The sequence below is a fragment of the Paraburkholderia atlantica genome (assembly GCF_000092885.1).
In the GTDB taxonomy this organism is placed as follows: Bacteria; Pseudomonadota; Gammaproteobacteria; order Burkholderiales; family Burkholderiaceae; genus Paraburkholderia; species Paraburkholderia atlantica.
Genome location: NC_014118.1, coordinates 967,818 through 1,025,488 on the forward strand (window position 1 = coordinate 967,818; position 57,671 = coordinate 1,025,488).

Consider the following 57,671-nt stretch of genomic DNA (forward strand, 5'->3'; position numbering starts at 1 on the left):
GGCCCCGCGACGCGGTATTGCGGCAGGATGCGCATCAGGCCGCGGCTCGCCGGCGCGTATTCGATGTACGCCGGCAGCAGCCCGACACCAAGGCCTTGAGCCACCGATTCCGTGAGAAACGGGTAGTCGGATGATTGCAGCGCGGGCTGGATCGTAATGTCGTGCCAATCGGCTTCGTTATGCCGGTGCGTAAGCGTCATCGTCACGCGCCGGTCCGGATGCGGCGACGCGACGAACGTCTGCCGTTGAAGATCAGCGGGAGATTCGATCGGACCATGCGCCTGCATGTACTCCGCCGAAGCGTACAGATGCCAGTCGATCGGGCAGATATTGCGCGCCACGCAATCGAGCGGTGGCGTGCGTGTGATTCTCAACGCGACATCGACTTCGGCGGCGATCAGGTCTTCGACACGATTGTTGAACGTGACATCGAGTTTGATGCTCTCATGCGCGCGCGCAAACTCCAGCAGCTTCGAGCCGATGAACATGCGGCCAAAGCCCGTCGGCACGCTGATGCGCACACGGCCGCTCAAGGTTTGACCGAGGCTGTCGATCGACGCGCGCGCCGCATGCAGGTCTTCCAGCATGCGCTTGCCGCTGTCGTACAGCATGTGCCCGGCTTGCGTGAGCTCGAAGCTGCGCGTCGAGCGGCGCAGCAATTGCGCGCCCGTTTCGCGTTCCAGCAGCTTGAGCCGCTGGCTGATGTTCGCGCGCGTCATCCCGAGCTTGCGCGCGGCGCCGCTCAAACTGCGAGATTCGACGATCTCGACGAACAGGCCGATGAGGTTCAGGTCCATGGTGCGTGAGCCCGTGGGTTGTGTTTTGATGCGGGAATCGATTCATCATGCAACGCGGCGTCTGTGCGCTAGCGATCGGTCAACTGGGCGATTAGCGCCCTGGTGGCCGCCGTCAATGTTTCGCCGCGCTTCGTGCCGACACAGATCTGCCGATCGGCCCAGGGCTCGTCGAGCGGTACCGTGGCCACTTTATCGAAATCCTCCCTGGACAACATGCTTTCCGGCTGAATGGTCACGCCGAGTTCCGCCTTGACCAGGGCACGCGCGGCTTCCATCGTGTTGACACAATATTTCATGCGCAACTCGCGGCCGAGCGCCGTCGCCGCATTTCGCAACTGTTTCATCATCGACGTGGCTGGGGATATGCCAACCAGGTCTTCATCGAGCGGATCGCGCGTCGTCACGCTCGCTCTCTCGCCAAGCGGGTGTCCGCGCGGCACGACGGCAACCAGACGGTCGCTTCGATACGCGACGATGTCGAGCTTCGCACTGTCGATATCGTCGGTGGCATAGAAAACCGCCAGGTCGGCGTTGCCCGATACGACGGCGTTCACCACGTTGACGTTCGCATCCTCGTGAAACTCGATGTCGACGAGCGGGAAATCCCGCATGAATCGGGCGATTTCCCGTGCGAGAAAATGGACGATGATCGTGCTGGTGGAACTCACGCCGATCTCCCGCAATGCAGCGCGACGGATCTGCTGCTCCTCCACCACGGTCAGAAACAACCTCAACGTGAACGGGTCGATCCGCCTCGTCAGAGAATGGATATTTAATCCGCTCATTGCGCCTCCTCCTACCGTCTTTTCGATCGCATTGATCCGCCGATGCGCGCGGCGCATGGCTTCGGAAAATCGCAATCGCCATTTTGAAAGCGGCTTCCTACTATAGCCAATCATCACGCCCGGCCGCATCGCTATGGAAAATTCGTCATCACGCTTCAGTTCTGTCGGGCCGCTGCCTTATGTCGTGGCCGCGACCTTCTTCATGCAGGGTAACGGGGCGCGCTGAAGGTGCCGGTCGAACGCCTCGTCGTCGTACGCATGACCGACAAGCCGCGACTGATGCGAGCCATCAACACGATCACGTGGCCGGGCGTCGTCGCGCCTCTGGTCGGCCCTCCATTGGGCGGACTCGTTACGACTTACGCGTTCTGGCGCGGGATCTTTCTGCTCAACCTCCCCGTTTGCATCGCGGCCCTGGCCGCCGTGCCGAAGTGGGTGCCGAACCTGCGCGGCACCGAACGCCGTCCGTTCGATACGATCGGCCTCATGCTCAGCGGTCGGCGGTGACGGCAATCGTGTATGGCGCCGATAAGGCAAGCCAGCCCGACGCGAATCCGCTCGTGAGAATGGGCATCGTCGTGGCGGGGTTCGCCATCGGCGGCGTCGCGTTTTATCAGGCGCGTCGCGAGCGGCATCCGCTGATCGATGTCAGCACGCTCGAGATTCCGACGTTCTCGGTCACGGTCGTCACGGGATCATTGACGCGTATCGGGATCGGCGCCGTGCCGTATCTGCTGCCGCTGATGTTTCAGATCGGCTTCGGACTGTCGCCATTCGAATCGGGGCTGCTGCTCATTGCGAGCGCCGTCGGCAATCTCGGCATGAAAGCGTTGACGACGCCGAGTTTGCGGCGCTACGGTTTTAGCCGAGTCGCGATCGCGGGATGCACGAGGTCAGTGGCGCATCGATCAGGAAGCCGTGATCGTCACGGTCACGTTCGAGCGCAACGGGTCGGTGCTGATCGGTCGTTCGAGCGGGGTTGGCGTGGCAAATCTCACGCTTGGCGCTGCCGGTCAGCGGCATCGGGCAGAAAAGGCGCGATGTTCGTCATCGCGCGCTCGACGTAGACGTCCTTCTCACCCACGGGCGCCACATAGTGAATCGCATTGCGAGCAGCCCCGACGCTCACGAGGCGGGCGATCACCCATGCCGCCAGATATTGCGACGACAGGCATCCTCCCGCGGTGGCGACGTTCCGGTTCGCCACGAACGGGCGATCGAGCACCGCGACACCGGCCTCCTCGACCCACGGTTTCGTGGTCGAGTCCGTGCATGCGGGAACGCCGTCGAGCAGCCCGAGCTTCGCGAGTATCAGCGTGCCCGAGCATTGCGCGCCCAACAGTTGGCGTCCCGGGTCCAACTCGAGCCGTGACATCAGCGCCGCATCCGCCACCACGTCGCGCGTTCGGACGCCGCTGCCCACCAGCACCGCCTGTGCGTCTTTGGCCTCTTCCAGCGACGCCTGCGCCTGAAGAGCGACACCGTTCATCGATCGCACATGCGATGTGGGGCTCGCTATCGAGACACGCCAGCCGGGCGTCTTGACCCGGTTCAAAATATTCAGCGCAATCAGCGAGTCGAGCTCGTTGAAGCCGTCGAAGGTCAGGATGGCGATATGCATGGCTTGCTCGCTGAGTAGGGACGTATTTCCATCGTAGGACCGGAGAGCAATACAATCAAATTATTGTCATGGATACATTGCCATGCCCGAGCTGCGCTACAAACAGCTGGTCGACCGTTTCGCCGACGACATCCGCGCGGGCCGTTTGCGGCCCGGAACGCGCTTGCCGACGCACCGCGAACTCGCCGTCCGCGAAGGCCTCGCGCTGGTGACGGCCACGCGCGTCTACGCCGAGCTTCAGTCAATGGGCCTCGTGAGCGGCGAAACGGGGCGCGGTACGTTCGTGAAGGAGCCTCTGCCGCGCGGCGAGGGTGTCGACTTGCATGCGTGGGACGCCGACACCGTCGATCTGAGCTTCAACTACCCGTCGAGTGCCGATCAGGTCGCTTCGTTCAGGGCGGCGCTGCGCGAGCTTGCGGGCGCTGGCGATCTGGCGGCCCTGCTGCGTTACCAGCCCCACGGCGGCCGCGAGCACGAACGCGCGAGCGTCGCGCGCCATCTGGCCAAGGCGGGTCTGAGCGCAGCGCCCGATACCGTCCTGCTCGTGAGCGGCGCGCAGCACGGGCTGACGACGACCGCGTTGGCGTTGCTCGAACCCGGCGACGTGGTGGCCGTGGACGCGCTGACCTACCCGGGATTCAAGCTTGCCGCCGAGATCAACCGGCTGGAGCTCGTCGCGATCCCGGCCGCGGGAAACGGTCCGGACCTCGACGCCTTGGCGGCACTTAGCAAGCGGCGGCGGGTACGGGCCGTCTACACGATGCCGACGCTGCACAACCCGCTCGGCTGGGTGATGAGCGCGACGCGCCGTCGTGAACTGATCGCGATTGCGCGGCGGCATGGACTGCTGGTCATCGAGGATGCCGCGTACGCATTCCTCGTCGAAAACGCGCCACCGCCGCTGGCATCACTCGCGCCGGAGTTGACCGTCTACGTCTCCAGCCTGTCCAAGAGCGTCGCGACCGGGCTTCGCGTCGGCTTCATGCATGCGCCGGCAAGCGCGATACCGAAGCTCGAACGAATCATCCGGGCAACCACGTGGAACACGCCGGCGACCCTGACGGCCATCGCATGCGGCTGGATCGAAGATGGCACGGTCGACATGCTCGCGGCCGACAAACGCCGCGACGCCGCGATGCGCCAGGCGATCGCGGCGCGTTTGCTGGCCGGCGTGAAACGGATCGGGCATCCGGTGTCGTACTTTCTGTGGCTTCCGCTTGCCCAGGAAGTGCGCGCGGACGCGATCGCCATGGCCTTGAGGCGCGTGAAGATCGCCGTTTCGACAGCGCACCCGTTCGCCGCGTCGCCGCATGTGCCGCACGCGATCCGGCTCGCGCTCGGCTCGGTCGGCCTAACGACACTCGAGCAGTCGCTGCAGACGGTGGCGCGTGTCATTGCCGAACAGACCTACTGATCGTAGACGGTGCGACGCCGTCCGCCTCACCCCAGCGCGGCCGAGCGCGCATTGCGACGTATCGCCTGCGGCGGTTGCCCGAACGCCCGAGCGAACGCGTCGCGCATGCGGCGCGGGTCGGCGAACCCGGTCTGTTGCGCGATCTGTTCGACCGTATGGCGGCTCCGCTCCAGCATGAGGCGCGCCGCTTCGAGACGCAGTCTCTCGACGGCCTTGGCGGGCGATTGCCCCGTCTCCGCCCGGAACGCGCGGCTGAACTGACGCGGGCTGAGCCGCGCGACTTCAGCCAGTTGCTCCACCAGCAGCGGTTGCGCGAGATTCTTCCTCGCGTAGGTCAGCGCGGACTGAATGCGATCGGACTTCGCATCGAGCTCCAGCAACGCCGAATGCTGGGACTGACCACCGGCGCGCCGATGAGAGACGACGAGCGTTTGCGCGACCGATCTCGCAACGTCCACGCCCAGGTCGGCCTCAACTAACGCCAGCCCGAGATCGATACCCGCTGTCATGCCCGCCGACGTCCAGACCGAACCGTCGACCGCGTAAATCCGGTCTTCCTCCACGCGAATGCGCGGAAAACGGGTGCGCAGCGCGGACGCATAGACCCAGTGCGTGGTGGCGCGCTTGCCGTCGAGCAGACCCGCTTCCGCCAGCACGAATGCGCCCGTGCAAATCGCGGCGACACGCCGGGCCGTCAGCGCGCTGTGGCGTGCGTAGGCGAGCAGCCCCGGGGACGGCCGCGCCGCACCGGGATCGCCGCCCGTGAACAGGACCGTGTCGAACGTTCGCTCTCCAAATGGTTCGGTCATCACCGTGGGGCCACCGATCGGTCTGACTGGTTCGCCACGCTCAGACAGCGTGACGATTTCGTAGAACGATTCACCGAATTTCTGATTGGCAAACGAAAACACCGGCTGCGCGGCGAGCGACATGGCGTGAAACCCATCGAACACGACGAACGCGACTGACGGCACGGCGATTCCTTCGAATGGTGTCCTGAAACTGTAGTTTCTACGTCCTTTGCGATATCGGCGGCCGCTCATATAAATGCGCTATGGATGCGCGGGTTCGATTGAACGCAAATAAGCAGCACTCAACGATCCTTTCGCACCAGCGGTCGACCGACTCTTTCAGTTCCCATTCTAGTCACCGTTTCCTTTTCGCAGGTCAGGAGAACTCCTCATGAAAGGCCTCAAATCCCTACTTGTCACCGCGCTGATCGCGGCGCCGGCCATCGCCAACACGCCGGCAACCGCGCTTGCGGCGCAGGCGCCCACGACGTCCGCTGCGCCGGCGGATGACACGGCCATCCACCCGTTCACGGCGCACTTTTCCGACGCGCAACTAGCCGACCTGAAGAAACGCATCGCGCAGACGCGCTGGCCGCAACCGGAGACGGTGACGGACCGGTCGCAGGGCGCGCAGCTCGCGAAGCTGCAGGCGCTCGTGCAGTATTGGGGCACCGGCTACGACTGGCGCAACGCCGAAGCAAAGCTGAACGCGCTACCGCAGTTCGTCACGACGATCGATGGCGTCGATATTCACTTCATCTGGGTGCGCTCGAAAAATCCCGGTGCGCTACCGCTGATCATGACGCATGGCTGGCCCGGTTCGGTGTTCGAGGAGCTGAAGGTGATCGGACCGTTGACTGACCCCGTAGCGTACGGAGGACGTGCGGAGGATTCGTTCGATCTGGTTCTGCCGTCGATGCCCGGATACGGATTTTCGGGTAAGCCATCGACGGCCGACTGGACGCCAGATCACATCGCGCGAGCATGGGAAGAACTGATGCGGCGCCTCGGCTATCAGCAATACGTCGCACAGGGCGGAGACTGGGGCTCGGTGATCGCCGACAAGATGGCCGCGCAACAGCCGCCGGGCCTGCTCGCCATTCACGTCAATATGCCGGCGACCGTGCCGCCCGAAATCGCAAAGCGGTTGAAGGCGGGCGATCCGCCGCCGCGCGGACTCTCCGGCAAGGAGAAAGCCGCCTATCAGTCGCTGAACAATCTATACACGCGCGGCGGCGGCTATGCGGCGATGATGGTCACACGTCCACAGACGATCGGTTATGCGCTCGCGGATTCCCCGGTCGGACAGGCCGCATGGATGTACGACAAATTCGCGGACTGGACCTACAGCGGCGGCGATCCGGAACGGTCGTTGAGCAAAGACGAGATGCTCGACGACATCACGCTGTACTGGCTGACCAATACCTCCACCTCGGCGGCGCAGCTTTACTGGACCAACAACGCGAACAACTTCAATAGCGTGAACATCTCGATCCCAGCCGCCGTGACCGTGTTTCCCGGCGAGATTTATCAGGCGCCCCGCAGTTGGACCGAGCGCAGCTATCACAACCTCATCTACTTCAACGAAGTGAACAAGGGCGGCCATTTCGCGGCATGGGAACAGCCGCAGCTCTTCTCCGAGGAAATCCGCGCTGCCTTCAGGTCGCTGCGCTGATCGGTGTCTTGCACGGCGCAACGTTCGAAGGAGCTTCGTAATGTCGGATGAAATCAACAGGCGTCGTCGACGCCTTCTCGGGAGCGCCGCCATCGGCGTCGGCGCGCTCAACCTCGGATTGAACGGCTGGGCAAATGCCCAGTCGCTTGCAGGAGATCAAAACAGTGGCGGTGCGCCGCAACCCACATCGTTCGCGACGATCAAGCAGATCGACGCCGGCGTGCTGAACATTGGCTACGCCGAAGTGGGACCCGCCGATGGTCCCGTGGTGATCCTGCTTCATGGCTGGCCATATGACATCCACAGCTTTGCCGACGCTTCGCTGCGCATCGCATCGGCGGGCTATCGGGTGATCGTTCCACATTTGCGCGGTTACGGCACGACGCGCTTTCTTTCACCCGCGACGATTCGCAATGGTCAGCAATCGGTACTCGCCGTCGACGTCATAGCGTTGATGGATGCGCTAAAGATCCAGCGGGCGATCATTGGCGGATTCGATTGGGGCGCGCGCACGGCAAATATCGTCGCCGCACTGTGGCCGCAACGGTGCCAGGCGTTGGTGTCGGTGAGCGGGTATCTGATCGGCAGCCAGAGGGTCGGGAGCAAGCCATTGCCGCCGAAGGCGGAGCTTTCGTGGTGGTATCAGTTCTACTTCGCCACCGAGCGCGGCAGGCAGGGCTATGAAGCGAACCGCAATGACTTTGCGAAGCTGATCTGGCAACTCGCGTCGCCGAAATGGTCCTTCGACGATGCGACGTTCGCGCGCTCGGCGGCCGCGTTCGAGAATCCCGACCACGTTGCCGTCGTGATCGACAATTACCGTTGGCGTTTGGGTTTGTCGAGAGGCGAGCCTCAATACGACGCGCTGGAGAAGCGCCTCGCAGCAGCACCTGTCATTAGCGTGCCGACGATCGCGCTGGAAGGCGATGCGAACGGCGCCCCGCATCCGGAGCCCGCGTCGTATGCGGGGAAATTCGTCGGCAGATACGCGCAACGTACTATCGGGGGCGGTATTGGTCACAACTTGCCCCAGGAGGCACCGCAGGCGTTTGCGGACGCGATAGTCGAAGTGGCTCGCTACTAGCTTCGAAACGTGCATGTTCTCGCACCTCGGTATGCGGCGCGCGAACATGCACTCGAGCGGCTAACCTCGCGGCAATCCGGCCCGCCCGCAGCCCGTTCGATTATTGATCCGCCTGAAATAATCCATTCAGCGGCACCCTCTTACTCGTCGCCGAGCCCTTCCCTACAGTAGCTGCACGACACACGGGATACCAACGCTACGAGGCGGTCTCCCGCATCCCTGGCTCAAGAGGAGACGCTCATGAATCGGCAGGCGCTCTATTTCGACGACCTCAAGGTCGGCGACACCTCCATTACCGGCACGTACGAAGTCAGCGCGGCCGCGATCAAGCGGTTCGCCGCGGAGTTCGATCCGCAGCCATTCCATCTCGACGAGGAAGCCGCCCGCGGCACCATGTTCGGCGGACTCGCAGCGAGTGGCTGGCATACCGCGGCGATCACGATGCGCCTGCTCGTCAGCGAGGGCCCGAAGCTGATCAACGGCGTACTCGGAGCCGGCTGCGAAATCGAATGGCAGACGCCGACGCGCCCTGGCGACATCCTGCACGTGGAAAGCGAAGTGGTGGAACTGATCCCTTCGCGCTCACGCGCCGATCGGGGAACCGTCGCGCTGCGATCGAAAACGATCAATCAGCACGGCCAGATCGTGCAGGACATGACCGCAAAACTGATCGTCGCACGCCGGCCCGCGTAACGCCGATTGCCGGTCACTTCGCAAGGACCTCCATCATGATCGTCGATCGCTCCGCCCAGCACGCCGCCGCGAACTACAAGCTGTTGATCGGCTCGATTCTGCCGCGCGCCATTGCGTGGGTCAGCACGCTTTCGAAGGCGCCGCCTTCTGAATGGTCAGCAACAGACCGGTGAAATTGAGCGCGAACTGGTCGTTGATCATTTCAGGGGTAACGGCTTCCAGCGGAGCTGCGGTGCCCGCGCCGGCATTTGCGAACACGATGTCGATGCGGCCGAAAGTTGCTGCCACAGCGACCTTGGCGCCCTCTGCGCGAAAGAGCTTGGCGACTTCCAGACCGATACCCGACGTACCCCCGTGACGAGCGCGACCTTGTTCTTCAGCTTCATGTTCAATTTCCTTGAGGTGAGTTGGCGAGAACCGTTGGTGTCCCCGATGGAGACCATTCTGGTCGGCTGCCGCACCTCCGACAAATGAGAAGAACTTGCCACCCAAGCCAGAAAATCTAGTTCGGCCTCGATGTTTGCGACCCATCAGCTCACTTCACCAGCGCTTCCCGATGGGCGTCGACGAAGTCAGCTATGCTGTTGAAGCGGAAGTCGATGTTCGGCTGCGAGCCCGGGTCCATCGTCGCGCCAAAGCCCGGCTGCGAATGACGCCGGTAAATCCAGCACGACGCCAGCCCGAACTCGTTCGCGGGCTTGTGGTCATGGAAAAGGCTTTCTGCCGTGTGAAGGATTGTTTCCTTCCTGATGCCACGCTCATCGAGCTTCTGAAGCATGTACTCGAAGTTGCGCGGCGACGGCTTGTAGGAGCCGACGTCCTCCGCCGTGATGATCGCGTCGAACTGAACCTGCAGCCTGGCGTTGCTGTGGGCGAAACTTTCGTTGTCGACGTTCGACAGGATGATCAGCTTGTAGTGCTGCTTCAGATATTGCAGCGCGGCTGCAGAATCGGGGAATGCCGGCCAGTTTCTGATCGATCGGCCGTACGCCACGCATTCTTCGTGGGTATAGCGCAGGCCCCACTCCTCTGCCATGCGCTTATACACGATGGACAGCAGTTCCTGATAGCGCTTCGCGGGCGTGAATTTCTGCTGCGACGACTCGTGGCGAGCGTGGGCTTCCAGCACCTGGTCACGCGTGAGCGGCGTGCTGGCTCGCTCCAGCAGAGGCTTCAGGGCTTCGAAGATGCCACTCTCCCAGTCGATCAAGGTGCCGTAGCAGTCAAAAGTCAGTGCATCGAAATCGGTCAGTTTCACGACTCCTCCTGTCAGATGTCCATGATGAAGACCACAATGGATTGAGCAACCGCCGCAATCAGAACTTTAATGCAGCAGCGAAGCGACAGCTTCACTTCTGTTGTGCGCTCGCATTGGCTCACAAACCCTGGCGTTTTCCCGAATGCGATCCGACGACGAAGCGGAGCTAATCTGGTCACCCTCGGTCCAACACCTGGAGACTTTATGCGACCCGTCGTCATGGCAATGGCTGTCCTAACAGCCGCCGGCATCTGCGCATCCGTCAACGCTCAATCGGTGATCACCCTCGGGCACTCCGCTCCGCTCACGGGCCCGCAGGCGCCGAACGGAAAGGACAACGAGAACGGCGCCCGCCTCGCTATCGACGAACTCAACAAGAGCGGTGTCACGGTAGCTGGCCAGAAGGTAACGTTCAAACTGGACTCCGAAGACGACCAGGCAGACCCGAAGATCGGCGTTCAAGTCGCGCAGAAACTCGTCGACAGCGGCGTGATCGCCGTGCTGGGCCCGTACAACTCGGGCGTGGCGATTCCGGCGTCGCGCGTCTATAACACGGGCGGCGTACCGATGCTGCCGGTGGCGTCCAATCCGGCGCTGACGAAGCAAGGCTTCAAGAACATCTTCCGTATCGGCGCGAGCGACGAGCAGCTAGGCGGGACGATGGGCCAGTTTGCGGCCAAGACATTGAAGGCCAAGACCGCCGCCGTGATCGACGATCGCACGGCCTATGGGCAAGGCGTGGCCGAGCAGTTCATCAAAGAGGCCAAGGCAAACGGAATTCAGATCGTGGACCAGCAGTTCACGAACTCGTCGGCGACTGACTTCCTCGGCATTCTGACCAGCATCAAGGCCAAAAATCCGGATGTCGTCTTCTTCGGCGGATACGCTGCTCAAGGCGCGCCGATGGCCAGGCAAATGCGCGCACGCGGACTGCGTGCCAAGCTGCTTGGCGGCGATGGCATTTGCTCGGCAGACATGGGTAAGGTCGCTGGTGACGCGGCCTCCATCGTGTATTGCGCCCAGGGCGGCATTGCGCTCGACAAAACCCCAGCCGGCCGAGAGTTTCTGCAGAAATACAAAGCCGCCTTCAACACCGACACACAGGTCTATGCGGTCAGCTATTACGACGGTGTAAAGCTGCTCGCCGATGCGATGGCCAAAGCGGGCACCACGACCGACAAGGCAAAGCTCACCGCCCAGTTGGCAAAGACCAACTATAAGGGCGTAGCAGGCACCTACTCGTTCGATGAAAACGGCGATCTGAAGGGCGCACCCACGACCGTCTATGTGATCAGAAACGGCCTTCCGGTGCCGTACGGGCAGTAACGTTCAATCGAGTCGTCCCCAACGCACCCATGAAAATCACTCGCACTATTTCGACAGTCGAGGTTCATACCGGCGGCGAAGCGTTCCGTATCGTTACGAGCGGCCTTCCTCGTCTTCCCGGCGACACCATCGTCAAGCGTCGCGCGTGGCTGAAAGAGAACGCCGACGACATTCGCACCGCACTGATGTTCGAACCGCGTGGTCATGCGGACATGTACGGCGGATACCTGACCGAACCCGTTAGTCCCACGGCAGACTTCGGGATCATCTTCGTCCACAACGAGGGTTATAGCGACCACTGCGGACACGGCGTTATCGCGTTGTCCACCGCGGCGGTCGAGTTGGGCTGGGTTCAGCGCCAGATTCCGCAGACGCGCGTTGGCATCGACGCTCCGTGTGGTTTCATCGAGGCATTCGTGCAATGGGATGGTGAACACGCCGGCAACGTACGTTTCGTGAACGTTCCGTCGTTCATCTGGAAGCGCGATGTCACGGTTCAGACGCCGTCGTTTGGCACCGTAAAGGGTGACATCGCCTTCGGTGGTGCCTTCTACTTTTATACGGACGGTGCGCCGCACGGTCTCGCAGTCCGCGAGTCTTCTGTCGAGGAACTCATCAAGTTTGGCGCCGAGGTCAAAAAGGCTGCAAACGACGCATACCCGGTTGAGCATCCGGACATCCCGGAAATCAATCACATCTACGGGACCATCATTGCCAATGCACCGCGGCACGAAGGCTCGACGCAAGCCAACTGTTGCGTGTTCGCCGACCGTGAAGTGGACCGTTCGCCCACCGGCTCAGGGACCGGCGGACGCGTCGCGCAACTCTATCTGCGCGGCGAACTGGCCATGAACGAGACGCTCGTCAACGAGTCCATCATCGGCACGGTCTTCAAGGGGCGTGTACTCAGCGAGACGACCGTCGGCGACTTCAAGGCGGTCATCCCCGAGGTCGAGGGCAACGCCTACGTTTGCGGCTTCGCAACCTGGATCGTGGACGAGCGTGACCCGCTAACGTACGGCTTCCTCGTCCGATAATCGGCTCAAGCTCTCCTCCGGTTTCGAAGCGCGAAGAACAAACCAGCTCCGAGCGCGACGAGCAGGACTACGATCAGGCCGCCACCCAGGCCTGCCATGCCGGTCATGCTGGTGGTTGCACCGGGCGCCGCCGAGGCAGCCAGCGGCGCGGAAGCCTCTGGCGCGACCGGCTGCGGAAGCGCCACACCGGCGGCACTGCCTTGACGTACCAGAGAAGCCTCCGATGTCGGCAAGGCCTGGGACGCCTGCGACACTTCAGGCGCGGACGCGACAGCAGGCGCTTCCGGATGGGGTCCGACAGGCGCCATCGCAGTTTCCGAAGGCGCCACGACCGACGCGGCCGCCTGAGGACCCGCTTCGAGCGACCGCGCCATCGTCTTCCACTTATCGAACACGCCATCCACGCAGTGCACATCGATACAGGCGTTGCGCGCGTGCCGCCACTGCGCCAGTTGCGCGGACGATAGTTTGCCGCTGCCGAGCAGTGCCTGTTGCTGCGCGAAGATGTCGTCGTACTCGTTGTTCAGAATCGCGTGATCGCAAATGACGCGCTCAGCGGGTTGCTGTGTCGTTGCACACTGAATGTCGTTCGCCGACGCCGCGGTCGAACCCAACGCCGCCAGGGATAGCAGCAATACTCCAATACGTCGTGCCAAGTGCACCCGTCCTCCGAGAATGTGAGCGTCAAAGTCGAGGCACCACGATGAATCCGCCCGACTCGTCACCGTATGTATCGACTCTGCCTTCCAGCAGATAACGTGCCGCCAACGCGCATAGCGCCGCGTCGACATCGTCGATCGATGTCAGCGGCGCTGTCGCGATGCCTTCCCGTTCGAGAATTGCCCGGCGCTGCGGGCCTTTTTGCCTCGCGGACGCGACGTCCGTGCCGACAAAAGCGCACGTGATCGCGTGAGGAAACGTTTCGAAGCACACCCGGCCCGTGACTTCTTCGCCGCCGCCGAAAAGCGCAAAGTGCGCGGCGAATGCGTCGTAGATGCGCTCGCCGTTGAACATCCATCCATAGAAGCCGCTTTTGCTGGCCGCCGCCAGTTCGCGAGCCGGTGTCGCGAACGAAAAGATGCGCTGCCGCGCGAGTGCCTTCTCGGCGAGCCTTCCCGCGGCGCCCGTTCGCCAACGACACGGCGCATCGATGCCCACCGCCGCCACCTCGTGCGCGCGGCACCGCTCGAGCATCTGTTCGGGGGTCGCGTTGCCGAGTTTGCACAGCATCCGGGTGCCGCGCAGGATCACCAGATGGTTGCCCTTGCGGTCCCCGCCGACATCGATGCCCGCTACCGTGGGCGGCGTCAAAGCAGCGCCACCACCCTCACATCGCCCTGCTCCGCCGACGCCACCACCTTCTCGCCGATCCGGCGGAACGTGATCGACACCGACGCATCCCCGACCCGCAGATCGCTGACTTCGAGCCAGTCGATACCTTCGGGCAGCATCGGCTGTTCGATCAACACTTCGCGGCGCTCGGCGTCGATCGTGATGCCCAGACACGACTCGAGCATCATGAACGGCGAGCCCGCCGCCCATGCCTGCGGCAAACACGCGACCGGATAGGCCGTGGGCGGCTCGCCGCGGCGGCGCGGGAAGCCGCAGAATAGTTCCGGCAAGCGCATGTCGAAATTGACCGCCGCCTCGAACAGCGCCTGCAGCAGTTTCACGGCCGACGCCTTGGCGCCGTAGCGCGACAGCCCGCGCGCGCATAGCGCGTTGTCATGCGGCCAAACCGAGCCGTTGTGATAGGCCATCGGATTGAAGCGCGCCTGGCTCGCCGCCAGCGTGCGCACGCCCCAGCCGGTGTGGAACAGCGTCGAGTCGAGCGCGCGCACCAACGCTTCGCCGCGCTCGCGCGTGGGCAGGCCGAACGCCAGCAGATGCCCCGCGTTCGATGCCATCACGCGACACAGCTCGCCATGACCGTCGAGCGCGATGCCGTAAAAGCCGACCTCATCCATCCAGTACTTTTCTTCGACGCAGCGACGGATCTTCTTCGCGCGCTCCGCATACTGCGCGGCCGCGTCGCGCAGACCGCGCAGCTTCGCGAAGCGCGCCATCGTGTCGAACGCGGCGCTCGCATAGGCCTGCACTTCGACGAGCGCGATCGGGCCGTCGGGAAAGCGCCCGTCCGCATGAAACACCGAGTCGTGACTATCTTTCCAGCCCTGATTCGCGAGGCCGCCATCCGATTCGCGCTGGTAATCGAGCAGTCCGTACCGGTTCTTGTCGCACACGCCCGCGACCCACTGCGCCGCGCGTTCGAGCGCGGGCCACAACTCGTCGATCAGCGAGACGTCGCCGGTGCGAGCCGCGTAGGCGCCCGCCAGCACGATGAACAGAGGCGTGGTGTCGACCCCGCCGTAGTACAGCGCAAACGGCACTTCGCCGGCCGCGGCCATTTCGCCCTTGCGCATCTCGTGCATGATCTTGCCCGGCGCGGCGTCGCGAAACGGCGAGTTCTCGCGCGCCTGATGCTCGGCGAGAAAGCGCAGCACGCCAGCCGCCAGATGCGGCTGCAGCCACAGCGTTTGCAGCGACGTGATCACCGCGTCGCGGCCGAACGGGGTCGAAAACCATGGGATGCCCGCATACGGGTACGGGCCGGTCGCGAGATCCGTCGTCAGCAGTTCGAGGTCGGCGAACGAGCGGTCGATCCATGCGTTGAACAGCGGGTTGCTCGAACGCACGCGCGCGCTCGCGCGGCGCCGCTCGCGCATCACCAGGTGGGCATCCACCAAGGCCGCGCGTACCGCCGCACGGCCGACGCGCGGGCGTTCCGTGTCGATCTGCGACATATGCGCTTCGCTCAGCGCGTGCACCGGCTGCGATACGTCGGCGCCGGGCTTGCTGGTCATCGGAACCACGTGCACGGCCACCGACAGGTAGATCGACACGCACGCCTGCGCGGGCAGCTTGACGGTGTAGTCGGCGCGGTCGGCGAACAGCTTGTCCGGCTGCGGCGAGAACGCGATCTGCACGTTGCGCGCGACGTCGTCGAGACCGACATAGCCGAGCAGCACCTCCTGATTCTCGACACGCGCGGGCTGCACGCGACCCTGCTTGTCGCGCTTCAGGCCGCGCACTTCGAACATGTCGCGGAAATCGCTGGAAAACGAAATCGACAGCGGCACGGTCGCATCGCGCGTGCCGTAATTCGTGAGTTCGATCGCCTCGTTGAGCACGGTGCCCGACAGCACGCGCACACGCTGGACGTGGATCACGCCTTCGGGCGTGCTGTCGCCGCCGAGCGGCGGCAGCGGGCGGTTGGTCAGATGCGCGGTAAACGTGGCGTTGTCGCTGCTGACGCTGCCCGACAGCAGCGACGGCGCGCGGCCGCCGAAGGTCAGGCGCAGTTGCGACATCACGCGCGTGTCGTTGACGAACAGGCCGTCGTCGTGGCCTGTGATATCGCCCAGCGGATCATTGACGATGAAGGTGTCGCCCGACTTGAGCACGTGCTGCGTGGCGCTCGCGACGTTGAGGTTTTCCGTCGGGATGAAGACGCCGTCCTGCTCGGGATCGCGATGATCGACGCCGCCCGAGTGGGTCAGCCCGCCGAGGGCTTCTGGCTGCTGTTTCAAGGTCGCTCCTATGAATTCGCTGCTGCGTTCAGTTGCACTTCGGGTCTCGCCTCGGATTTGCCGCCGGGTCGGCCGACTTGGCCGGCTCCGGTTGGCCGGCCAGCCCATCCGATTGTAGAGGCTCTGAGGGCGTGAGACGAAGTTATCGCGTAGGAGTTTCGGGTTTTTGCGCCATTTTTTGACGCCGTTTTCGGTGGCACAGGACGTGCAGGCGGGATGCGCGGAACGCAGAAAACCCACGGCCTCGTGAGCCGTGGGTTCGGGACCGTCGTTAAACGCGTTGTTGGGCGTCTATCCGGCCTGTTACCGCTTTGCGACAGGTTTCGCCTCGCGCAGCGTCTCGCCGATGAACAGCTGACGCGGACGGCCAATTTTCTGCTCGGGATCGGCGATCATTTCGTTCCACTGCGCAATCCAGCCGACCGTGCGTGCCATCGCGAAGATGCACGTGAACATCGACGTCGGAATGCCCAGCGCGCGCTGCACGATACCCGAGTAGAAGTCGACGTTCGGGTACAGCTTGCGCGACACGAAATAATCGTCTTCGAGCGCGATCTTTTCGAGCGCCATCGCGAGCTTGAACAGCGGGTCGTCGTGCAGGCCCAGCTCTTCGAGCACTTCGTGGCAGGTTTCGCGCATCAGCTTCGCGCGCGGGTCGTAGTTCTTGTACACGCGGTGGCCGAAGCCCATCAGCTTCACGCCCGAGTTCTTGTCCTTCACCTGCTTGATGAACTCAGGAATGTTGTCGACCGAGCCGATTTCTTCCAGCATGTTCAGCGCTGCTTCGTTCGCGCCGCCGTGCGCCGGGCCCCACAGACACGCGATACCGGCCGCGATACACGCGAACGGATTCGCGCCCGACGAACCGGCGAGACGCACGGTCGACGTCGACGCGTTCTGCTCGTGGTCCGCGTGCAGGATCAGGATACGGTCGAGCGCGCGCACCAGCACGTCGTTGACCTTGTACTCCTCGGCCGGATTCGCGAACATCATGCGCATGAAGTTCGCGCTGTACGACAGATCGTTCTTCGGATACACGAACGGTTGATCGATGCTGTACTTGTACGCCATTGCCACCAGCGTGGGCAGCTTCGCGATCATGCGGATCGCCGATAGGTCGCGATGCTGCTGGCTCGTGATGTCGAGCGAATCGTGATAGAACGCCGACAGCGCGCCGACCGCGGCAACCAGAATCGCCATCGGGTGCGCGTCGCGACGGAAGCCGCGGAAGAAGAAGTGCATCTGCTCGTGCACCATCGTGTGCTGCTTGACGGTGTTCTCGAACTCGGCTTTCTGCGGTGCGTTCGGCAGTTCGCCCTTCAGCAGCAGGTAGCAGCTTTCGAGAAAGTCGGCGTTCTGCGCGAGGTTGTCGATCGAATAGCCGCGGTACAGCAGCTCGCCCTTGTCGCCGTCGATATACGTGATTTCGGAGTTGCACGCCGCCGTCGACATGAAGCCCGGGTCGTACGTAAATTTGCCGGTCTGGCCGTACAGCTTGCGGATGTCGATCACGTCGGGGCCCAGCGAGCCCTTATAGATCGGCAGATCGATGGTCTGGTCGCTGTCGGAAAAGCTCAGCGTTGCGTGTGACTTCGAGTTCATCTACGTGTTCCTTTTGCTTGATACCGCAGTCGTACCGGCATGCATCGCGGTCATACGGCGAGGCGCGACCTCGGCGCTCTCGAACCAGTACAGGCATGCTCAGGTTCCGCCGCGCATTCTACGGGCCGGCGTGTCGTTGATTGCGTCGATTGCTCGCAACAGACCATCTCCGCGTGCGCAACATTCGTTGTTGGCATGGGGCACTGGCATCGCGCTGCCGATGAAAGTTGTTCGAAAGTCGGAACACCAGCTGCAACAATGTTTTGCTGCCAGCAGACTGCGTTGGGCTGAGTCCGTCTGCGATACTCGGTGTGTGCATTGATGCTTGCGGCCCGCGATTCGAAGCGGGCTTTTTGATCACACAGAAACGCAGGACGAATACAAATGAATGCCTCTCTCGAAACTCTGTTTCCGGATCACGTCCATACCGAAGGCCACACGGTCACCGCGCTGAATCATCAGGACATCGTCGTCGCGTTGTCGGCGGCGCTGAAGACGCAGGACGTCGCGGTGCTGCATATGCTCTATCCGCGCACCGACGCGCGCACGCATCGCAGTCTCGACACGCTCGTCGACGTGCTGCATGGACACGGCCTGCATGAAGTCGCGGATCTGATCGCGCGGGAAGCGCACTACCTGTTGTTCACGGACCCGGTGAAGGCGTGGAAGGTGTTCCACGAAATCCGCAACGATTCGCTCGCGATCGGCGTGCATCTGTACTATCACGGGCTCGTCGGCGAAGCGGCCGAACGCGCGCTCGACAAGGACGCGCATCGCAAGGCTTGATGCAGTCAACGGGCGATCGGCGGCGACGCGCGCCGGCCGATCGCCGTTGATCTTCGTTTCACTTCTTCAGCGCGCGCTCACCGCCTGAATGAATTCATCCACGTAACGATTGAACGCGGACGGATGCGCGAGGTTCATGCCGTGCGACGCTCCGCGTACCGTTTCGCGGCGCGCATCGGGCAACCATCCCTGCAACGCCGTCACCGTGCGGTGGAACATGTCGGGACTTTTCTCGCCGTCGATCAGCAGCACCGGGCAGCGCAGGTCGGCCGCGTCCTCGGGCACGTAGGCGGGTAGCGGATCGCGGAATTGCCGCGCGAGCGTGTGCGCGTTGTCGGTCGCCATGCGGCGAAAACCCGGCGTGCTCATCGCCCAGAAGCCGGGGCGGCTCACCGAATCGACGAACAGTTGCAAGCCTGCTTCGACCTCGCCGCTTTCTATCAGTTGAGCCGCTTTCGCGCGCAATGCGTTGACCGGCTCCGGCAGGCTCGCTGGCGGACGTCCGGCGATCTGCAGCGGCCCGCCCGGATCGGCGAGCGTCAACGTACGTACGTGTTCGGGATGGCGTCGCGCGCAATGATAGGCGACGCAACCGCCGCGCGAATGCCCGACCACATGCGCGGGCCCCGCGCCTAAACCAGCGATGAACTCCGCCACTTCATCGGCGTGGCTGCTCCAGCTGAACGGCAGCTCTGCCGCGCTATCGGTGACTGGCCAGTAATGCGTGAGACTGACCGCGATGCAGCGATAGCGCTTCGACAGACCGGCCAGTTGCGGCTGCCAGTAGCGGTAGTCGCACAACGAGCCGTGCACGAAAAGCAGCGGTTCGCCGTCGCCGACCTCGATGTAAGGCATGCGCGAGCCGCTACGTAGTTCGATGAAGGATGGCGATGACGACAGCGACGAAGCGGAGACGGATTGATTCACGGGTGGTCTACGGACAGCGCGGTATCGGCGCGCGAAGGCGCGCGGGGCTGGCAACAGGCAGTGGGATACGAGCGTGCCGGCGGCCTGGAAAATGGGACGCGATGCGTATTGTCACATAAGCTCCGGCGACGCGTCGGGTAGATGTCCGCAGGTGCGCCGACCACGCGTGGCGACAGAGGGAACAATTCGCCTGGAGAGCCCTTGAGCTTTGATGCCAAACTTTGAGCTGCGGGAGAAATTAATGGAAGTAGCTTTCAGCAGAACCAGCTACAGAGAGGAGTTCGGAATGTCGTATCAGCAAGAGGTACGCTGTGAGAATGTAGTACGGCCTGCCGTTATGAGAGTCGCGCTTTATAAACATTTTTACCGCGCTCAACGGCACAAGTTTCCCTGTTGATCGAGTCACTCCATAGCCTACGGGCGGTCCTACGTCATGAATCAGGCATAGAGATATATCATTTCTAGTTGCCGATGCCGTCACCCTCTCGGAGTTTAGTTGCATAACCTTTGAAATTGCACTTTCAGCGGCGGGTATATTGGCAAATGAGGATGCGATGTCAATGTGACTAGTTGTAAGTCACCATATCGATTGCCGTGATCGCGATGAAAATGGAACGTATGAGTATTATTGCGAGTACGATATTTATGAATTTATCGGGGGAACGGTGATCATGATTGGCGAATAATGGAGCATGAAGCAAGAACGCTGAACGGAACCGGCGGCCATACGCTTTTGAAGCATGTGGGAAAAGATGAGGCGTGGTTGCGACAACGGCTCAAAGATGAACCGTGGATACCAGCAGCGACGTCATTTAAAGATCAGAGAACGGCTGAGAGAGCGATTTCGGAAGTGATGATGGCCGACGCCGACCGGATTCGTCTGTGGGCGCGGTCAACCGGGATGCGTGCCCCGCTGCGTATAACAAAACACGCGTGTACCTCAACGAGGATTGCTCGTACTGGGGAAGCACCATCGAAGCTATCGTAGGTTGCTATAAACGGGATAGCTCAACAGAAAGCATCAAGGGCATCCTTGTTGAAATCGAGCGTTTCAGGAAAGCACATTCCGACAATCTGGACACCGCGTTCGAAGAAGCATATGGCTCGCAGTTTGACCCTAAGTTATGGAGTCATACGACTGCATCGTTTCTTGACAAATTGCAGCGCGTTCTGAGGGAGTAATCCACTGGTCGCCGCGCGCGCAAGATTAGGTGTCACCCGGTGCATGCACGCGCGGCGATGTTCGCGGAAAAGCGAAAACACGACGACCTCGGCCAGGGCAAGCTCGATGAGCGCGCTCTGCCGCGTTGCTTCATGAAGTGCGCAGATGCGCGGCGCCCATGCTTCCATCATCGGGCCGCGCGGGTGTTGTCACCGGGCTCAATATCGCGTAGCTGCGCTTTCGCAAACGCGGAAATGTCGCGCCAAGGCATCGGGATGGAACGGCGCGGAATGCAATTCGGCAGACAACCAAACCCCCGCCCACCGCTCACGCGTCCCCGGCCTCGTCCACCCACCCCGCCGCTGCCGCCGCCCCCGCGCCGCGCACCGCGCAGGTCAGCGGTTCGTCGGCGACGTGCACGTCGAGGCCGGTTTCCTCACTCAAGCGCCGCCCGAGATTGCGGAGCAGCGCGCCGCCCCCGGTCAAGACGATGCCCTTGTACGCGATGTCCGTGATGAGTTCGGCGGGGGCCAATTCGAGCCCGCGCTTCACCGCGCCGATCACCTGGCTCAGCGGCGCTTCGATCGCCTCCGAAATATCACGGTTGCTCAACTGCACCGTGCGCGGCAGCCCGTCGTCGACGCCGCGGCCGGTTGCGTTGATCTGCTCGAGCGGCACGTCGTGCACGGCCGAGGCGAGCGCTCTCTTCACGTGCTCGGCGGTCTGCTCGCCGAGCAGCACGCCGTACAGATTGCGCACGTAGCTGATGATCGCCGCGTCGAAATTGTCGCCGCCGACCCGCACCGAGCCGCTGTACGCGGTGCCGCCGAGCGCGATCACGCCGACTTCGGTGGTGCCGCCGCCGATGTCGACCACCATCGAGCCGGTCGCATCGCGCACCGGCAACCCCGCGCCGAGCGCGGCCGCCAGCGATTCGCCGATCAGGCTGACCTTCCACGCGCCCGCCGCCTCGGCCGCTTCACGGATCGCGCGGCGCTCGACGTGGGTCGCCGCGGCCGGCACGCACAGCGTGAATGCCGCGCGCCGGCTGAACAGCGAGCGCGGCCGCGCCATGTCGACGAATTGCTTGATCATGTGTTCGGCCGCGGAGAAGTTGGCGATGACGCCGTGGCGCATCGGCCGCACCGTTTCCAGATTGCGCGGCGCGCGGCCTAACAGCTGGCGCGCCTCGGCGCCGATCGCGGCGATCCGTTTCGCCCCGCTCGCGGGCTGCGTCTCGAAGCACACCACGGACGGCTGGTTCAGCACGACACCGCCGTCATCGGTATAGATAAGGGTGTTGGCCGTGCCGAGATCCACCGCCACGGAGTGGCGGAACAATCGCTCAAAGAGCGGGTAATGCGGCGCCGGTCTGGCCATATGCAGGCTCTGATGTGTCGTTATCTGCCGTGTTGGGCGGTCTGGAAATGCGCCCCCGGGTCCCCGAAGCCGCGCGACACGCCCCGCAGGGCGTTGCGCTTCCCGCGCGGCGCGGGGTGATTTTCAAGCTATTGCCCGTATGACGGCAAGCTCATCAGAATCTTTAGGGCCGCTTTCTATTGGCGTTGTGTCAATCGCGCGACAGCTTGCCCAGTGCGCGTTCCAGCGCGTCACGGCCGAGCGCGACGCCGTCGGCGGTAATCGTGTGGCCGACGCCGGGCAGCATGTAGGCGTCGACCCGATAGCCGGCGGCGCTGAAAGCGTCGGCCGCGAATTCGAGTTCGCGCACCGGGATCACCTCGTCGTCCTCGCCGTGGACCAGCGTGAGCGGCGTCGCGCGGTTCGACGACACGATCGGCGAGGCGAGCCGCCCCGAAAACGCGACGACGCCCGCCGCGCCCTCCGCGCTCGACGCGACGTGATGCAGCGCCATGATCGAACCTTGCGAAAAGCCGACCAGCGCAAGCCGATCGAAAGACAACTGCCAATGCGCGAGCTCGGCATCGAGCACGCGGCGCAGCGCCGGATAGGCGGCGACGACGCGCGCCTCGCGGTTCGCCCCGTCGACGTCGCGCAGGCTGAACCACTGGCGGCCGCCGAAGCCGCCGTCGAACGGATCGGTGCCGTCGAGCGACACGAAGGCCGTGCCGGGCAGGTCCTCGCTCCAGATGTCGGCGAGCGGCATCAGATCGCGCGCGTTGCTGCCGACGCCGTGCATCAGCACGACGAGGCTCGTCGCGGGCGGGTTCTGCGGTGCCGTGTGCGGCGCGCGCCGCCAGCCGTGTTCGAATTGCTGCCAGCTCATGGTGGTGTCCTTTTTTCCGTGGTTAGGGGTTCTGCCCGGGGTGGCTCAGCCTTAGCCGCGAGCATACGCCGCGTGCCGCGTTCGCGTCGCCGGGAGCCGCATCGGCCGCGGCTGTGGCCGACGCCGGTGGGCGAATGCGGGTATGCTTTTGCGCATCGATGGACCCGCCGCCGTGGCGCGCGGTCCGAGGCAAAACATCCGGAGAACACCGTTTGAGCCAGCTCAACGCCACGCCTGATTCCGCGCCGCCGCCTCAGCCCCCCGCGCCACCACCGCCGCCCGCGCCTCTCGAAGGCGGCCGGCTGGTTCTCGCGACGATCGCGGTCGCGCTCGCCACCTTCATGAATGTGCTGGACACGTCGATCGCGAACGTCGCGATTCCGACCATTTCAGGCAACCTCGGCGTCTCGGTCGACGAGGGCACGTGGGTGATCACCGTGTTCGCGGCCTCCAACGCAGTGGCGATTCCGCTGACCGGATGGCTCACGCAGCGCATCGGCCAGGTGAAGCTGTTCGTCGGCGCGATCCTGTCGTTCACGCTTGCGTCGTGGCTGTGCGGCGTCGCGCCGACGCTACCGATCCTGTTGCTTGCGCGGGTATTTCAGGGCGCGGTGGCCGGCCCGCTGATTCCGTTGTCGCAGGCGATCCTGCTCGGCTCGTATCCGAAAGAGAAATCGTCGACCGCGCTCGCGCTGTGGGCGATGACCGCCACCGTCGGCCCGATCGCGGGTCCGGCGCTCGGCGGCTGGATCACCGATAGTTACAGCTGGTCGTGGATCTTCTACATCAACATCCCGGTGGGCCTGTTCGCGGCCGGCGTCACGTGGATGATCTACCGCACCCGCGAATCGCCGACACGCAAACCGCCGATCGACGTGGTCGGCCTCGGCCTGCTGATCACGTGGGTCGCATCGCTGCAGATCATGCTCGACAAGGGCAAGGACCTCGACTGGTTCTCGTCGCCGGTGATCTCGATTCTCGGCCTCGTCGCGCTGATCAGCTTTGCGTTTTTCCTCGTGTGGGAGCTGACCGAAGAGCACCCGATCGTCGATCTGCGGCTCTTTCAGCAGCGCAATTTTCTCGGCGGCACGATCGCGATTTCGGTTGCATACGGGGTGTTTTTCGGCAATCTGGTGCTGCTGCCGCAATGGATGCAGGAGTATCTGAACTATCGCTCGATCGACGCCGGTCTCGTCACCGCGCCGCTCGGCATCTTCGCGATCATTCTCGCGCCGATACTCGGCCGCGTGCTGCCGCACTCGGACGCGCGCGTGATCTCGACGGTCGCTTTCGTCGGCTTCGCGATCGTGTTCTACATGCGCTCGAAGTACGTGATCGAGATCGACACGTGGCACCTCGTGCTGCCGACGCTGCTGCAAGGCATTCCGATGGCGCTGTTCTTCGTGCCGCTGACGGCGATCATCCTGTCCGGCCAGCCGCAGAGCCGGATTCCGGCGGCGGCGGGTCTGTCGAATTTCGTGCGCGTGTTCTGCGGCGCGGTGGGTACGTCGATCGCGGGTACCGCATGGAACAACCGCACGATCCTGCATCACGTGCGGCTCACCGAACAGGCGTCGGTCGACAACCCGTTGTTCGGGCAGCAGATCGACAACACGCAGTCGGTGCTACATCTGAGTCCGCAATCGGCAAATGCGCTGTTCGATTTCACCGTGAATACGCAGGCCGCGATGATGGGCTTGAACGACATCTTCTTTGTATCGGCGATCATCTTCGTGCTGATCATTCCGCTGATCTGGATCACGCGGCCAGCCAAGGGCGGCGGCGGACCCGATGCGGCCGGCGCGCATTGACGCGGATTCGTCTTCGCGCAATGGCGACGCTCGCACGGTGACTGCGGAATGGCGTCAGCGGAAATAGCGCGCCGGCGTGTCGCCGAACGCATCGCGAAACACCGCGATAAACGACGACACGTCGTTATAGCCGACTTCGAGCGCCACCTGCGTGACGCTCGCACCGGCGCCGAGATGTTCGAGCGCCGCTAGCAGACGCAGCTGCTGGCGCCATTGACCGAAGGTCTGCCCCGTTTCCTTCGCGAACAGACGCGCAGCCGTGCGCGCGGTCACGCCGGCGGCCGCGGCGAGTTCCTCGAGCACCAGCGATTGCGCGGGATTCGCGCTGAGCGCCTCGGCGATGCGCTGCGCGCGCGGATCGCCCGGCCAGTTCAGGCCGAGCGGCGCGGCGGGCAGGCCGGCGACACGATCCAGCAGCACCTGCAGCAGACGGCGGGCGGGTTCGTCGGGAGGATGATCGTGCGGCAGATCGGCCGCGGCGGCGAGCAGCGCCTGCACCAGCGTGTCGGGGATCAGCGCGCCGGTCTGCGGGGGTAGCGGCGCGGGGGCGGCGGCGGGGTCGGAAGGAGCGTTCGTTGCGGAATCAGTCGCGACGTACAGCGAATACAACTGCACGGGCCGCCTCGCGTGCAGGCAGTGCAGCGTATTCGCGGCAATCCACAGCGCGCGGGCGGGCGGCACGACCCAGCGGCCGGATTCCGTGCGCACCGTCAGCACGCCTTCGCTGACGTGAATCAGACGCGCGCGCCGATCCGCGCACCACGGCTCGTCCAGCGTCGCATGGTGCTCGCCGACCACGAAGACCGCTTGCTCGATGCCGTCCGGATCGAAGGCTTCCGTCATGGTGTGTGCTCTGACGCGGGACGTCCGCGAAGGGAGCAAGATTAGCACGCGCGCGGGGCTCGGCTGGGGTGCGGTTTCACACGGTCCGGCAACCTTGAGCGCGGCCCCGCCCGAGACCCGGCTTACCCTGCCCGCCTGACCAGCTCCTCCAGCACCGTCCGATACGAGGTTGTCCCGACCACCCGCTCATTGACTCCATCCTCGAAATCGATCCACCCCGAGTTGAAACCGTCGAGCATCTCGATCCGCGGCGCGGGCCACTCGGTGCCTTGTGCCTGAAACTGCGCTTGCCACTGCTCGCGCAGCACCGTCCGCGCTTCGACCGCGCGGCCGAGCAGGTCGCCGAGCAGCGCGGCGATCTCGCGCTGCGTATAGCGCCGCGGCCCCTCGATCTCGATCACACGCCGCCCTTGCCACGACTGCGTGAGCGTGTGTGCAACGACGTGGCCGATATCCGCGGTCGCGACCATCGGAAACGCACGTTCGAGCGGCTGCAGAAAGCTCGGCATCACGCCGGATGTGCGGGCCGGCGCGATATCCCATAGCGAGTTCTCCATGAACCAGGCCGGCCGCAGGATCGCGGTCGGAATCGACAGATCGGCGAGCGCCTGCTCGAGAATATGCACCTGCGTGATCAGGCCGAGCCCCGTTTCTCGCTGCCCGCCCACCGACGACAACGCCGCCACCCTCCCGGGCCGTGCCTTCGACAGCGCCTCCTTCAGCACCGCGGCCGCCGCATGCGCGTTCGGATAACCAGGCAGCGGCGCGAAGTTCGGCGCGATCATCACGAACGCGCCGGCCGTGTCGCGAAACGCGGCGGTGAGCGCGTCGGCGTCGTCGAACGATGCGATCGCGACTTCGGCGCCGCGCTCGCGCCACGCTGCCGCCTTGCTTTCGTCGCGCAGCACGGCGCGCACCGCGTGTCCTGCGTCGAGTAACGCGCGCGCCGCCGCGCCGCCCACCTGTCCTGTCACACCGGTAATTGCAAACATGCTTTTCTCCTCAATGACGGCGGATGCCGTGATGGGGAGAATTCTCGGCGCGGCGCGGCGATTTCGCGAGAGCATGGATGTCATTTGTTTAGTGACTTGATGTCATCAGGTCACCCGTTCTGCACGGCCGGACACAGCACCGCAGAAGTGTTTGCGCCGGCCGCACGAATACTGTCACCGCCGTGTGATTTGATCGCGCCAGCATATCCGAAGGGCTCTCGCCGAACCAGCGCTTTTAGTCGGTGATGACGTGCCCGAGATCGGCAAAGGCGTCGATCGACGACTGTTCATTGCGTGTACCTTAGTTGGCGAGGAAGTCCAGAACCATGCGGTTGAACTTATCCGCGTGCTCCCACTGCACCCAATGACCGCAACGGCCGAACAAGTGCATCTCCGCATTGGGCAGATTAGCCATCAGGCGCAGACCCGTGTCGAACGGCAGGAAACGATCGTCGCGGCCCCACATGAGCATCACGGGCGCCTTGACTTCCGCTAATCGCGATCCGAAGTCGTGGAATTGGCGAGGGTTAGCGGCCAGACTCTTAGTCCAGTTCTCCAGATGATCCTTGCGGGCGACCATCGCATCGACTCGCATTTGAAGCAGGTCATCCGTCAGTGCGGACGGATCGTAGACGAAGATACTCATCATTCGCTTGACATTCTCGAGCGTCGGCTCGCGATACACTTGATTCAGCAGCTTGATGCCTTCGGTGGGCACCGGGCCAAACATCGAGGGGCCACCCGTACCGCCTCCCATCATGACGATCTTACCGACTCGCTCCGGGGAATCCAGATAGAGAGCGGTGCACGTATGGGCACCCATCGAGTTACCAATCAGGTGGGCCTTTTCGATACTCAACGCATCGAGTACTTGACGCACAATCCGTGCGTTGAAATCGGCGCGCGATCCTTTGTCATTCACAAAGGCATCACTCTTGCCGAACCCCGGCACGTCGATCAGCAGCACACGATATCCCGCCGCGACGACAGCATCGATATTGCGATGATAGTTTGCCCATCCGCTGGCCCCGGGACCTGAACCGTGAAGCATCACTACCGGATAGCTCTCTTTCGCACCCACGTCGTTGTAGTGCACGTTGTAACTCAACCCGGTAGTCGCATCGCTGACGGTACAGAATTGACTCGTACTTTGTTCGGTATATGCGCTCATATGCATGCTCCTAAATTTCTCTTCAGTATCCAAGCTTGAAAATCGAAACCAACTTTGCCAGTTGCTGCGCCTCGTCTCGCAAGGCCTGACTCGCATCTGTCGATTCCTCGACCATAGCAGAGTTCCTTTGCACCTGTTCGTCCATATTCATGACCGCGCGATTGATTTGCTCAATACCCGCCGCTTGCTCATTCGTCGCCGCTGAAATCTCCGAAACGATTGATGACACCCGGCGCGTCGACTCAACGACGCCGCTCATCGTCAGCCCGGCCTCGTCAACCAGCCGCGCACCCGTGCTAACTTGAGCAACCGAGTCGTCGATCAATTCCTTGATCTCTTTCCCCGCCTGCGCCGAACGTTGAGCCAAGGTCCGAACCTCCGAAGCAACCACCGCAAATCCACGACCCTGCTCACCCGCCCGAGCAGCTTCCACCGCGGCATTCAGAGCCAGGATATTGGTTTGGAAAGCGATGCCATCGATCACGCCGATAATTTCGACAATTCGCTGAGAGGACTGATCGATCGAAGACATCGTTTCCACCACGCGCCCGACAGCTTCGCCGCATTTGCCTGCGACTTCCGAAGCCTCTTTCGCCAACTCATCAGCTTTCGTCGCGTTATCGGCAGTATTTTTGACGATGGAACTCAATTCCTCGATTGACGCCGCAGTCTCCTCCAGATTCGCGGCTTGCGATTCCGTACGACCCGACAATTCCCTGGTACCGGATGCGATTTTCCCGGATGCGTCGGCGATCGAATCGGATGACGTTCGCACATCGCGGACAATCTTTGTCAGACTGTCGCTCATATCGCGAAGGCTGGCCAACAATCGTGCCGTTTCTTCTTTCGATCTGGCGTCCATTCGATCATCTATCTCCGTCGTTTTTGATAGATCACCTTGAGCGACACTCAGCGCCATCGATACCGCTTTATTGATAGGATTTGAAATAGCCCGAATCAGCCAGATCCCGAATGCGATCGCCATGATCAATCCTCCGATCACGGCAGCCATAGAAAGCGCACGCACAATAACGTAACGATTTTGCGCCTGTCTATACGCACTTTCTGTAGCCCGCATTTCAGCGGCCATCAGCCCATCCAAACCGTCCTGAACCGGCTGGTATAGCGACTCCAACGGACCTTCAACGACGGCGGAAACTTTCTGCAGATCATGCTCCGCCATGGCCTGCATCGCAGGCTGGAGCGCCTCTTTGAAATATTGCCCAAAGGTAGGCCAGAAAGTGTCCGCTTTCTGCTTCGCTTCGGGCGATATATCAGCCGTGTATTCTTTCCATGCGGTATTTCCCGCGCTCAAATCGACCTTAAACTTCTCCAGCTTCGCATCGATTACAGCGGCATCGGTACTATATGTCGCACTGGCTACCGAATAGCGGAGGCGATTAAGCGACCGAATCATGAGGTCCAGGCGATGCATTGCGGTCAGGTGTGTCTCATAGACTTCCCGCAACGAGTTATTCACTTCGCTGAGGCTGTACAGCCCCATACTCCCAACACATACCAGCAGAAAACTCAACACCCCCATCGCAACGATCAATCGTCTTTTAATTGTGATTTCTTTAAACATGACCCTATTTCTCTAAAGTGAACTAGTCTTCTGTCAACCCCGGTACCGCTGAGTTTTTCGATCCCGGCAGAGCCTGCTTCACTATCCATAACGCTTGCAAAAGCAAAAGAAGTACCCGGAGAAAATCTCCGAGTACTTCTTCCTTGACGGCCGCTTAACTCAGAAATTCACACGGTCATACCGCCATCAACGCTGAGCGTCGATCCCGTCACATAACTCGACTGGTCCGAAAGGAGGAAAAGAACCGCTTTGCCGACTTCTTGCGGTTGGCCGATCCGACCCATTGGAATCATGCTGTCCAGAAGGTGAACGTCCCCACCCGTGCTGCGCATATAGTTCGGGGTCTCCGTAGCACCAGGACACACTGCGTTGATGCGAATATTGAAATTCGCATATTCTTTCGCGACCGCCTTCGTGAGGCCCACAACCGCGTGTTTAGCGGCCACGTAGTGGGCAATGCCATTCATACCGCGGATGCCGAAGATCGAGGCATTGTTGAGAATCACGCCGCCGCCACTACGAAGCATAGCTTCAATCTGGAACTTCACGCCGTAGTACACGCCCTTAAAATTCAGGTCGATAACCCACTCAGCTTCTTCGATCGACGTTTCATGAATGGGGTGAAAGTCACCGTGACCGCCCGCGTTATTGAACGCAAAATCCAGCCGCCCGAAGCGTTCTTCCACATAGTTCACCAGCGATTGGTTGTCCTCGCGCTTCGAGACATCGCCAAGAAAAATTTCAGCTTGGCCACCCAATTGCTGGATTTCCTGACGCACCTGAGAAAGCTTGTCCGCCGTACGTCCGCAAAGAACGACGACAGCGCCCTCTGTCGCCAGTTCCAATGCAGCCGCGCGACCCATGCCTGAACCGCCACCCGTCACCAAACCGACCTTGCCCTTCATCAACATCATTTGCCCTCCTGGATTTCTATAGTTCGTTTATGCCGCGATGGCTTCGGATTCTCCGGGCACCCGATCCTCGTGTGTCATATTGCGCCGAATGACTACCGCTTGCCCGCCATGAAGCTTGTCGTTGATCCACGCCGACAACGAAGAATCCATATAGTCGGCATGACCTGGAAACCAGTCGATCAGCGATTGGGCGAGCCGATGAACGGTGCTCAACCCCACCGCACCTACGATCGCCATTTGATGCACTCGCTGCACCGCTTCCAGCACTTCGTCGTGTTGATCTCGATGGCACTTGGAATAGGCTTCCGGGAACGCGGTCTTGTCCATCCACGAATGCTCGAGTTCGAAATGGGAAACCAGATGAGACTCCATCGCGGCAAGACATGCCAATGCCGTTTCCACCGTCGAGTTCCGCAATGCATTGACAACGGCCACGAACTCTTCATGCGAATCGTCCATCGGTCCGTGGCCCATTAGCATCGCATCATTCCATTCGAGCCTTTCCACGTGCCTGGCTTGACGCGGCGCGTGGTGATGTTCGTGGTGTGCAGGTGTTTGTCGAGTGTTCATCATTCAGTCTCCCACATCTCTCTACTACATCTCAGTAACGTTTCGTTCCAATCAACACGGAAGCCATCACCGCGGGTTGTGTGCTCTTATTACGCCACGCATGACGGGTTCCGTTTTGAATAACGATGTCCCCGGCCTTGAGATCGCGCTGCTCGCCGTCATCGAGTTCGAGCGTCAGTTCGCCGCTGAGAACGATATCGTAGTCCACGGAGTCCGTGACATGAAAACCCGAACCATTCGGCTCAAAACATTCGGCCAGGCCAGGCAACACTGCCGCGTACTCGGCACCGGCCGCTGCGCCATCGAAATCGGCCGCGGACATCACCGCATCGGGCGGAAACTGCACGATCATGAAACGCGTGCCATTCAGTGCCGGCATGACCGTGACTTGCCCCTGAACCGGATCGCCGCCGGAATGGGGGAGCACGGTTTCGGGGCTCGTGGCCCAAACCTGCGTGGTCTTGAAACCACGAACGGCGGCAAATGCATGACCCGCTTCATCGCTATCCGATAGAACGACGGATTTGCCTTCAACCTGGCCGGTAACAACACGACGTACCATTTGAAATCCCCTGATTTGTTTCGAGAATTACTGTGTAATCACAACGTTGACGAAACCGCCAGCGCGCTTTTCCGCATCGAGCAGGGCTTCGTTGGCCTGATCGAGCGTGTACGTGTGGTTTTCGAATGTCGACAGGTCGAGCGTACCTGCGTCGATCATGTTCACCATGTCCTGGCCTTCGCCAACCGTGAACCACAGCGAACCGATGATCGACAGCGCTGAACACATCATTTCATGCATGTTGATCGGTACTTCATTGATCTGTGCGCCGATTTCCACCATGCGACCGCCGCGACGCAGGCAACCGATTGCGTCCTTCGTCGTTTGCATATTGGTCGGGCTCGGCGCAATAGCATCAATCACCGAATCGACGCCCAAGCCGTCCGTCTGGTCCTTAGCCCAGGCCTGGAGGCTACCGGAGCCGTATGAGAAGGTCGAGATACGCTTTGGATCGATCGCCTTGACGCGGGCCAGCGTTTCTTCATTGCGAGCCACGACCAGAATTTTGGTTGCGCCCATCGCGCGTGCGATCAGCGTAGCGCCCAGACCCAGCGTACCTGTGCCGCCGATAATCATCACGGTCTTGCCGCCAGCAACACCCGCCTTGCGCAGACCCGAATAGGCAGTACCCAGATAACCGAAGCGAGCGCCCGTTTCGAACGACACGTTGTCGCTGAGCTTCACGAGACCGTCAGCCGGTGCCGTCGCATATTCGCAGAGGCCGCCATACGGATATTGTTCGTAGATCTTCTTCGACTTAGGACCAAAGCCGAAATAGCCTTGGAAAGTGAAAGCTTCGCAGAATGTGTTCTCGCCGGTACGGCATGCATGGCACGAACCACACGAGCGACCCGGGTTGATGTACACGCGGTCACCGACCTCGAGGCCCGTTACAGCGGAACCCACCTCGGCAACGACACCCGCTGCGTCCAGGCCGTAGATTGCCGGGAGGTCGGGCACCGTCAGATACGACTTGTCGCCGTAGTTGCTCATGACATTGCGCAGATTTGGCACGATACCGGAGGCCTTCAACTGCACGAGAACATCCGTGGGACGTCGAAGCGTCGGCTTGTCGATCGTGTCGATAACGAATTTACCGCTTGCGTCGTGAACGCGTGCTGCGCGCATGGTGGACATTGAATATCTCCTCCAGTGGATTGTTTTGATTAGGGTGGCTCACCTGAGCAAGCCCTTTCACACTACCCGATTAGAACGAGTGAATCAGACCGAGGTCGAATGCCGTTTGACGGCCGCCCGAAGATGCACCGGGCGTCATCAGAATCTGTGCGTTCATACCCGACGCCTGCTGGAACGCCAAAGCGGAGTAGATGCTCGTGCGCTTGGACAGCGAATAGATCAGCGTCAGCGTTTCTTGATGCGCGTGCGCGTTGTTGAGCACGCCATTGCCCTTCATGTACTGATATTCCAGGTGAGCGTGCATAAACGGTGAGAAGGTATAGGTCACGTCCCCTTCGTAGACACCGATTTGTGCACCGTTCACGGTGTTAGCTGTATTGGTGTACAGAGCGCCAAGTTCGGTGTTACCAAGGATCCACGATGCACCGAAACCAAAGTTACGGATATTGCTGTCCGGGGCGTCCGGGAAGTTTTTCGAATCGTGGCTCTTGATGTACGTGTATGCGCCATTCAGCGATACGCCACCGATGTGGTAGTTCACGCCGTAGCTCTGGCCAGAGTTCGTGCCGAACGAACCTGCGACACCGCCGAAGGCATACTGTGCACCGAACGAGAGGCCAGAGAACACCGGACTCTGATACTTGATCGAGTTGTTGATGGGGGCACCCAGCGACCGGTCGAAGTCGAACGAGCCATTCATGTAGCCACGCCGATTGTCAAGACCGACAAATCCGCCTTGACGCAGGCTCATCGCGTTGACGATCGGGAATGCGGGACCCCAACGATCCGCGATCAGCGAGTCAAACATGAAGTCGATTTGACTACCCGCCGTCAGCGTACCGTACTTGCTGTCGGAAAGACCGACATAAGCCTGATGACCAAATAGGCCATTGATTGCCGCGCCACTATTCAGGTCGATCTGACCTTCGAGCTTGAAGACTGCCTTCAGGCCACCGCCAAGGTCCTCGCGGCCCGTGATACCCCAGAGGTTCGGAGCTTGCGCACCCGGATCGATTTTGAAAAGCTTATTGCCACCGACATTCGAGACGTACATGACACCCGTGTCGAGAAGACCGTAGATATTCACGCTCGATTGCGCGTTCGCCGAATCGGCCGCGATTGCAGCAACCACGGCGCTAACCGCCAGCATACTAGTCTTGAGCTTCATCCTCTTCACTACCCCCAAAGTTTATATATCGCTAAAGCCTCCCTGCTGTGGCAGAAAGACTTAAACGATCTCTTATCGTCGACTACTGCGAATTGAGAAATGAGTCGCAAATTTGAAACATTCAAATAATCGTGAATGTTCCAAATTTCGTGATCTTTAGTTCCCGCTTTTCAATAGATCCAAGGCCACATCCACGATCATGTCTTCCTGGCCGCCGACCATGCGGCGCTTGCCCAGCTCGACCAGAATGTCGACAGTCTTCAGGCCGTACTTCTTCGCGGCCACTTCCGAATGACGCAGGAAGCTCGAATACACACCCGCATAACCGAGCGCGAGCGTTTCGCGGTCCACGCGCACCGGCCGGTCCTGCAGCGGACGCACGATGTCGTCGGCGGCGTCCATCAGCGTGTAGAGGTCGGTGCCGTGATTCCAGCCCATGCGCTCGGCGGCCGCGATGAACACTTCGAGCGGCGCATTGCCCGCGCCCGCGCCCATGCCCGCGAGCGATGCATCGATGCGATCGCAGCCTTCTTCCACCGCGACGATGGAATTGGCCACACCCAGCGACAGGTTGTGGTGCGCGTGCATGCCCGTTTGCGTTTCGGGTTTCAGCACGGCCTTCACCGCGCGGAAGCGGTCGCGCACGTCGTTCATCGTCAGCGCGCCGCCTGAATCGACCACATAGATGCAGGTCGCGCCGTAGCTCTCCATCTTCTTCGCTTCGATGGCGAGGTTCTCCGGCGTGGTCATGTGGCTCATCATCAGGAAGCCGACGGTGTCCATGCCGAGCTCGCGTGCGTATTCGATGTGCTGCTTCGAGATGTCAGCTTCCGTGCAGTGCGTCGCCACGCGGACCACGCGTGCGCCCGCGTTATACGCAGCCTTCAGATCGTGGATCGTGCCGATGCCGGGCAGCAGCAGCGTCGCGATCTTCGCGTGCTCGACGACGTCGGCGACCGCTTCGATCCATTCGAGGTCGCTATGCGCGCCGAAGCCGTAGTTGAAGCTCGACCCTTGCAGACCGTCGCCGTGCGCCACTTCAATCGAATCGACTTTCGCCTTGTCCAACGCGCGTGCGATGTCCTGCACGTTCTGGATCGAGTACTGATGACGAATGGCGTGGCTGCCGTCGCGCAGTGTCACATCGGAGATATAGAGTTTCTTACCGTTGCTCATGTTCTTTATCCTTTACCGCTTATGCCACAGCGACCATGCGTTCAGCCATACGCTCTGCCGTAGCGAGGGCTGCGCTGGTCATGATGTCCAGATTTCCCGCATAAGCGGGCAGATAGTGCGCCGCCCCCTCGACTTCGATGAAAATCGAGGTCTTCAGGCCGCTGAACTTGCCGAGACCCGGCACGTTAATGGGCGCCGATTCCGGAATCACATCGAACTGCACCTTCTGCTTCAGACGGTATCCCGGCACGTAAGCATTCACAGCCTTCGCCATCTCATCAATCGAGGCCTCGATCTTCGCCTGATCCGCGAGATCGGAGAGCGTGTACACCGTATCGCGCATCATCACCGGAGGTTCAGCCGGGTTCAGAACGATGATCGCCTTACCCTTCGCGGCGCCGCCGACGGCTTCGATCGCCTTCGAGGTCGTTTCAGTGAACTCGTCGATGTTCGCGCGCGTGCCCGGACCGGCCGATTTGCTGCTGATGGAGGCGACGATTTCGCCATAGTGGACCTTGGTCACGCGGGACACGGCAGCCACCATTGGGATCGTTGCCTGTCCACCGCACGTGACCATGTTGACGTTCGGCGCATCGATTTGCGCATCGAGGTTCACCACGGGCACGCAGTACGGACCAATCGCAGCCGGCGTCAAATCGATGACGCGAATGTTCGGCTTGTGCTGACGCAGCAATGCGTCGTTCTTGATATGGGCACCCGCCGACGTGGCATCGAACACCACGTCAATGTCTTTGAAAATCGGCAGGTTCACCAGACCCTGGGCACCTTCGTGGGTCACTGCGACACCCAGACGCGCGGCGCGGGCCAAGCCGTCCGAATTCGGGTCGATGCCAACCATCGCCCCCATTTCCAGATGCTTGCCGTGCCGCATGATCTTGATCATGAGGTCCGTGCCGATATTGCCCGAGCCGATAATCGCGGCCTTGAGTTTTGCCGTCATGTGTACTTTCCTGAAATGCGTTATTCGAAGCGAGCCCGGACATTGCCCAAGCCCGAAATACTCACGGTGTATGTATCCGGCTCCGTGACGGCGGCCATGGGGCCCAAGGCTCCGGTCAAAACGATGTCGCCCGCCTTCAGCGGTGTACCGAGTTGGACCATGCGATCGGCCAGCCACACAGCAGCGTTCAGCGGATTGCCCAGGCAGGCAGACCCGGAACCCTGCGATACCGATACGCCGTCGCCACGCGCCATCGTCATCGTCGCTGCACACAGGTCTACGTTGGCCAGTGACACCGGACGTGAACCCAGAACAAAGGCTGCCGACGAGGCGTTATCTGCGACGGTGTCGACGAAGCGGATATCCCAGTTGCGAATACGGCTATCCACGATTTCGATGGCCGCCAGCGCGTAACCGGTTGCCCGGATGATGTCGGCATAGGTATGACGCGTCTGCGTCAGATCGCTCTTGAGGACGAGTGCGATTTCAGCCTCGACTTTCGGCTGAATAAATTTCGAAAGCGGAATTGGCTGAGCATCGCCATAGGACATCGAGGCAAACAGCGCCCCGAAGTCCGGTTGATCCACGCCGAGTTGCTTCTGCACCGCCAGCGACGTGAGGCCAATCTTGCGGCCCACGACGCGCTCACCGGCGGCAATACGGCGATCGACGTTGATCTGCTGAATCGCGTAGGCACTTGCCATATCGTCAACCGCGATTTCTTCCCGCACTGGTTCGATAACCTGACGGGTGGCCTCGGCCTGGCTCAGACGCTGTGCAATCGCGTCCATCTTTTCCTTTGACATCATCTCTTTCATCTCTTTCTTCCGGCTCAGTTCAAAGGTTTTGCATGCATGCACGCAAAACCAGCAATCCACTCGGGAATCGGCTGATAGAAATCCAACTGCGCTTCGTACGCACCGAATGCCGACAGGGCACCGAACGCTGCGACCCAGGTACGGATTTCGTGCGCGGATCTTCCGCCGTCGCGCGTTATCTCCTCGTTGCTCATCCGATCCACGGCCATCAGATCATTTTGCAAGCGGTTGAGGAACGCCAAATCCCATTCGGGATTCAACGCGCGCATGTTCGGTGCGTCTCCGGCAGTGAATGCTTTGGCCGCATTGATTACGCGTTCCTGGCGCGCGTTCCGTTGTTCCGGAGTCAGATTGCGCCCCGTGTGGATCAGACGTTCTGCGATCTCCAGCGAAGCCCCCGCCAGCTCGGGAACGGGAGGCTCATGGGAAATGCCGCCCGAACCTAAAATCAACACCCGTTTGCCGGTCTGCTTCAGGAATTCACCGATAGCCTTGCCCAATAGACGCGAGCGCTTCAGGGTTGCCATCGGCGGTGCCACGGAATTGATAAACACCGGCACCACTGGATAAGAATCCAGGCCGCCCGTGACCTGCTCGAGCGCTTGCGCCGCACCGTGATCGACAAGCATCCGATATGAAATCGACACGTCCACTTCCGCCGCGAGCACACTTTCCGCCATGCGCTTTGCCAGATCCGCATCGATCGGCAATTCGCCCGCAAGGCTCTTGTAGTCCCCAATCGCAGTTGCCGCAGCGCCAATGCAGAACGGCGGCATCATGTCGTAGAAGAACCCGTTGTAGTGATCGGGAGCGAACACGACCACCAGTTCCGGGTCGAACGCACGTACACGCTCCCGTGAGGCCGCGTTGACCCGTTCGACTTCCATCACCACTTCCGGAGATGGGTCGAAGTAACCGTGAAGTGGTGTATGCGACAGACATTCGAGAAGAATCGGCATTTCCTGGCCCTGCTTAAACGTTTCTCTTGCGCTTGAATACCAAGCGTGCAACACGGGCTTCAGCCGTTCCTGCTTCCAGCTTGTGCGTCGTCAGTTGAAGTACATCGCCGTTGAGTTCGGCAAAGCGCTTCTGTTCGCCTCCCACCCAATTCGGGAACAGGCTATGCCGGACCTTGTGCGTCACCACATTGCCCTGAACTTCGTAATCACCTGCATACGTCAGGTACGTCATGTACGCCCGAGCTTTTTCCGCATCCGACGCATTCCACTGGCCGCCTGTCGTGAATGCTTCGCGGCCCTTCTTGCCGATTGCGCAAAACATGCCGTTCACGCCGTACTCCATGAAGCCTTCCAGTTCCTGGCCCATCGGATAGGTGACCCGGCCATCGTCATAGATTTGCTCCCAACGCTGGACTTCCCAGCGTCCCGCAATGTCCAGATTTTGGTTTTCGCTCATAACACTTCTCTCAGTTGCATTTCAATTTGCTGCGATGGCCGAATCGACGAGGAAGTCCACAACCAGCTTCGTGAACGCCTGTGCCTTTTCGATTTGCACCCAATGGCCGCATTCGCCAAACACGTGAAGATCAGCGTGCGGAATGAGGCGCACCATACGCTCCGACCATTCAACCGGAATCACCTGGTCATCACGGCCATGGATCAGAAGCGTCTTGTGTCCAATCGATTTCAGCTTGCTTTCCGGCTGCGCGAGCATTTCCACGCCCTGTTGACGCGGGGCCGGGAATAGCCTGGAGAAACGAGCCTGCACGTCCGCACGAATCGATGCCTCATAACGCATACGGACCAGATCGTCATTGATGATCGAATGGTCATATGCAAAGACCTCCATCAGACCGCGCATGGCTTCCAATGAGGGTTCATAACCCCACACCTTTTCGAGGCCCGCGCTGATCGGCGCCGAGATGCCGGCTGCGCCCATCAGAACCAGGCGGTTGACGCGCTCCGGATGATCCGTAGCCAGTGCCAGTGCGATAGCCCCGCCGAACGAATTGCCGACCACCGATACCTTGTCGATATTCAGTGCATCGAGAAGATCGATCAGCGATTTGACCCAGGCAGCCGGATGCAGCTTCAGATCCGACGGGCACTTCGTGTAACCGAAGCCGAGCATATCGGGGGCCACGACACGAGCTTTCTGGCTCAGCGTCGGGATGATCCCTCGCCAATTAGCCCATGAAGTGACGCCGGGGCCCGATCCGTGAATCAGCAGAATGACATCGCCCTGTCCCTGGTCGTGATAGTTGAGCGTGTAGCCGTTCAATTCGATCTGGTTGGCAATTTCCGGACTAGCGGAGACATTCATTTACTGTTCCTTCTGCGTGTCAGGGAGAACGACAGGCGCACGCATACCTTCAGCAGCCAGCCGTTTGAGAATTTGTCGCGCTTCCTCGCGCTTTTCATCGGGGAGCCATGTGCGGTCATGGCCCCAAAGACTCATACCCTTGAGTTCTTCGACTTCCCAGTCCGGACCCACCGTGCGCGTGGCCCAACCGAGTTCGAACATCCAGCCATCCGGGTTCTTCAGATAGAACGAAGTGGCGTGATCATTGATATGACGACCCAGCGTGACACCGATGGACTCCGGGTTCATCAGCGCCGTATCGTAGGCACGACCCACGTCATCGAAGTCGTTGTATTCCAGCATCAAATGATAGATAGCCGCCTTGCCACCCGTATGGGCGATACCAATCGTGTGGTGCCTTGGATTGCAATGCAGGAATTCAACCTTGAACGGCTTGTATGTGTAATCCGTGAGGCTCATGCCCAACACGTTTCGATAGAGATTCGAAGTCTCCTCGAAGTGCTCCGTAATGAACGCCACATGACCCAAGCCCATCTTACCCATGCGGAATCCACCGATCGGCCGGCCGGGCGCGAATTCCGTATCAGCATCTTTCAAACCGTACGCGATCTCCAGCCGGACACCATCATGGTCGCGGAATTGAATCATGTCCTGGACGCCTCGGAACTCGATTTCTTCCGGAGTCCCTTGCGTCGTTTTATAGCCGGCCGCTTCGAGCGCGGCCGCGCACGCGATCAATGTCTGCTCGTCCGCGACTTCGAAGCCCATACCCATCGTGGACTCGCCTTCAATAGCGGCGACAACGAAACGTTGAATCTTCTCGTCAGCACGAAGTCTCATGGTCTTCCCGGCTTCGAGCACGTCCACCTGCAATCCGACATGTGTCGATGCCTGTTCAGCCCATTCCCGCATACGCGGTGTTTCGACCACGATATAGCTGAGTGCATTGATCAATTTAGATTCCTCTTTTAAGGGCGAACGCGGCCAAAAACACTTTCCAGCAAGATGCCAATCGCTAACATGCGGCGATCCGATCCCCGACGGCCATCGAATTCCATCCCTACCGGCATACCCGTACGGGAGCCACGGCCAATCGGCACGTTGATACCCGGAAGACCAGCACTCGCCATTGGTTCCGTGTTTTGGATCAGGTGACGGAAGTTCTCTTCTTCGTAGATGCTATCGTCCGCAAGCGGCGCAACACACGCCGTAGTGGGGAACATCATTGCATCCAGAGCGTGGGTGTCGAACATCTCGTTGTACCGCGCGCGCAGCTTGTCGCGTCCGCCGCCCACAGCCTGTGCGGAGTCGTAGAGGGGCGCGACGTCGACCAGTTCGCCCTGTGCAACCGGAAATTTGCCGGGCAACACCCAGTTCTCGTAAATCCACTTCACATCCGGGCTGTCGATCTTCGATGCCATCTGTTCGATGGTCATCCGATGCCCGTTTTCTTCCAGATATTCCGTCATGCTGGATCGGGACTCTCCGATCACCACCTGGAATCCAACTTCCGCATTCAATGCGGCGAGGCCCGATTCGCCGAGTTCCACGAAAGTGACACCTAGTGCCTTCAACTTTTCTTTTGCCTGCTCCGCGAGCTCTCGCGTGTCCTCATCCAGATTGACCCAAAACTCCGCGGGAATTCCGAAGCGAAGCTCATGCAAAGATAGGTTGGGCAGTTCGGATTCGCCGGTAATCACTTCGTCCAGAAGCGCGACATCGGTCATCGCCAACGCCATGGGCCCCACCGTATCGCGCGATTTCGCAATCGGAATCACGCCCGTGCCGGAATAGCGGTCTTGCGTGGGTCGAAGTGACGGTACGCCATTGAGCGACGGAGGAATGCGCATGGAACCGCCCGTATCCGTACCCAGAGCTGCCAGTGCCATACGCGCGCCCAACGCCGTTCCGGAGCCCGAGGAGGAGCCGCCGGCAACGCGAGTGCTGTCGTACGCATTGCGCACGCCGCGATTCGGCCCCGTGTTGAACGCGCCGTTGTATCCCGTCGCCCCGTACGCCAATTCGTGCATATTGGTTTTTCCCAATACGATCGCGCCGGCCGCACGCAATCGGGCAACCGTGGGAGCATCCGTGGCCGGTACAAATTCTGCAAATGCCGGAGTGCCCGCGGTGCAGCGAATACCTGCACTGTGGATGTTGTCCTTGATAACGATGGGGATCCCGCTCAACGGGCCCAAACGGGCCCCGCTAGCACGCTGCGCATCGGCTGCAGCCGCAGCCGCCAATGCACCTTCAGCGTCAACGGTAACCAAGGCATTCAGATGCTTACCCTCGTCGATGCGCTCAAGGCAAGCCTGTACCAGTTGCGTACTCGTCATCCGGCCGTCTTTGAAGGCCATCTGAGCTTCCGCGATCGTCAGGTCAGTCACGTTCCGTTTGTTCTCTTGCATTGCGGGACTCCCCTGTGAATACTTAGCCGCCGAACGCAGCGAAGGCCACGTCCTTATTCATCAGCCAGCGTCATGACCTGACCGGCGCCGACGAACTCCACTTCGATGTCCGGACGCTTCATCGACGGCGGGAGTTGCGACTCCACCAGCGGGCGCGTGGCTTCGCTCATCGGAACCGGGAAAATCATCTTGATACGCTTCATTTCGTCTCCTGTGCTACCTGATTGACGGGGCTCATTGAGCCCCGGTATCAAAGTCTTAAAGACCCAATTCTTGTCGCGAACGCGTGAGCGTATCGATCACCGCGTAGAGGATCTTTTCGGCGCACGGCATCAGATCGGGCACATAAGTAGCACCCATGCCACCCAATCCTTCGGCAACAGGAAGCGGAGCACCTTGAGCGGGCCACGGCCAGCCAATGCGGGCCGTCGGGATACCGTAGCGACGCAGAGCTGCTCCGTCCGTTTGTCCCGCCAGGTAATCCGGGGTACCGTGGGGGCGCCCCTCGATATGTTCCCAGCCACGCTTGGCCGATTGAATGATCCAGTTATCGGGATCGGTAGTGCCGCCGGGGACCGAACCGTACATCTCCCAGTCGAGTTCGATCTCGGGCTTACGAGCCGTCAGGTCATCGATAAACGCGGCGAATTGCGCTTTCACATCCGCAGGGCTGACGCGGGGGTTCACACGAACATCGAAAAAGATATCGGTTACCGCCGAAGGGAATGCCGGTCGTTCGATCTGGCCGCCACGAACACCCGCAATCCACCCGTGCGGCGCGATCACGCCCGACGTATTACGCTCGGTATAGCCGGGAAGCCATGCTTGCAACTCCTGAATTACCGTTGCAGCGGGAACCACCGATGAACGGAAACCCGGGACATCATGCGGAATGCCCGCATAGCCCATGGTTCCACGCACACGAATCTTGAACCATGCCATGCCCGGTTCTTCGTGGTAGACCCAGTTCCACGGCTTCATGATGATTGCGAAGTCGGGATACATACCGCGATTCAGCAGTCCCAATACGCCATTGGACATGCCCGAATAGCGTTCCTTGATATCGACGGGCATGCCGCCATCGGCCATACCCAACAACAGATTGCCCATTAGCGGAATGCCCGCTTCGAGGATCGCCGTGCAAACTTCGGTATGCGTGGCGATCATGCCCTTCGGATTCGAAGCACCAAGGCCAAAGACCCAGTCATCCACCTGCTGAGCGTACGGTTGCACATCAGCCTCTTGACCCTCGCCAGAGAGAATTTCTTCTTCAAGAGTACGGTCCAGATGCGTGTCCAACGGTGCGTAAAGAAGCAGCGAAGCACCATTACCTTCACCCCGAATTTCGCCCATCACCGAACGACTGGCAGGAGACAGATCATGAGCCCTGGTTTTGAGGCCGATCGTTTCCATGTGATGCTGCATGTACAACGCAGCGTCCTTGGTCGCGCCCGTAGGGCTATGGATGTTGGTCAGTTCAAACAGGAGCTTTTGAAGACGCTTCGGGTTCAGACTCGCCTTCGCCTTCTCGTACCATTCGGCCTGCTGTGCCGAGAACGGCACCTGTTTCGTGCGTTTGAATTCCATGTCCGCGCTCCTTAGTTCGATGCGACAAATTGTTCGGCGAAGATGTTTTCTGGCTTCACGCCCAATTCGATCAGGCGCGTGGTCGCCGCATCAATCATCGGTTGCGGGCCGCACAGATAGGCAACCGAATTCGGATCCTTGACGTCGTCTTCCTTGAGGGCCGCGACCGGCGATCCCAGGTGCAGGCCGTCACCTTCCTGTGCGCCGCGGTCCACGCAGATGCGCGCTTCGAGCTTCGGTAGCCACTGTTGCCGAAGTTGAATATCGTCCAGCGAGAACAGAACTTCGGGTACAGCGCAACCGAAATTGAGCAGCATCGGTGGGCGTGCACTCGATTTGCGAATCGTGTCGATCATCGAGAGCATCGGAGCCAAACCCGTACCACCCGCCACGAAAATATGCGGAGCACGTTTCGATTCTTCGCGCAGGAAGAATGCGCCATAGGGTCCCTTCAGTTGCAGAACCTGATCGACCTGAATCTGCGTTTCCAGGAAGGAGGACATTGCGCCATTGGGCAGCAGACGGATCAGGAACTCCATTTTCGGCAGATCTGCCGCATTGGAGGATGGCGAGTAGGAGCGCAGAACGCCCAAGCCCGGAACCGTGATCTGGAAGAACTGACCGGGGCGGAATTCCGCCCACGAACCTTCCGCGAGTTCCAGCGTGAGCTTGACGACGTTCGAAGCAATTCGCTCGACGCTGTTGACGAACGCATTGAGTTCCTGCGCGACCGATGACCCTACTTCGCTACCGTAAGCCACCGAAAACGTAGCGTCCGATTCGGCTTGGGTCACGCACAGAAGACGGCTACCGGACGCGAATTCGCTAGCCAGCAGCGTCGAACTTGCGCCCGGGATATTGCTTGCCTGACCCTCTTCCAGTTTGCAGGTGCAACTGGCACACGCGCCCGCGCGGCACTGATACAGCACGGGAACTTCCGCTTTGATAGCGGCATCCAGAACATTTTCGTTATGGTCAGCCGCGAAGGTTCGGCTTACGCCATCTGCAAAATTAATCGTAATCTGATGCGCTTGATTCATGACGATTCAAATACTATAGAGAGTCTGTCTTTATTCTGGGCGACTGAAACCGTTTCTCAGCAGATCACGGTTATTTAAAATCTGTAGGTCCCTGACGGTGCCAATCAGTCACTTTTTGAATGGCCATCCCCGCGCGGGTCACCGTCACCTCGCCATATTTGCGTCCAATGAATTGGCCACCAATGGGCATACCGTTTTCAGTAAAGCCGATCGGAAATGCCATCGCAGGGTGACCACTGACATTGAATGGAGCCGTAAATTGAATCAAGCGTCGATTGGCTTCAGGATCTCCTGCCAAGTCCGCCAACTGCTCGAAAGTTGGAGCCGCATAGGGTTGCACCGGAGCCAAAATAAGATCGACTTCGCACAAGAGCGCGTCCATAGCTCCGTTAAAGCGGCGAGCTTCCAAAAGAATCCGTTGATAGTCCATTGCCGAGAGTTCGCGACCTTGATCAATCAGGCGGCTCAGGGCAGGACCGTATTCCGATGCACGAACCGGATAAGTCGATTCATGCGCCACCGCGGTTTGAACACCGCAATGGAGTTCCCAGTTGCTGCTGACATCGCGGGTATCCGGAACTTTGACACTGATGACCAGGCCGCCCGCGTCAATGATCATTGCGATGACGGTCTCGAGTTGACGCTGGATAACCGGATCGACCCCTTCACTGATCCAGGACTCATCGACACCGATACGCAAGCCCTTGAAGTTCTCTTCGATCGGCGGAACGTTCAGTCCCAGATGAGGGAGCGACGTCGAATCCTTCGTGTCGTGTCCTGTTACAGCGGCGAGCAAAATCAGCGCATCACTAGCGGAACGCGCGATGGGTCCGACATGATCCAGCGATGAAGCCAGTTCAAATGCACCGAAACGGCTCACGCGACCCCATGTAGGCTTGATACCCGTCAACCCGTTTGCCGCCGCGGGAAATCGAATGGAACCCCCAGTGTCGGTTCCCAGAGAGCCATAGCAAAGTCGAGCAGCGGTGGCCACGCCACAGCCCGTGGAGGAAGCCCCCGCCCAGTGACCCGCACCCCACGGATTAACGGCATCCGGAATGGAGGGATGATTGATGGCAAAAGCGCCTTCCGTCATCTGCAGCTTACCCAGCATCACAGCGCCGGCGTCATGCATCATCTGCACCGCGGTCGCGTTCTGCATGGGGATCCGTTGCCCGTGGATCGGCATACCGCCCGAAGTGATGATGCCCGCAGTATCGAACAGATCTTTATAGGCCAGAGGAATGCCGTGGATCGGCGAACGGATTTGACCACGCATCAATTCCTCTTCAGCCTCCTTCGCCTGCTGAAGCGCGAGATCCGGAGTAACCCGCGCATAACTGCGCAGAGTCCCGTCAAGGGCCTCGATGCGTTTCAACTGCGCTTGGGTAACTTCTATGGGACTGACTTTTCGACTGCGAATCAACAGCGACAGGTCGTGTAATTCGAGATTATGCAAATCGCTGGGCAGGCTCATGACACGGACTCTAGTTCGGATCTAATGCGTTATGCAGGTAGGTGGGTTCCGCTACCGGTCGCAATCTTAGATATTGAAGAATTAAGACTGGCGCACTCAAAGCTCACAGGTTCATTTCGGAGAAATTCACTGACCAAGCCTGAGGCGCCGGGGTATTACAGGCATTGCAGGGCCGGGAGTCCCACTCTAAAAGGAATCCCTGGCCGATTTAGAACCAGACCTGATCGACAAAGTACGCCGGACGCTTTCCATCCGCCGTATCCTTGAAGCGCGTGCTGTGGGTCTTTACCGCACCGTAGACGCCCTTGCCCGGCTTCGCGATACCGCGATTGTGGCGCGACGCCAGCTTGCGCCATGTGACCGGCGAAATATCGGTCGAGACCAACTGCTCGTTGTCCCAACCCGTGCCGTCAGCGTAGAAGTGCTGCATTGCTTCGCGAGCGTAAAGATCGCAGTCGTTGAAGCCGTGCAGGCACAGTTCCTTGTAAACGCGGTCGAAACGGTACTTGTACTTTTTGCGGTCTTCTTCGGTCGGGCAGATCTTGACCAGCACTTCCCAGTACTCGTGCGTGTCGTCCGTGATCGGAACGTACCATTCATACTGCACCACATGCTCTTCCGGCCAATTTTCGACCATCAGTACGCCAGGGAGAACGACCGAGGTACGATAGAAGCGACCCTTCAGGTTGTCGATCTTGAGGCCCAGTTCCTTGTTTTCCAGGACCGGCGCCCACTTTTCCGTGAAGAGCCATTGCATCATGCCCTTCGGACCCGTTTCGTCTTCAACGACCTGAATGCAGTCGTCGGTGACGGGAAGGATGCCGAGCGGGAGCACCCAATCATTCACGTGGATAATCGAATTGTCTTTGTGAACCAGGATGTGAGCGTTGTCGAAACCATTTTCGCAAGCAATACGCCAGTTGCCGAAGCCCGTGCGGTGCATGCCGTGCGCAACTGCGTCCTTGTCGAGAATCGACGGAGTATCCGGCCACAGCGGGTGTGGGAAGCGCTCGTTGTTCTCCGGGAAGCGGAACGGCAGGTCGTCCGACAGCGGCGGAACGTCTTCGAGCGGGAAGTCGTCTTCGCGAACGAACACGAACACCATGCCGGCGACTTCTTCAACCGGGTACGTGGTGATGCCGGTCGTGCCGATCAGTTTGTCGTCCGGATTCGCAACGATGGTCGAGAGTTTGCCGTCGTCCAGATTGAACGTGAAGCCGTGGTACCAGCACGTGATGGTTTCCTTGTTGAAGCACATCGGCTTCTCGGAGAGACGAATACCACGGTGCACACACTGATCCTTGACGGCGAAAACCTTGCCGTTGACGCGACGCAGTGCGATAGGAACCCCTGCGATTTGAATGCCCTTCACGCTCGGCACGAGATCTTCGTCGCTGTCGCCTTCGACTTCCACGAGTTCTTTGCTGAACACCGCCGGGTACCAGTGGTTGATGAAACCCCAAGCTGCATCCTTGTACGGCTGATACTGGCTCTGCGATTTCGCATCGTTGTAGCGCGTATCGCTGATACCGTGTTGAACGACACGGCGGCGAACAACCTGTTCTGTCATATAAGTCTCCGAAACTTAGAGGGACGATCCCTACGGGGTATTGTCAGCACGGGCACTCTTTCGCGCCCGTTCATTGGTTGAACCATTCTCGAAAGACTGACCGTACGGATAGGTTATCGGGATGCCCGTTTCCAGGCACTCCGAGAACTACAGGACTATCCAAAGACCACAAGAAATAAGGGGCGGGGTTTCCCTAATTCGAAGACCCGCGCCCCTCTATGCCTTCTCGTCGCCTGGATGCGTAGCGACCTCGATCGAACAGTAGCGGTCCGCATCAGCACGGCACACCGGATGTATCGGATGAAGAGTGGTATTCGCCGCTTCACACCTGATCTTGATTAGCAGGGGCGGACCGCAGCACCGCTATGAATTGCGCGAGATGTTCAACGCGCTGCGCCGAATCGTGCGCGCGGGTCGCCGTGGCGTTTTGCTCCCCAACGACGTTGCATCGGGGGAGATGGTTTACCAGCGGACACGACGCTGGATACAGGCGGATTGTTTGGAGGCCATCGTGAACGATAGGAGTGCGCGCCGGTGTCGGCGAGGTGGCGCGTCAGGTTGCGCGGGGAAAGGGCCAGACGGCCAAAGCGCCGTTCGCCAAGCACGGGGATACCGGCGAGGAACCGGCGCAGGGGCACGCGCCGAAGGGATCGAGCTTCAGGTGATCAAGCTGCCGGAGGCGAAAAAAGAGGTCCGTGTTGCCGCCGCGCCGTCGGGTGGTCGAGCGCAGCTTCGGTTGGCTCAATCGCTTCCGCCGACTTGCCAGAGACTACGAGTGGCCGGAAACACTGGCTGGCCTGCCCTTCGTCTTATTCCCGCGCGCTTCACAACTCTCAACGGAGGGCTTTTCTCATCGTGCGAGAGTCTCGCTCGGACTCTCACCAAATCGGCGCTTATAATCGGTTGCAAAATGGCCTAAGTGGGCAAACCCCCACTGATGGGCCACCGAGGTTACGGTTACCTGGCCCGCATTACAGGATCGCAATTGCTCCCTGACTCGCTGAAGTCGAACCTCCTTCAGAAATATCATGGGTGAGCTATTGCGATACTTCCTGAATCCCGCGTACAACGAACTCGTGCTAACGCCCACGTGCTCTGCAATATCGGATACTGCAATCGGCTTGTGAGCGTTTTCTTCAATGAAGGCTTCCGCTCGGCGAACAAACGCTGGGGCCACCGTGCGCTCGTCGCCGATGCGTCCTTCCGATAAATTGCTATGCTGGCTCGCGAGCAATAGAGAAACCATCATTTGCTCTATCTGAGCATCTATCAACGGAGAGTTAGGAATGTCCTCACCGCCCAGATAATCTATCAGCCATGAAACCGTGCGTGCCCATCTTTGCCCTACGGCAGTATCAAGCGGCATCGCCGTGTCGAATTCAACCTGTTTCGGCCCGCGGTGGCCCAGATATTGCGCGGCTTGACGCTCCAACAAATCACGCTCGATTCGCAAAATCAGCTTTTCAGTGTTCTCCCCATGAACAAGCTGGATCTGTTGACCCGCGTTGAGAACGGAGCCGACACTCGATGACGTGTAAGTCACCTCGGAACCTCGCACGATGCACTCACTGCCGCACAGAGGGATCTGAATCAGGTAAAAACCATCGAATTGACTTGGATTAATCGTAATTTCGCCGCCATAGCTCATGAAACCCACGCCCAGGCCGCCCATCTTTCGATAGTACATTTGGGCATTTATTTCACCTTTCCCCTGCAAACTGATAATCTCATTGTCGCAGAAAACGCGTTGCCCCCAGAGTCGTGCCTGTTCTATGTCTCGCGTGTGGAAATCTTCGAAGTTGGGAAGCAGTAAGCCACTCCTTTTATTGCCGGGCATATCCATATAACCTCTCTCATCTCTCCGGAATTTTCCGAATAATACCGACATAGTGTCAATACGTACTTGTCCCAACTGATTCCCTGCACTCTCCGAGAAGTGCCAGGAATCCTCCTATCCTCCTACTTTTATGAACGAGTAAGGCTGAAATTGCGAAATAGCAGCCGCAGAACCAATCTGTTGACGGAGCGCGAATTTTTGAATTTTTCGCGGGAAAGTCTTCGGCAATTCGCAGAATCTAACAGCCTTCGGTACCTTGAAACCAGCCAGGAGCGATTTGCAGTGGGCAATAATATCGGATTCCGATGCTTGTTGACCGGGCCTGCGCTCCACAAAGGCGCAGGGAACTTCACCCCATTTCGCGTCCGGTTGTGCAACAACTGCCACCACCGCCACTGCCGGGTGACTGTAGATTGCGTCTTCAACCTCAATACTGGAAATATTCTCGCCGCCAGAAATGATAATGTCCTTCGACCGGTCTTTGGGTTTTACATATCCATCAGGGAACAGCACGCCCAAGTCACCGGTTCGATACCAACCACCGGCAAGTGCCTCTTCCGTGGCTTTTTCGTTTTTAAGGTATCCCTTCATAGTGATGTTTCCGCGGAACATCACCTCGCCGATAGTCTGACCGTCTTTCGGGACTTCTTCCATGGTGTGCGGATCCCGGACTGTAGTCCCAGCCTGAAGATGATAACGCACGCCTTGCCGGGCATTCAGAACCACGCGCTCCGCGTTATTGACATGCGTCCGTGCCTGCTGTTTGGCGCATACAGCAGCCGGGCCATAGACCTCAGTCAGTCCGTACACGTGCAGTAAGTCAAAACCGATTTCAGCCATTCGCGCAATTACTGTGGGACCAGGGGCAGCACCGGCAACCATCGCCTTAACCTTGTGCTCAATACCTGCACGCCATTCCTCGGGGGCGTTGGCGATCGTGGAATGCACAATCGGGGCTCCGCAATAATGTGTGACCCGATACCGACGAATTAGATCGAAAATGACTTTGGCGTCCACCCGACGCAGACATACATTAATTCCCGCGCGCGCAGCCACCGCCCAAGGGAAAGTCCATCCATAGCAGTGAAACATCGGAAGCGTCCACAGATAGGAGGGATGCTTTTCCAAATCCCATTCAAGAGCATTACTGATAGCGCACAAATAGGCGCCACGATGATGATATACCACGCGCTTCGGATTACCCTTAGTCCCCGACGTGTAATTCAGCGCGATCGCATCCCATTCACCTTCAGGACCCAGGTATTCGAAATTCGAGTCACCACTGGCAATGAAGTCTTCATATTCGGTATCATTTGGCATTGCGCCGTGATCAATGTCCGACTCGAAATCCCGAACACAGATAATTTTTATTTCCGGGAAACGCTCTCGCACCCGATCAGCTATTGCTGCGAATTCGGTATCTACGATTAAAACTTTCGCCTCACCGTGCTCGATCATGTATAGGATCGAGGCAGCTTCCAGGCGTGTATTGAGAGCATTCAAAACAGCGCCCGCCATAGGAACGCCGAAGTGGGTCTCAACCATGGCCGGGATATTGGGCAGCATCACTGCCACCGTGTCGCCGCGTTTGATACCCAACGAGGCCAGGGCGCTAGCCAGCCGAACACAACGCTCGAATGTCTCACCCCAAGTACGATTTACTCGCCCGTAGACGACAGCCGGGAGCCCTCCATAGACCTCGGATGCGCGGACCAGGAAATCGATAGGGCTCAATGCCACATGGTTGGCGTCTCGTCGCTGCAACCCTCTTTCGTAGATGCTCATCTGGCCTCCTCCGAATTGACTTCTCTCCTGTCCACCCGGACGGCCAGGAGGATAGACCTCCTTCAACGGGTCAGCTTGGTTGTTGGCAGGGTACCGTTCGAGGCCTCCGTGGCGCTATCCGATGCGTGCATTGACTATCCGAAAACCGCAGCATTTTCGGTCCAATGGCAACAAAAAGCCCGCGCAGCGAAATTCAGACTGTCCCTTCCATTCTGCGATCCGGGAGTAATCGTCCTTTTCGCTGAAAAATCTGGCGGTTTGTCATATTTTTACTTTTAAAATCAATGCCATGCACGTTTTCCGAATCACCAGGGCTGATCTCTTTCGAGCAAGTCCTCGCGCTTTCACCCGCACGCTGTTCACGTGCACGCCGTGTCCTGTCGGCATAAATCCTATCCCTGGTGACCTCTGAATCGCCCCTAAATCCGCTTCTATACTGGGGCTTCATATTTCATGAGGAGACGCGCCGATGTTGATGGACGCCAAAGACTCGATTTATAGCCCGACGCAAAGAGGGTCTGATTTTTCCGCGAGAACCGACATTTTCCAGTTCCGCCGAGGAGCGCCGCTATCGCAAGGAACACCTGGCGGCCGCGTGCCGGATCTTCGCCCGACACGGGTTCAGTTTTGGCGTCGGCGGACATCTCACGGTCCGCGACCGAGCATCCGGAACTCTTCTGGACCAATCCAATGTGCGTGCCATGGTCGCGCACGAAAACCTCGCAACTCGTGCTCGTTGATCACTCAGGTACCGTGATCGAAGGCAAATATGCGGTAAATCGCGCGGGCTATGCGCTGCATTCTGCGATTCATGCCGAGAATCCGGACGTCATCGGTTCGTGCCACGCGCACACCGCCAACGGCGATGCATGGGCCGCGATGGGCAAACCGCTCGATTACGTGACGCAGGACGCCTGCATGTTCTACGGCAGTCATACGGTCGTGCGAGACGGGGCGGGCAAGGTGCCAGTGGCGAACGAATCGGGCAATCCGATCGCGCGCGCGTTCAACGATCACAAGGCGATCATTCAGCAGAATCACGGCCTGCTGACTGCCAGCCGCCACAGCATCGATGACGCCGTAGGGACTTTCATCGCGCTGGATCACTGCTGCAAGATGCAGTTACTCATGGACGCGACCGAATCTCGCCCCGTACCGATCGACCCAGGATTTGCAGAGTACTCGCACGAGCCCCTCGGCAATTCGTTCATCAGTTGGCTGCACTTCCAGACCATGCTATACGAGATCAACGAGGAGGAGCCCGACTACCTCGACTGAGCCTGTCGCGATCGCCCAGGACAATGGCGGCGTGCCGCGTTGGACAGAATGCATGCCGCTCCGAAAGCGCTAAAAAAGGCTCTGTTGAGATTTGAGTGGGTTATGCCGCATGCGGGTTGATCGAAGTGAAGTCGAGCTTGCCGGCGATCAGAAACAGCACGGTACGCATGGTCGTGAGGTTGGCGTAACCGCGCGCGCGTCGCTTGGCGGCCTGAAACAGGCCGTTGAGAGCTTCCAGAAAGCCGTTGGTCTGGCGCGTCTGGGTCCAGGCGACGATGCCGTCGAAGGGCTTGCAGATCATGCGTGCAACCTCTTTCATGGGTTCGACTTTGGAGCGCATCACGTTGGTGCACCACTGCTCAAGCATCGCGGAGACGACGTTGATCTGTTTGCGATCGAGGATGTCTCGCAATTGCTCGCGATAGAGCCAGGCCCGGGCGGTGCGCCTGGTCGTGACGTTGGCAACGAGCGCGTCCAGGTCGGCACGCTGCCCCACGTTCAACCGGTCGCGGTCCTTGAGCAGTGCCCAGCGCAGGCCCTTGAGGTCAGGGTCGGTCTTCTGTTCGAGCCGCCGCGTCTTGTCCAGAGCAAACGATGCCTGAGCGACAACGTGGAATTTATCGAAGGGGATGCGGGCGTTGGGCAGGTGCCTGCTGACGCCCTTGATGAAGGCAGGCGACATGTCGATGCTGACCGAGGTGATTTGCCCGGGCGTGGCGTTGTGCGCTTGCAGGTGCGCGGCATCGGCCACGCAGATCACGCTGTCGAGTCGCGTGCGCTGCCGAATCTCATCATCGATAAAGAAGGTTTGCACCACCGGCGCGGGGTCGGCCAGACCGGAAGTTTCGATCCGAATCCCGTCGAAGCCATCTTTACGCTTGACCAGAGCCGACACCACACTCAAGAGTCACGGCAATTTCCCCACGCCAAGGTCGTTCTGTCGAGACGGTTACGGAATCAACTCCGCGCGGCCCTTCACCTTGCTCTCGACTTCATTGCTGTCCCCCTTGACCGTATGGTGCGCGCCGCATTCCTTTGCGAGTTGCAGCGCAATGTCGGAGCGGTCAACCACGATGATTTCGGCCGCGCAAAGCGCGTTTAGAACCTGAAATCCCGATATGCCCCAGACCGCCGGCGCCGATCACGACGACAAATTGTCCGGGCAGCAAATGGCGCGATGCTTTTTTTGCAGCTCGGTAGGCGGTCAAGCCGGCGTCGGTATACGGCGCGACGTCTTTCGGCGCCAGCAATTTCGGCAACTGGATCAGCGAACGTTCGCCAGTCATCAGATATTGCGCGTAGCCACCGTTGGCGTTGATGCCGGGAAACTGGCTGTCTGTGGCGTGCATATCGTCTCCGCGACGGCAGGCGAGGCAATGTCCGCTCGTGACCAGCGGATGGCAGATGACCGGGTCGCCCACCTTGACACTCTCCACACCGCGGCCCACCTCTTCGACCCAGCCGGCATTTTCATGGCCCATGTTGTAGGGCAATGCCACATCGACCTTGCTGCGCCAGATGCCTTCCACGATGTGCAGATCGGTGCGGCACACTCCCGCACCGCCAATCCGGACGATCACGTCGGTCGGCCGCACGATCTTCGGATCGTCGACGTTTTCGTAGCGCACGAATTCTTCGCGAGTCAATGACTCGTCGTACTGATGCAGCACAGCAGCTTTCACGTTTTGTCTCCTCCGTTCATGTATGGCCAGGAAATGCACGAAACATCGGACCGGTGTTTTTGCGCGCGGCGATACGACTAGGCAATGTCCATGCTAAAGGAGAAGAAAGTAACGGAGCGGTCCTCAGCGGGCGTTCAGGCAGGAAAACGAGGGGGCAGCTGGAGCAGCGAAGTGTCGCAAAATCGGACGTTCACAGCGGATCGACGTTGGCGCGATGTCTGAAAATGGGACGCATCGAGTGTGAGGGGCTCGATTGCATTTGGGATGGAGTGGTCGCTCAGAGAGCGAAGTGCGCGATGTCAGCTAGAAAGACTGACGCCTGGATAGATCCAAGGCTTGCGAGAGAGTGATGGCAGGGGAAGAAGGATTCGAACCTTCGAATGCCGGAATCAAAATCCGGTGCCTTAGGCCAGCTTGGCGACTCCCCTACGTAGGGGCGAGATCCTACCAGAGGATTCGAAAAGAGCAAAGGGTCGCGCGGATCGGATGAGATGTTTTTTCGCTCAATGGTGATCCACCGGTCGCGGCCTGAGAGGCTCGCCTCCACGGCATTCGAGAGCCGCCCGGTCCCAGCCGCCGAGATCCGCGGCGGCTTGATACGTGCTATCGAGAAAAGCCATCAACGCTCGCTCGGGGTCGTCCGACGTGCGGACGTGTTCGTACGGAAGGATGAATTCGCCCAGCTTGTCGTCGAAATAGGCGCCGCTCGGCAGGGGTGTTGCCTTGGAAAAGCCGTCAGGCGACGGGTACGCGTAAGAGTAAAACGCCGGAAAAGGTATCGCCGGTCCCCCCGGCCAGAATCCGGCCGACGATACTTCGTGGCTGTAGGCTTCGCGCGTCACCTCATCGGGTAGCGCCGGAACGCCGCCGGGATGAAGAGGCGCGCGGCGTCCAGAAAAACGCGTAACGGCGAGATCGAAGCTGCCCCAGAAAAAATGGACCGGGCTAACCTTGCCGATATAACCGGTACGAAACCGCTCCAGCACACAACAGACTGTGACGAGCGCTCGAAAGAAGCGGGTCACGGCATCCGCGTCGTACGGGCGCGCTGCATGGTCGTCCTGGAACGGCACGGGGTTCGGGATCTCGTTGGGTCGGCCGTGAAACACGGGCTTGCCACCGAGTTGCGCAACCAGATCCAAAAAGTTCGCGTGGAATTGCGCAACCGACATGGGTGCGAGCGCGAAGTGCGCCTTGCGTCCGTCGGCAGCGCTGCCGACCACCCGATGCTCGAGAAGGTCGAACTCGATCTCCACGCCGCTCGCATCGGGGATAAGCGACGTCGTCAGGCCCCGCGCGCTGACGTACAACGTAGCGTGCCACGAATGATTCAGCCAGGGGGTTCGGGCCAGCTTGTATTTGCCGGCAATTTGCGTGTAGAGGTGCAACGCGGCGCATGTGTCACGCCAGCCGTCGTACGGAATATCAGTCCAGTTCGCGCTCATACCGGCTCCATCAACTGTCCGTCTGTGTCATCGCCAAATGACGCGCGCCCCGGTCCTTCAAGATGCGCTGGTCGCTGAACGACCTTACGCCAGACGCAAAGTCTTGTCACCTGTCGCGCAATCCGGCGGCTACCGGTTACGCAGGGCTGCTCACCCACCAGGTTCAGCCGATAGCGGTTATGGGCGCACAACAAAGTCTGCGGGAAAGATTCTCTGCGAGGCCAACTCTGTCGTTTGGGCACGCAATGCCAAGTCCAGGCAATGTCTGCGGCAAGTCTCGCGTGCAGTGACAGATATGGCTAGCTGAAGAACACAAAGTACGCGGGAGGCATGCGTGGAAGGGGCTTTTAGATTAGGGGCCATCTCATCTTGATCCGCCTTTGTGTTGCGACGCGATATGATCGAGCACGTGCTCTAGGATTCGCCAAGGCCGTCCGACCCAGCGAACGAATACATTGCACGAACCCTATTTTTTTGTTCGGCGGACAGCGACTCCCAAGCGGAATGGGTGAGCCTACTGATTTCCCTGTTACTCCGCGGCCTTTCTGACTCTGGTAGCTGAAGAAGCCAAGAAAAAACGCGCTTCAAGTAAGTAGGGCGCGATTCAACCAATTGCGAAAGTACCTTCGACCAGTTTGAATTGCTCCTTACGGAAGACATAAACCCCGCCTTCCGAAGGATAGCGGCACGCGTGACTTGAATCGGAGGCTCTACGAGGAGCAGTTCATCGTACGCTTTATGAACACTTTGCAGCCTTGCTTCGGTTAGATGATTCTTCGAGGAGTGAATCCTACCGATTCGTGGCGCGATCCGACTTCGGTTGAACTTGAGCAACCACTCATGATCATGCAGGGCCAAGGTCTCGTATATCGCCCGTCCAGCAAGATACGCAGTCGTGATCCGGCGTTGCGGCGGGGCACCTCGAACCAGTTCCCGCCATTTCTGCCTGAGCGTCTTAATCTTGACTCGCGGAAATTCTTCTTTCCTTTCCGCATCGGACCGTTCTGAAAGACGCTTCGCTCTTCTCCATGAATCAGCCGTCGTCACACTAATTCCAAGCTCCGACGCTGCACCTTTGATGCTGCAGCCTTCGGCCAGCAACGTGTGGAAGCACTCCTTGTAGCGCTCACCGTACGCGAACGGCACCATATGCATGTCTAGGCCGTTGGAGTCGGCGGTTATCCTGTAAGTTAAACCACATGAGCAAGAAACCTTCCATGTCCTTGCCCTACGAAGACGGGTTACGACACCATAAGAGTCGCGACCTCTGTGCAACGGCACAGTGCATTCGGCCAACTTTACTGCTAGGTTGTCAACAGGCGATTGCGAAATTGGGGCCGCGTACGTCTCAGTGCAAAAATCAACAGCCTCAAGAAGCGAGTCAACTGCGAGGAAAATAAATGGATTGGGAAGACTACTCGCCTTTGATCCATCGGACACAAACTCCCACCACCACGCTATCTTCCCCTCGTTGAGACCGGTCAAATGACAGTACGTCGGGCCAAATAAGGCCAGCAATTCCGCGACTAGTGCCGCCCTCTTAAGACGCCCGTCTGGCATCAGAAAACCTGCATCCCGCAGCAAGTTGAGATAGTGAGTCCGCTTCCTAGTTTCTCCATCCTCCTGCTGTCGCGCACCCTTACTGGCCACGCCTTGGATCGCTCGTTTCTCAGAAGCATTAACCTCACGAATAATTACCGAATCGCCCTTATGAATAAGTCTTCTTAACGTCACGTCCGGTACCACACTTAGTTGCGATTCGCCCGCAGCCTTCAGGGGGATGAAGTGGACGTCGCAATAGTAGGTTCCGGGAAGCTGATGACTGATTTTGCAGTATGGCTCTATTCCCGCGTGACGCCAGTCAGCCAAACATTCATCGCAGTATCGAGGCCTTACGTCACGCATTCCGCCAGACATAAGACCTAGCCGCAATGTACCTGCAGCCGGAGGACTCCGCATTGTTGCGCGTATATCAGACCGCAAGTTGGCAGATGCCATCATAGTCACGTAATTGAATTCAGTATGCTTCTCAATAATCTCGTCAGCATCGAGATTCCAGTAGTCCTGCGTCTGAAGCACCAGATGGGAGATGCCACATGGAAATCGCGTTCCCTCGCGGACCAAATACCCAAAAAGTCGTCGCCTAAGCTCCCCCGTCGACGAGAGACCCATATATTCCGCGTAATGCGCAATTCCGTTTGCGAGCGTCTCTCCCTCATTAAGTGGAAGTAGCGAAATCGCCATGGTAGAACTCCCTAGTTGTACGTACCTCCGCCAATCCCGAAACAATCAAATCGACGGTAACGCAGCCCGTATCAGCTGCAACTCCGATCGAATCGTCCCAGTTGTTGCGCGGAAAATCATGCTGTCGCGGTTTGTTAAATGAGCGCGTTATGCAGGCGAGGTAGGATCCTTCGCACTATTGAGTCACGCACCTCGGCCATAGGCGCAAGCGTTATTTATATCTGCTTCATACGCGCCTAAATGTCACGACATCATCCGGTTGTGACATAGCCTCAATGTTGTGGAGCATAGTATCCATTTCCATCAGCGCTGACGTTCTTTCCCGGACCGAATGGCTTGTCCGGCCCACCACGTGACGTTGCACAACGACCGCGCGGGACGTGTGTCCGATTCGTTAGGTTGAACGCCACAAACCACTCACGGTCGTATCGACGCAACGTCCTATACAGCCTCGAATCCACACGGTACGCTGAGGTAATTCGCTTGTCCGGGCGAGCGTTCTGAACAATGATGCTCCAGCGGTTACGCATG

General features: G+C 59.8%; 52 protein-coding genes, 1 tRNA gene and 5 pseudogenes (2 of these 58 cut by a window edge). 13 read left to right on the forward strand and 45 right to left on the reverse strand.

Translation table 11 applies throughout. The annotated features are described in order from the left end of the window. Nucleotides 1-797, reverse strand: the 5' portion of a protein-coding gene (locus BC1002_RS20385) for a LysR family transcriptional regulator (protein ID WP_013091883.1). The gene continues 115 nt to the left of window position 1, outside the view; the window shows 797 of its 912 coding nt (coding positions 1-797); it begins with the start codon at nucleotides 795-797; the stop codon falls past the left edge of the window. Nucleotides 798-865: 68 nt separating this feature from the next. Continuing rightward, on the reverse strand, nucleotides 866-1,657 hold the full coding sequence (locus tag BC1002_RS20390) for a LysR substrate-binding domain-containing protein (protein WP_238538001.1): 792 nt from the start codon (nucleotides 1,655-1,657) through the stop codon (nucleotides 866-868). A 141-nt stretch (nucleotides 1,658-1,798) separates the two neighbouring features. Here BC1002_RS20390 and BC1002_RS20395 point away from each other — a divergent pair. Next, nucleotides 1,799-2,472, forward strand: a pseudogene (locus BC1002_RS20395) (MFS transporter); the annotation flags it as partial. 104 nt (nucleotides 2,473-2,576) lie between these two features. On the opposite strand, the gene BC1002_RS20400 reads toward BC1002_RS20395, so the two are convergent. Next, nucleotides 2,577-3,203 carry a DJ-1/PfpI family protein gene (locus BC1002_RS20400; RefSeq protein ID WP_013091885.1) on the reverse strand — a complete coding sequence of 209 codons (627 nt, stop codon included), beginning with the start codon at nucleotides 3,201-3,203 and terminating at the stop codon, nucleotides 2,577-2,579. An 82-nt stretch (nucleotides 3,204-3,285) separates the two neighbouring features. On the opposite strand from BC1002_RS20400, the gene BC1002_RS20405 reads away from it, so the two are divergent. Then, complete coding sequence (locus tag BC1002_RS20405; protein ID WP_013091886.1) at nucleotides 3,286-4,617, forward strand: aminotransferase-like domain-containing protein; 1,332 nt, start codon at nucleotides 3,286-3,288, stop codon at nucleotides 4,615-4,617. Between the two features lie 26 nt (nucleotides 4,618-4,643). Here BC1002_RS20405 and BC1002_RS20410 read toward each other — a convergent pair whose 3' ends face one another. After that, the gene (locus BC1002_RS20410) at nucleotides 4,644-5,591 is read right to left on the reverse strand and encodes a GlxA family transcriptional regulator (RefSeq protein WP_013091887.1); all 948 of its coding nucleotides are present in this window, start codon (nucleotides 5,589-5,591) and stop codon (nucleotides 4,644-4,646) included. 208 nt (nucleotides 5,592-5,799) lie between these two features. Here BC1002_RS20410 and BC1002_RS20415 point away from each other — a divergent pair, with 208 nt between their 5' ends. The 3 genes from BC1002_RS20415 (at nucleotide 5,800) to BC1002_RS20425 (ending at nucleotide 8,860) form a co-directional block, all read left to right on the forward strand. Further along, a complete protein-coding gene (locus tag BC1002_RS20415; protein ID WP_013091888.1) occupies nucleotides 5,800-7,083 on the forward strand; it encodes an epoxide hydrolase family protein in 1,284 nt (427 codons plus the stop codon). Between the two features lie 40 nt (nucleotides 7,084-7,123). Beyond that, entirely contained in the window at nucleotides 7,124-8,167 is a 1,044-nt protein-coding gene (locus BC1002_RS20420) for an alpha/beta fold hydrolase (protein ID WP_013091889.1), read from the forward strand. A 240-nt stretch (nucleotides 8,168-8,407) separates the two neighbouring features. After that, nucleotides 8,408-8,860: a MaoC family dehydratase gene (locus BC1002_RS20425; RefSeq protein ID WP_013091890.1), complete on the forward strand. Its 453-nt coding sequence runs from the start codon at nucleotides 8,408-8,410 to the stop codon at nucleotides 8,858-8,860. 120 nt (nucleotides 8,861-8,980) lie between these two features. Here BC1002_RS20425 and BC1002_RS36460 read toward each other — a convergent pair whose 3' ends face one another. Both BC1002_RS36460 and BC1002_RS20430 read right to left on the reverse strand, forming a co-directional pair. After that, a complete protein-coding gene (locus tag BC1002_RS36460) occupies nucleotides 8,981-9,352 on the reverse strand; it encodes an SDR family NAD(P)-dependent oxidoreductase (protein ID WP_238538002.1) in 372 nt (123 codons plus the stop codon). Nucleotides 9,353-9,395: 43 nt separating this feature from the next. Continuing rightward, entirely contained in the window at nucleotides 9,396-10,118 is a 723-nt protein-coding gene (locus BC1002_RS20430) for a haloacid dehalogenase type II (protein WP_013091892.1), read from the reverse strand. 204 nt (nucleotides 10,119-10,322) lie between these two features. Between BC1002_RS20430 and BC1002_RS20435 the strand changes: the two genes are divergently transcribed. Together BC1002_RS20435 and lhpH are read left to right on the forward strand one after the other, a co-directional pair. Next, nucleotides 10,323-11,444: a branched-chain amino acid ABC transporter substrate-binding protein gene (locus BC1002_RS20435; RefSeq protein ID WP_013091893.1), complete on the forward strand. Its 1,122-nt coding sequence runs from the start codon at nucleotides 10,323-10,325 to the stop codon at nucleotides 11,442-11,444. A 29-nt stretch (nucleotides 11,445-11,473) separates the two neighbouring features. After that, nucleotides 11,474-12,481: a trans-3-hydroxy-L-proline dehydratase gene (gene lhpH / locus BC1002_RS20440; RefSeq protein ID WP_013091894.1), complete on the forward strand. Its 1,008-nt coding sequence runs from the start codon at nucleotides 11,474-11,476 to the stop codon at nucleotides 12,479-12,481. A 5-nt stretch (nucleotides 12,482-12,486) separates the two neighbouring features. On the opposite strand, the gene BC1002_RS20445 is transcribed toward lhpH, so the two are convergent. The 4 genes from BC1002_RS20445 to gltA all read right to left on the reverse strand — a co-directional run bounded on the left by BC1002_RS20445 (nucleotide 12,487) and on the right by gltA (nucleotide 17,673). Further along, on the reverse strand, nucleotides 12,487-13,143 hold the full coding sequence (locus BC1002_RS20445; protein WP_013091895.1) for a hypothetical protein: 657 nt from the start codon (nucleotides 13,141-13,143) through the stop codon (nucleotides 12,487-12,489). Between the two features lie 22 nt (nucleotides 13,144-13,165). Continuing rightward, complete coding sequence (locus BC1002_RS20450) at nucleotides 13,166-13,792, reverse strand: DUF429 domain-containing protein (protein WP_013091896.1); 627 nt, start codon at nucleotides 13,790-13,792, stop codon at nucleotides 13,166-13,168. After that, nucleotides 13,789-16,071, reverse strand: a complete 2,283-nt coding sequence (locus BC1002_RS20455) for an amylo-alpha-1,6-glucosidase (protein ID WP_013091897.1) — start codon at nucleotides 16,069-16,071, stop codon at nucleotides 13,789-13,791. Before BC1002_RS20455 ends, BC1002_RS20450 begins: the two co-directional genes overlap by 4 nt. A gap of 303 nt (nucleotides 16,072-16,374) precedes the next feature. Then, entirely contained in the window at nucleotides 16,375-17,673 is a 1,299-nt protein-coding gene (gltA, locus tag BC1002_RS20460) for a citrate synthase (protein WP_013091898.1), read from the reverse strand. A 384-nt stretch (nucleotides 17,674-18,057) separates the two neighbouring features. On the opposite strand from gltA, the gene BC1002_RS20465 reads away from it, so the two are divergent. After that, entirely contained in the window at nucleotides 18,058-18,459 is a 402-nt protein-coding gene (locus BC1002_RS20465; protein WP_013091899.1) for a hypothetical protein, read from the forward strand. Between the two features lie 66 nt (nucleotides 18,460-18,525). Here BC1002_RS20465 and BC1002_RS20470 read toward each other — a convergent pair whose 3' ends face one another. Beyond that, on the reverse strand, nucleotides 18,526-19,386 hold the full coding sequence (locus tag BC1002_RS20470; protein WP_013091900.1) for an alpha/beta fold hydrolase: 861 nt from the start codon (nucleotides 19,384-19,386) through the stop codon (nucleotides 18,526-18,528). Between the two features lie 238 nt (nucleotides 19,387-19,624). Beyond that, entirely contained in the window at nucleotides 19,625-19,948 is a 324-nt protein-coding gene (locus tag BC1002_RS36465) for an RNase A-like domain-containing protein (protein WP_337999504.1), read from the reverse strand. A gap of 123 nt (nucleotides 19,949-20,071) precedes the next feature. Between BC1002_RS36465 and BC1002_RS39760 the strand changes: the two genes are divergently transcribed. Both BC1002_RS39760 and BC1002_RS20475 read left to right on the forward strand, forming a co-directional pair. Beyond that, nucleotides 20,072-20,374: an RNase A-like domain-containing protein gene (locus tag BC1002_RS39760; protein WP_157874721.1), complete on the forward strand. Its 303-nt coding sequence runs from the start codon at nucleotides 20,072-20,074 to the stop codon at nucleotides 20,372-20,374. After that, nucleotides 20,320-20,568: a contact-dependent growth inhibition system immunity protein gene (locus BC1002_RS20475; protein ID WP_041735321.1), complete on the forward strand. Its 249-nt coding sequence runs from the start codon at nucleotides 20,320-20,322 to the stop codon at nucleotides 20,566-20,568. Before BC1002_RS39760 ends, BC1002_RS20475 begins: the two co-directional genes overlap by 55 nt. On the opposite strand, the gene BC1002_RS38290 is transcribed toward BC1002_RS20475, so the two are convergent. The 3 genes from BC1002_RS38290 to BC1002_RS20485 form a co-directional block, all read right to left on the reverse strand. Further along, on the reverse strand, nucleotides 20,509-20,739 hold the full coding sequence (locus BC1002_RS38290) for a hypothetical protein (protein ID WP_162094068.1): 231 nt from the start codon (nucleotides 20,737-20,739) through the stop codon (nucleotides 20,509-20,511). The two genes, BC1002_RS20475 and BC1002_RS38290, sit on opposite strands and share 60 nt — an antisense overlap. A 136-nt stretch (nucleotides 20,740-20,875) precedes the next feature. Then, complete coding sequence (mreB, locus tag BC1002_RS20480) at nucleotides 20,876-21,928, reverse strand: rod shape-determining protein (RefSeq protein WP_013091901.1); 1,053 nt, start codon at nucleotides 21,926-21,928, stop codon at nucleotides 20,876-20,878. A 190-nt stretch (nucleotides 21,929-22,118) separates the two neighbouring features. Further along, on the reverse strand, nucleotides 22,119-22,793 hold the full coding sequence (locus BC1002_RS20485; protein ID WP_013091902.1) for an alpha/beta hydrolase: 675 nt from the start codon (nucleotides 22,791-22,793) through the stop codon (nucleotides 22,119-22,121). Between the two features lie 212 nt (nucleotides 22,794-23,005). Between BC1002_RS20485 and BC1002_RS20490 the strand changes: the two genes are divergently transcribed. Further along, entirely contained in the window at nucleotides 23,006-24,604 is a 1,599-nt protein-coding gene (locus BC1002_RS20490) for a DHA2 family efflux MFS transporter permease subunit (RefSeq protein ID WP_013091903.1), read from the forward strand. A 54-nt stretch (nucleotides 24,605-24,658) separates the two neighbouring features. Here BC1002_RS20490 and BC1002_RS20495 read toward each other — a convergent pair whose 3' ends face one another. The 22 genes from BC1002_RS20495 to BC1002_RS20595 form a co-directional block, all read right to left on the reverse strand. Then, nucleotides 24,659-25,447, reverse strand: coding sequence for an AraC family transcriptional regulator (locus tag BC1002_RS20495; protein WP_013091904.1), 789 nt, complete (start codon nucleotides 25,445-25,447; stop codon nucleotides 24,659-24,661). A gap of 122 nt (nucleotides 25,448-25,569) precedes the next feature. Then, complete coding sequence (locus BC1002_RS20500; RefSeq protein WP_013091905.1) at nucleotides 25,570-26,439, reverse strand: NmrA family NAD(P)-binding protein; 870 nt, start codon at nucleotides 26,437-26,439, stop codon at nucleotides 25,570-25,572. Nucleotides 26,440-26,740: 301 nt separating this feature from the next. After that, on the reverse strand, nucleotides 26,741-27,610 hold the full coding sequence (locus BC1002_RS20505; RefSeq protein WP_013091906.1) for an alpha/beta fold hydrolase: 870 nt from the start codon (nucleotides 27,608-27,610) through the stop codon (nucleotides 26,741-26,743). A 22-nt stretch (nucleotides 27,611-27,632) separates the two neighbouring features. After that, complete coding sequence (locus BC1002_RS20510; RefSeq protein WP_013091907.1) at nucleotides 27,633-29,195, reverse strand: methyl-accepting chemotaxis protein; 1,563 nt, start codon at nucleotides 29,193-29,195, stop codon at nucleotides 27,633-27,635. Nucleotides 29,196-29,362: 167 nt separating this feature from the next. Next, entirely contained in the window at nucleotides 29,363-30,109 is a 747-nt protein-coding gene (locus BC1002_RS20515) for an SDR family NAD(P)-dependent oxidoreductase (RefSeq protein WP_013091908.1), read from the reverse strand. A gap of 27 nt (nucleotides 30,110-30,136) precedes the next feature. Further along, nucleotides 30,137-30,682 (reverse strand): bacteriohemerythrin, encoded by a 546-nt coding sequence (locus tag BC1002_RS20520; protein WP_013091909.1) that lies wholly within the window; start codon nucleotides 30,680-30,682, stop codon nucleotides 30,137-30,139. Between the two features lie 28 nt (nucleotides 30,683-30,710). Continuing rightward, nucleotides 30,711-31,241, reverse strand: a complete 531-nt coding sequence (locus BC1002_RS20525; protein ID WP_013091910.1) for a cupin domain-containing protein — start codon at nucleotides 31,239-31,241, stop codon at nucleotides 30,711-30,713. Nucleotides 31,242-31,268: 27 nt separating this feature from the next. Next, entirely contained in the window at nucleotides 31,269-32,378 is a 1,110-nt protein-coding gene (locus tag BC1002_RS20530) for an alcohol dehydrogenase catalytic domain-containing protein (RefSeq protein ID WP_013091911.1), read from the reverse strand. Nucleotides 32,379-32,448: 70 nt separating this feature from the next. Beyond that, complete coding sequence (locus BC1002_RS20535; protein WP_013091912.1) at nucleotides 32,449-33,546, reverse strand: porin; 1,098 nt, start codon at nucleotides 33,544-33,546, stop codon at nucleotides 32,449-32,451. A gap of 156 nt (nucleotides 33,547-33,702) precedes the next feature. Beyond that, a complete protein-coding gene (gene mhpE / locus BC1002_RS20540) occupies nucleotides 33,703-34,722 on the reverse strand; it encodes a 4-hydroxy-2-oxovalerate aldolase (protein ID WP_013091913.1) in 1,020 nt (339 codons plus the stop codon). A gap of 19 nt (nucleotides 34,723-34,741) precedes the next feature. Continuing rightward, a complete protein-coding gene (locus BC1002_RS20545) occupies nucleotides 34,742-35,683 on the reverse strand; it encodes an acetaldehyde dehydrogenase (acetylating) (protein WP_013091914.1) in 942 nt (313 codons plus the stop codon). A gap of 20 nt (nucleotides 35,684-35,703) precedes the next feature. Then, the gene (mhpD, locus tag BC1002_RS20550) at nucleotides 35,704-36,501 is read right to left on the reverse strand and encodes a 2-keto-4-pentenoate hydratase (protein ID WP_013091915.1); all 798 of its coding nucleotides are present in this window, start codon (nucleotides 36,499-36,501) and stop codon (nucleotides 35,704-35,706) included. Between the two features lie 14 nt (nucleotides 36,502-36,515). Continuing rightward, entirely contained in the window at nucleotides 36,516-37,460 is a 945-nt protein-coding gene (locus BC1002_RS20555) for a 3-carboxyethylcatechol 2,3-dioxygenase (protein WP_013091916.1), read from the reverse strand. 13 nt (nucleotides 37,461-37,473) lie between these two features. Continuing rightward, nucleotides 37,474-37,917 (reverse strand): lipocalin-like domain-containing protein, encoded by a 444-nt coding sequence (locus BC1002_RS20560; protein WP_013091917.1) that lies wholly within the window; start codon nucleotides 37,915-37,917, stop codon nucleotides 37,474-37,476. Between the two features lie 21 nt (nucleotides 37,918-37,938). Then, a complete protein-coding gene (locus tag BC1002_RS20565; RefSeq protein WP_013091918.1) occupies nucleotides 37,939-38,784 on the reverse strand; it encodes an alpha/beta fold hydrolase in 846 nt (281 codons plus the stop codon). Continuing rightward, complete coding sequence (locus tag BC1002_RS20570; RefSeq protein WP_013091919.1) at nucleotides 38,785-39,738, reverse strand: VOC family protein; 954 nt, start codon at nucleotides 39,736-39,738, stop codon at nucleotides 38,785-38,787. A gap of 14 nt (nucleotides 39,739-39,752) precedes the next feature. Beyond that, nucleotides 39,753-41,195, reverse strand: a complete 1,443-nt coding sequence (iaaH, locus tag BC1002_RS20575) for an indoleacetamide hydrolase (protein WP_013091920.1) — start codon at nucleotides 41,193-41,195, stop codon at nucleotides 39,753-39,755. Nucleotides 41,196-41,248: 53 nt separating this feature from the next. Then, entirely contained in the window at nucleotides 41,249-41,398 is a 150-nt protein-coding gene (locus BC1002_RS36470) for a hypothetical protein (protein ID WP_013091921.1), read from the reverse strand. A 55-nt stretch (nucleotides 41,399-41,453) separates the two neighbouring features. Then, the gene (locus BC1002_RS20580) at nucleotides 41,454-42,782 is read right to left on the reverse strand and encodes a M20 family metallopeptidase (protein ID WP_013091922.1); all 1,329 of its coding nucleotides are present in this window, start codon (nucleotides 42,780-42,782) and stop codon (nucleotides 41,454-41,456) included. An 11-nt stretch (nucleotides 42,783-42,793) separates the two neighbouring features. Further along, entirely contained in the window at nucleotides 42,794-43,822 is a 1,029-nt protein-coding gene (locus BC1002_RS20585) for an FAD-binding oxidoreductase (protein ID WP_013091923.1), read from the reverse strand. 70 nt (nucleotides 43,823-43,892) lie between these two features. Then, nucleotides 43,893-45,299, reverse strand: a complete 1,407-nt coding sequence (locus tag BC1002_RS20590) for an amidase (RefSeq protein ID WP_013091924.1) — start codon at nucleotides 45,297-45,299, stop codon at nucleotides 43,893-43,895. Between the two features lie 208 nt (nucleotides 45,300-45,507). Next, complete coding sequence (locus tag BC1002_RS20595) at nucleotides 45,508-46,869, reverse strand: Rieske 2Fe-2S domain-containing protein (RefSeq protein ID WP_013091925.1); 1,362 nt, start codon at nucleotides 46,867-46,869, stop codon at nucleotides 45,508-45,510. Nucleotides 46,870-47,497: 628 nt separating this feature from the next. Between BC1002_RS20595 and BC1002_RS39980 the strand changes: the two are divergent. Next, nucleotides 47,498-47,768 (forward strand): annotated as a pseudogene (locus BC1002_RS39980) (hypothetical protein); the annotation flags it as partial. Here the strand turns inward: BC1002_RS39980 and BC1002_RS20605 are convergent. Both BC1002_RS20605 and BC1002_RS20610 read right to left on the reverse strand, forming a co-directional pair. Beyond that, nucleotides 47,720-48,712 carry an AraC family transcriptional regulator gene (locus BC1002_RS20605; protein ID WP_041735328.1) on the reverse strand — a complete coding sequence of 331 codons (993 nt, stop codon included), beginning with the start codon at nucleotides 48,710-48,712 and terminating at the stop codon, nucleotides 47,720-47,722. The pseudogene BC1002_RS39980 and the gene BC1002_RS20605 sit on opposite strands and share 49 nt — an antisense overlap. A 108-nt stretch (nucleotides 48,713-48,820) precedes the next feature. Then, nucleotides 48,821-50,491 carry an acyl-CoA synthetase gene (locus BC1002_RS20610; RefSeq protein WP_013091927.1) on the reverse strand — a complete coding sequence of 557 codons (1,671 nt, stop codon included), beginning with the start codon at nucleotides 50,489-50,491 and terminating at the stop codon, nucleotides 48,821-48,823. Between the two features lie 469 nt (nucleotides 50,492-50,960). Here BC1002_RS20610 and BC1002_RS20615 point away from each other — a divergent pair. After that, nucleotides 50,961-51,769, forward strand: a pseudogene (locus BC1002_RS20615) (class II aldolase/adducin family protein). Nucleotides 51,770-51,869: 100 nt separating this feature from the next. On the opposite strand, the pseudogene BC1002_RS20620 reads toward BC1002_RS20615, so the two are convergent. The 6 genes and pseudogenes from BC1002_RS20620 to BC1002_RS39770 all read right to left on the reverse strand — a co-directional run. Next, nucleotides 51,870-52,676 (reverse strand): annotated as a pseudogene (locus BC1002_RS20620) (transposase); the annotation flags it as partial. A 75-nt stretch (nucleotides 52,677-52,751) separates the two neighbouring features. Then, nucleotides 52,752-53,451 (reverse strand): annotated as a pseudogene (locus BC1002_RS20625) (alcohol dehydrogenase catalytic domain-containing protein); the annotation flags it as partial. Nucleotides 53,452-53,801: 350 nt separating this feature from the next. Beyond that, a tRNA-Gln gene (locus tag BC1002_RS20630) sits at nucleotides 53,802-53,879 on the reverse strand. A 75-nt stretch (nucleotides 53,880-53,954) separates the two neighbouring features. Beyond that, a complete protein-coding gene (locus BC1002_RS20635; protein WP_013091930.1) occupies nucleotides 53,955-54,896 on the reverse strand; it encodes a DUF5996 family protein in 942 nt (313 codons plus the stop codon). Between the two features lie 414 nt (nucleotides 54,897-55,310). After that, on the reverse strand, nucleotides 55,311-57,140 hold the full coding sequence (locus tag BC1002_RS39765; RefSeq protein ID WP_013091931.1) for a TnsD family Tn7-like transposition protein: 1,830 nt from the start codon (nucleotides 57,138-57,140) through the stop codon (nucleotides 55,311-55,313). Between the two features lie 272 nt (nucleotides 57,141-57,412). Next, nucleotides 57,413-57,671: the final stretch of a TnsD family Tn7-like transposition protein gene (locus BC1002_RS39770; RefSeq protein ID WP_083788712.1), read on the reverse strand. It continues 1,349 nt past the right edge of the window; only the last 259 of its 1,608 coding nucleotides appear in the window; its start codon lies off the right edge, out of view — the gene reads right to left on this strand; the stop codon is at nucleotides 57,413-57,415.

What these genes read in the sequence shown, in the direction of transcription:
- BC1002_RS20400 (WP_013091885.1), bottom strand. Translation starts at nt 3,203, where the DNA reads ATGCATATCGCCATCCTGACCTTCGACGGCTTCAACGAGCTCGACTCG.
- BC1002_RS20405 (WP_013091886.1), top strand. Translation starts at nt 3,286, where the DNA reads ATGCCCGAGCTGCGCTACAAACAGCTGGTCGACCGTTTCGCCGACGAC.
- BC1002_RS20415 (WP_013091888.1), top strand. Translation starts at nt 5,800, where the DNA reads ATGAAAGGCCTCAAATCCCTACTTGTCACCGCGCTGATCGCGGCGCCG.
- BC1002_RS20420 (WP_013091889.1), top strand. Translation starts at nt 7,124, where the DNA reads ATGTCGGATGAAATCAACAGGCGTCGTCGACGCCTTCTCGGGAGCGCC.
- BC1002_RS20425 (WP_013091890.1), top strand. Translation starts at nt 8,408, where the DNA reads ATGAATCGGCAGGCGCTCTATTTCGACGACCTCAAGGTCGGCGACACC.
- BC1002_RS20435 (WP_013091893.1), top strand. Translation starts at nt 10,323, where the DNA reads ATGCGACCCGTCGTCATGGCAATGGCTGTCCTAACAGCCGCCGGCATC.
- lhpH (WP_013091894.1), top strand. Translation starts at nt 11,474, where the DNA reads ATGAAAATCACTCGCACTATTTCGACAGTCGAGGTTCATACCGGCGGC.
- gltA (WP_013091898.1), bottom strand. Translation starts at nt 17,673, where the DNA reads ATGAACTCGAAGTCACACGCAACGCTGAGCTTTTCCGACAGCGACCAG.
- BC1002_RS20465 (WP_013091899.1), top strand. Translation starts at nt 18,058, where the DNA reads ATGAATGCCTCTCTCGAAACTCTGTTTCCGGATCACGTCCATACCGAA.
- BC1002_RS39760 (WP_157874721.1), top strand. Translation starts at nt 20,072, where the DNA reads ATGGAGCATGAAGCAAGAACGCTGAACGGAACCGGCGGCCATACGCTT.
- BC1002_RS38290 (WP_162094068.1), bottom strand. Translation starts at nt 20,739, where the DNA reads ATGATGGAAGCATGGGCGCCGCGCATCTGCGCACTTCATGAAGCAACG.
- mreB (WP_013091901.1), bottom strand. Translation starts at nt 21,928, where the DNA reads ATGGCCAGACCGGCGCCGCATTACCCGCTCTTTGAGCGATTGTTCCGC.
- BC1002_RS20485 (WP_013091902.1), bottom strand. Translation starts at nt 22,793, where the DNA reads ATGAGCTGGCAGCAATTCGAACACGGCTGGCGGCGCGCGCCGCACACG.
- BC1002_RS20495 (WP_013091904.1), bottom strand. Translation starts at nt 25,447, where the DNA reads ATGACGGAAGCCTTCGATCCGGACGGCATCGAGCAAGCGGTCTTCGTG.
- BC1002_RS20500 (WP_013091905.1), bottom strand. Translation starts at nt 26,439, where the DNA reads ATGTTTGCAATTACCGGTGTGACAGGACAGGTGGGCGGCGCGGCGGCG.
- BC1002_RS20505 (WP_013091906.1), bottom strand. Translation starts at nt 27,610, where the DNA reads ATGAGCGCATATACCGAACAAAGTACGAGTCAATTCTGTACCGTCAGC.
- BC1002_RS20510 (WP_013091907.1), bottom strand. Translation starts at nt 29,195, where the DNA reads ATGTTTAAAGAAATCACAATTAAAAGACGATTGATCGTTGCGATGGGG.
- BC1002_RS20515 (WP_013091908.1), bottom strand. Translation starts at nt 30,109, where the DNA reads ATGATGTTGATGAAGGGCAAGGTCGGTTTGGTGACGGGTGGCGGTTCA.
- BC1002_RS20520 (WP_013091909.1), bottom strand. Translation starts at nt 30,682, where the DNA reads ATGATGAACACTCGACAAACACCTGCACACCACGAACATCACCACGCG.
- BC1002_RS20525 (WP_013091910.1), bottom strand. Translation starts at nt 31,241, where the DNA reads ATGGTACGTCGTGTTGTTACCGGCCAGGTTGAAGGCAAATCCGTCGTT.
- BC1002_RS20530 (WP_013091911.1), bottom strand. Translation starts at nt 32,378, where the DNA reads ATGTCCACCATGCGCGCAGCACGCGTTCACGACGCAAGCGGTAAATTC.
- BC1002_RS20535 (WP_013091912.1), bottom strand. Translation starts at nt 33,546, where the DNA reads ATGAAGCTCAAGACTAGTATGCTGGCGGTTAGCGCCGTGGTTGCTGCA.
- mhpE (WP_013091913.1), bottom strand. Translation starts at nt 34,722, where the DNA reads ATGAGCAACGGTAAGAAACTCTATATCTCCGATGTGACACTGCGCGAC.
- BC1002_RS20545 (WP_013091914.1), bottom strand. Translation starts at nt 35,683, where the DNA reads ATGACGGCAAAACTCAAGGCCGCGATTATCGGCTCGGGCAATATCGGC.
- mhpD (WP_013091915.1), bottom strand. Translation starts at nt 36,501, where the DNA reads ATGAAAGAGATGATGTCAAAGGAAAAGATGGACGCGATTGCACAGCGT.
- BC1002_RS20555 (WP_013091916.1), bottom strand. Translation starts at nt 37,460, where the DNA reads ATGCCGATTCTTCTCGAATGTCTGTCGCATACACCACTTCACGGTTAC.
- BC1002_RS20560 (WP_013091917.1), bottom strand. Translation starts at nt 37,917, where the DNA reads ATGAGCGAAAACCAAAATCTGGACATTGCGGGACGCTGGGAAGTCCAG.
- BC1002_RS20565 (WP_013091918.1), bottom strand. Translation starts at nt 38,784, where the DNA reads ATGAATGTCTCCGCTAGTCCGGAAATTGCCAACCAGATCGAATTGAAC.
- iaaH (WP_013091920.1), bottom strand. Translation starts at nt 41,195, where the DNA reads ATGCAAGAGAACAAACGGAACGTGACTGACCTGACGATCGCGGAAGCT.
- BC1002_RS36470 (WP_013091921.1), bottom strand. Translation starts at nt 41,398, where the DNA reads ATGAAGCGTATCAAGATGATTTTCCCGGTTCCGATGAGCGAAGCCACG.
- BC1002_RS20580 (WP_013091922.1), bottom strand. Translation starts at nt 42,782, where the DNA reads ATGGAATTCAAACGCACGAAACAGGTGCCGTTCTCGGCACAGCAGGCC.
- BC1002_RS20585 (WP_013091923.1), bottom strand. Translation starts at nt 43,822, where the DNA reads ATGAATCAAGCGCATCAGATTACGATTAATTTTGCAGATGGCGTAAGC.
- BC1002_RS20590 (WP_013091924.1), bottom strand. Translation starts at nt 45,299, where the DNA reads ATGAGCCTGCCCAGCGATTTGCATAATCTCGAATTACACGACCTGTCG.
- BC1002_RS20595 (WP_013091925.1), bottom strand. Translation starts at nt 46,869, where the DNA reads ATGACAGAACAGGTTGTTCGCCGCCGTGTCGTTCAACACGGTATCAGC.
- BC1002_RS20605 (WP_041735328.1), bottom strand. Translation starts at nt 48,712, where the DNA reads ATGGATATGCCCGGCAATAAAAGGAGTGGCTTACTGCTTCCCAACTTC.
- BC1002_RS20610 (WP_013091927.1), bottom strand. Translation starts at nt 50,491, where the DNA reads ATGAGCATCTACGAAAGAGGGTTGCAGCGACGAGACGCCAACCATGTG.
- BC1002_RS20635 (WP_013091930.1), bottom strand. Translation starts at nt 54,896, where the DNA reads ATGAGCGCGAACTGGACTGATATTCCGTACGACGGCTGGCGTGACACA.
- BC1002_RS39765 (WP_013091931.1), bottom strand. Translation starts at nt 57,140, where the DNA reads ATGGCGATTTCGCTACTTCCACTTAATGAGGGAGAGACGCTCGCAAAC.